Origin of the sequence: Klebsiella ornithinolytica NBRC 105727 = ATCC 31898, from assembly GCF_001598295.1 — a bacterium.
GTDB classification, from domain to species: Bacteria; Pseudomonadota; Gammaproteobacteria; order Enterobacterales; family Enterobacteriaceae; genus Klebsiella; species Klebsiella ornithinolytica.
Genome location: NZ_BCYR01000002.1, coordinates 285,543 through 341,882, shown reverse-complemented (window position 1 = coordinate 341,882; position 56,340 = coordinate 285,543). Strand labels below are relative to the sequence as shown.

General features: G+C 55.8%; 58 protein-coding genes (2 of these 58 running past the window's edge). 19 read left to right on the top strand and 39 right to left on the bottom strand.

From position 1 onward, the window contains the following. Positions 1-315, top strand: the 3' portion of a protein-coding gene (locus ROR01S_RS05580) for an HNH endonuclease (protein WP_004867334.1). The gene continues 180 nt to the left of window position 1, outside the view; 315 of the gene's 495 nt are visible here — the last part of the coding sequence; its start codon lies off the left edge, out of view; the stop codon is at positions 313-315. A 571-nt stretch (positions 316-886) separates the two neighbouring features. Next, a complete protein-coding gene (locus ROR01S_RS05575; RefSeq protein ID WP_004867331.1) occupies positions 887-2,440 on the top strand; it encodes a peptide MFS transporter in 1,554 nt (517 codons plus the stop codon). A gap of 274 nt (positions 2,441-2,714) precedes the next feature. On the opposite strand, the gene ROR01S_RS05570 is transcribed toward ROR01S_RS05575, so the two are convergent. After that, positions 2,715-3,494 (bottom strand): acetoin reductase, encoded by a 780-nt coding sequence (locus ROR01S_RS05570; RefSeq protein WP_004867328.1) that lies wholly within the window; start codon positions 3,492-3,494, stop codon positions 2,715-2,717. A 197-nt stretch (positions 3,495-3,691) separates the two neighbouring features. Here ROR01S_RS05570 and ROR01S_RS05565 point away from each other — a divergent pair, with 197 nt between their 5' ends. Further along, complete coding sequence (locus ROR01S_RS05565) at positions 3,692-6,421, top strand: winged helix-turn-helix domain-containing protein (RefSeq protein WP_064359189.1); 2,730 nt, start codon at positions 3,692-3,694, stop codon at positions 6,419-6,421. Positions 6,422-6,450: 29 nt separating this feature from the next. On the opposite strand, the gene ROR01S_RS05560 is transcribed toward ROR01S_RS05565, so the two are convergent. From ROR01S_RS05560 to ROR01S_RS05545, 4 genes are read right to left on the bottom strand one after another with little or no spacing between them, the layout of a single operon-like run. Further along, positions 6,451-7,923 (bottom strand): MdtP family multidrug efflux transporter outer membrane subunit, encoded by a 1,473-nt coding sequence (locus ROR01S_RS05560; RefSeq protein WP_174539220.1) that lies wholly within the window; start codon positions 7,921-7,923, stop codon positions 6,451-6,453. Positions 7,924-7,928: 5 nt separating this feature from the next. Continuing rightward, the gene (locus tag ROR01S_RS05555) at positions 7,929-9,866 is read right to left on the bottom strand and encodes an FUSC family protein (RefSeq protein WP_064359188.1); all 1,938 of its coding nucleotides are present in this window, start codon (positions 9,864-9,866) and stop codon (positions 7,929-7,931) included. A 9-nt stretch (positions 9,867-9,875) separates the two neighbouring features. Beyond that, complete coding sequence (gene mdtN, locus ROR01S_RS05550) at positions 9,876-10,904, bottom strand: multidrug transporter subunit MdtN (protein WP_015585795.1); 1,029 nt, start codon at positions 10,902-10,904, stop codon at positions 9,876-9,878. Positions 10,905-10,910: 6 nt separating this feature from the next. Continuing rightward, positions 10,911-11,141 carry a YtcA family lipoprotein gene (locus tag ROR01S_RS05545; RefSeq protein ID WP_369974010.1) on the bottom strand — a complete coding sequence of 77 codons (231 nt, stop codon included), beginning with the start codon at positions 11,139-11,141 and terminating at the stop codon, positions 10,911-10,913. A 311-nt stretch (positions 11,142-11,452) separates the two neighbouring features. Here ROR01S_RS05545 and yjdI point away from each other — a divergent pair, with 311 nt between their 5' ends. Beyond that, positions 11,453-11,683, top strand: coding sequence for a 4Fe-4S mono-cluster protein YjdI (gene yjdI / locus ROR01S_RS05540; RefSeq protein WP_015585797.1), 231 nt, complete (start codon positions 11,453-11,455; stop codon positions 11,681-11,683). Between the two features lie 11 nt (positions 11,684-11,694). Continuing rightward, positions 11,695-11,967 carry a GNAT family N-acetyltransferase gene (locus tag ROR01S_RS05535; RefSeq protein ID WP_004867312.1) on the top strand — a complete coding sequence of 91 codons (273 nt, stop codon included), beginning with the start codon at positions 11,695-11,697 and terminating at the stop codon, positions 11,965-11,967. A 163-nt stretch (positions 11,968-12,130) separates the two neighbouring features. On the opposite strand, the gene ROR01S_RS05530 is transcribed toward ROR01S_RS05535, so the two are convergent. Continuing rightward, complete coding sequence (locus ROR01S_RS05530) at positions 12,131-13,369, bottom strand: MFS transporter (protein WP_015585798.1); 1,239 nt, start codon at positions 13,367-13,369, stop codon at positions 12,131-12,133. 387 nt (positions 13,370-13,756) lie between these two features. Between ROR01S_RS05530 and alaE the strand changes: the two genes are divergently transcribed. Then, positions 13,757-14,218, top strand: coding sequence for an L-alanine exporter AlaE (gene alaE, locus ROR01S_RS05525; RefSeq protein ID WP_004867308.1), 462 nt, complete (start codon positions 13,757-13,759; stop codon positions 14,216-14,218). 74 nt (positions 14,219-14,292) lie between these two features. Here the strand turns inward: alaE and ROR01S_RS05520 are convergent, their stop codons facing one another. From ROR01S_RS05520 to ROR01S_RS05460, 13 genes are all read right to left on the bottom strand, one after another. Continuing rightward, a complete protein-coding gene (locus tag ROR01S_RS05520; RefSeq protein ID WP_071934212.1) occupies positions 14,293-14,550 on the bottom strand; it encodes a hypothetical protein in 258 nt (85 codons plus the stop codon). A gap of 166 nt (positions 14,551-14,716) precedes the next feature. After that, positions 14,717-15,169 carry a GNAT family N-acetyltransferase gene (locus tag ROR01S_RS05515; protein ID WP_224050117.1) on the bottom strand — a complete coding sequence of 151 codons (453 nt, stop codon included), beginning with the start codon at positions 15,167-15,169 and terminating at the stop codon, positions 14,717-14,719. A 455-nt stretch (positions 15,170-15,624) separates the two neighbouring features. Continuing rightward, positions 15,625-17,073 carry an EAL domain-containing protein gene (locus ROR01S_RS05510; protein ID WP_064359269.1) on the bottom strand — a complete coding sequence of 483 codons (1,449 nt, stop codon included), beginning with the start codon at positions 17,071-17,073 and terminating at the stop codon, positions 15,625-15,627. 28 nt (positions 17,074-17,101) lie between these two features. After that, positions 17,102-17,998 (bottom strand): fimbrial protein, encoded by an 897-nt coding sequence (locus tag ROR01S_RS05505; protein ID WP_054829215.1) that lies wholly within the window; start codon positions 17,996-17,998, stop codon positions 17,102-17,104. Positions 17,999-18,024: 26 nt separating this feature from the next. Further along, entirely contained in the window at positions 18,025-18,528 is a 504-nt protein-coding gene (gene fimG, locus ROR01S_RS05500; protein WP_015585803.1) for a type 1 fimbrial minor subunit FimG, read from the bottom strand. Between the two features lie 12 nt (positions 18,529-18,540). After that, positions 18,541-19,071, bottom strand: coding sequence for a type 1 fimbrial adaptor subunit FimF (fimF, locus tag ROR01S_RS05495; protein ID WP_064359187.1), 531 nt, complete (start codon positions 19,069-19,071; stop codon positions 18,541-18,543). Between the two features lie 10 nt (positions 19,072-19,081). Continuing rightward, positions 19,082-21,709: a fimbrial biogenesis usher protein gene (locus ROR01S_RS05490; RefSeq protein WP_064359186.1), complete on the bottom strand. Its 2,628-nt coding sequence runs from the start codon at positions 21,707-21,709 to the stop codon at positions 19,082-19,084. A gap of 73 nt (positions 21,710-21,782) precedes the next feature. Further along, on the bottom strand, positions 21,783-22,523 hold the full coding sequence (locus ROR01S_RS05485) for a fimbria/pilus periplasmic chaperone (RefSeq protein ID WP_004867293.1): 741 nt from the start codon (positions 22,521-22,523) through the stop codon (positions 21,783-21,785). Positions 22,524-22,543: 20 nt separating this feature from the next. Beyond that, the gene (gene fimI, locus ROR01S_RS05480) at positions 22,544-23,083 is read right to left on the bottom strand and encodes a type 1 fimbrial minor subunit FimI (protein ID WP_032718216.1); all 540 of its coding nucleotides are present in this window, start codon (positions 23,081-23,083) and stop codon (positions 22,544-22,546) included. A 72-nt stretch (positions 23,084-23,155) separates the two neighbouring features. Then, positions 23,156-23,704: a type 1 fimbrial major subunit FimA gene (fimA, locus tag ROR01S_RS05475; RefSeq protein WP_004867288.1), complete on the bottom strand. Its 549-nt coding sequence runs from the start codon at positions 23,702-23,704 to the stop codon at positions 23,156-23,158. A 495-nt stretch (positions 23,705-24,199) separates the two neighbouring features. Next, positions 24,200-24,796 carry a type 1 fimbria switch DNA invertase FimE gene (fimE, locus tag ROR01S_RS05470; RefSeq protein ID WP_004867283.1) on the bottom strand — a complete coding sequence of 199 codons (597 nt, stop codon included), beginning with the start codon at positions 24,794-24,796 and terminating at the stop codon, positions 24,200-24,202. Between the two features lie 538 nt (positions 24,797-25,334). Continuing rightward, positions 25,335-25,940 (bottom strand): tyrosine-type DNA invertase, encoded by a 606-nt coding sequence (locus ROR01S_RS05465; RefSeq protein WP_064359185.1) that lies wholly within the window; start codon positions 25,938-25,940, stop codon positions 25,335-25,337. 1,063 nt (positions 25,941-27,003) lie between these two features. Further along, the gene (locus ROR01S_RS05460) at positions 27,004-27,615 is read right to left on the bottom strand and encodes a LysE family translocator (protein ID WP_064359184.1); all 612 of its coding nucleotides are present in this window, start codon (positions 27,613-27,615) and stop codon (positions 27,004-27,006) included. A gap of 151 nt (positions 27,616-27,766) precedes the next feature. On the opposite strand from ROR01S_RS05460, the gene ROR01S_RS05455 reads away from it, so the two are divergent. Further along, a complete protein-coding gene (locus ROR01S_RS05455; RefSeq protein ID WP_004867276.1) occupies positions 27,767-28,240 on the top strand; it encodes an Lrp/AsnC family transcriptional regulator in 474 nt (157 codons plus the stop codon). Between the two features lie 110 nt (positions 28,241-28,350). Here the strand turns inward: ROR01S_RS05455 and ROR01S_RS05450 are convergent, their stop codons facing one another. The 12 genes from ROR01S_RS05450 to ROR01S_RS05395 form a co-directional block, all read right to left on the bottom strand. Continuing rightward, on the bottom strand, positions 28,351-28,596 hold the full coding sequence (locus ROR01S_RS05450) for a hypothetical protein (RefSeq protein ID WP_004867273.1): 246 nt from the start codon (positions 28,594-28,596) through the stop codon (positions 28,351-28,353). Positions 28,597-28,813: 217 nt separating this feature from the next. Beyond that, entirely contained in the window at positions 28,814-30,088 is a 1,275-nt protein-coding gene (locus tag ROR01S_RS05445; protein ID WP_015585811.1) for an MFS transporter, read from the bottom strand. A 159-nt stretch (positions 30,089-30,247) separates the two neighbouring features. Then, positions 30,248-30,742, bottom strand: a complete 495-nt coding sequence (locus tag ROR01S_RS05440) for a flavin reductase (RefSeq protein WP_064359183.1) — start codon at positions 30,740-30,742, stop codon at positions 30,248-30,250. 11 nt (positions 30,743-30,753) lie between these two features. Beyond that, positions 30,754-31,722 carry a PDR/VanB family oxidoreductase gene (locus ROR01S_RS05435; protein WP_064359182.1) on the bottom strand — a complete coding sequence of 323 codons (969 nt, stop codon included), beginning with the start codon at positions 31,720-31,722 and terminating at the stop codon, positions 30,754-30,756. A 24-nt stretch (positions 31,723-31,746) separates the two neighbouring features. Continuing rightward, entirely contained in the window at positions 31,747-32,487 is a 741-nt protein-coding gene (locus ROR01S_RS05430) for an SDR family NAD(P)-dependent oxidoreductase (RefSeq protein ID WP_064359181.1), read from the bottom strand. A 7-nt stretch (positions 32,488-32,494) separates the two neighbouring features. Next, positions 32,495-32,974 (bottom strand): aromatic-ring-hydroxylating dioxygenase subunit beta, encoded by a 480-nt coding sequence (locus tag ROR01S_RS05425; RefSeq protein WP_004867261.1) that lies wholly within the window; start codon positions 32,972-32,974, stop codon positions 32,495-32,497. After that, positions 32,971-34,278, bottom strand: a complete 1,308-nt coding sequence (locus ROR01S_RS05420; protein WP_004867258.1) for an aromatic ring-hydroxylating oxygenase subunit alpha — start codon at positions 34,276-34,278, stop codon at positions 32,971-32,973. The genes ROR01S_RS05425 and ROR01S_RS05420 overlap by 4 nt, the downstream gene beginning before the upstream one ends. Before the next feature lie 61 nt (positions 34,279-34,339). Continuing rightward, entirely contained in the window at positions 34,340-34,867 is a 528-nt protein-coding gene (locus ROR01S_RS05415; RefSeq protein ID WP_064359180.1) for a nuclear transport factor 2 family protein, read from the bottom strand. A 3-nt stretch (positions 34,868-34,870) separates the two neighbouring features. Next, on the bottom strand, positions 34,871-35,122 hold the full coding sequence (locus ROR01S_RS05410; RefSeq protein WP_255265537.1) for an IacB protein: 252 nt from the start codon (positions 35,120-35,122) through the stop codon (positions 34,871-34,873). 111 nt (positions 35,123-35,233) lie between these two features. After that, complete coding sequence (locus tag ROR01S_RS05405; RefSeq protein ID WP_004867253.1) at positions 35,234-36,400, bottom strand: acyl-CoA dehydrogenase family protein; 1,167 nt, start codon at positions 36,398-36,400, stop codon at positions 35,234-35,236. Positions 36,401-36,541: 141 nt separating this feature from the next. Next, positions 36,542-37,714 (bottom strand): amidase, encoded by a 1,173-nt coding sequence (locus tag ROR01S_RS05400; RefSeq protein ID WP_064359179.1) that lies wholly within the window; start codon positions 37,712-37,714, stop codon positions 36,542-36,544. Positions 37,715-38,074: 360 nt separating this feature from the next. Next, complete coding sequence (locus ROR01S_RS05395) at positions 38,075-38,545, bottom strand: MarR family winged helix-turn-helix transcriptional regulator (protein ID WP_015585819.1); 471 nt, start codon at positions 38,543-38,545, stop codon at positions 38,075-38,077. 154 nt (positions 38,546-38,699) lie between these two features. On the opposite strand from ROR01S_RS05395, the gene ROR01S_RS05390 reads away from it, so the two are divergent. Further along, positions 38,700-39,653, top strand: coding sequence for a nickel/cobalt transporter (locus ROR01S_RS05390; protein WP_064359268.1), 954 nt, complete (start codon positions 38,700-38,702; stop codon positions 39,651-39,653). Here ROR01S_RS05390 and ROR01S_RS05385 read toward each other — a convergent pair. Continuing rightward, the gene (locus ROR01S_RS05385) at positions 39,650-40,156 is read right to left on the bottom strand and encodes a MarR family winged helix-turn-helix transcriptional regulator (protein WP_004867242.1); all 507 of its coding nucleotides are present in this window, start codon (positions 40,154-40,156) and stop codon (positions 39,650-39,652) included. The genes ROR01S_RS05390 and ROR01S_RS05385 overlap by 4 nt on opposite strands. Before the next feature lie 81 nt (positions 40,157-40,237). Here ROR01S_RS05385 and ROR01S_RS05380 point away from each other — a divergent pair, with 81 nt between their 5' ends. Further along, complete coding sequence (locus ROR01S_RS05380; protein WP_032718199.1) at positions 40,238-41,110, top strand: EamA family transporter; 873 nt, start codon at positions 40,238-40,240, stop codon at positions 41,108-41,110. 95 nt (positions 41,111-41,205) lie between these two features. Here the strand turns inward: ROR01S_RS05380 and ROR01S_RS05375 are convergent, their stop codons facing one another. Beyond that, entirely contained in the window at positions 41,206-41,418 is a 213-nt protein-coding gene (locus ROR01S_RS05375) for a YdgH/BhsA/McbA-like domain containing protein (RefSeq protein ID WP_015585822.1), read from the bottom strand. A 384-nt stretch (positions 41,419-41,802) separates the two neighbouring features. On the opposite strand from ROR01S_RS05375, the gene ROR01S_RS05370 reads away from it, so the two are divergent. From ROR01S_RS05370 to ROR01S_RS05335, 8 genes are all read left to right on the top strand, one after another. Then, positions 41,803-42,129: an antibiotic biosynthesis monooxygenase family protein gene (locus tag ROR01S_RS05370; protein ID WP_015585823.1), complete on the top strand. Its 327-nt coding sequence runs from the start codon at positions 41,803-41,805 to the stop codon at positions 42,127-42,129. Then, positions 42,122-42,511 (top strand): amino acid-binding protein, encoded by a 390-nt coding sequence (locus ROR01S_RS05365; protein WP_044350963.1) that lies wholly within the window; start codon positions 42,122-42,124, stop codon positions 42,509-42,511. Before ROR01S_RS05370 ends, ROR01S_RS05365 begins: the two co-directional genes overlap by 8 nt. Before the next feature lie 6 nt (positions 42,512-42,517). Further along, positions 42,518-43,219 carry an ArsR/SmtB family transcription factor gene (locus ROR01S_RS05360; RefSeq protein WP_064359178.1) on the top strand — a complete coding sequence of 234 codons (702 nt, stop codon included), beginning with the start codon at positions 42,518-42,520 and terminating at the stop codon, positions 43,217-43,219. Between the two features lie 487 nt (positions 43,220-43,706). Next, positions 43,707-44,315, top strand: coding sequence for a fimbrial protein (locus tag ROR01S_RS05355; RefSeq protein ID WP_004867230.1), 609 nt, complete (start codon positions 43,707-43,709; stop codon positions 44,313-44,315). Between the two features lie 96 nt (positions 44,316-44,411). Further along, positions 44,412-45,113, top strand: a complete 702-nt coding sequence (locus tag ROR01S_RS05350; protein ID WP_004867227.1) for a fimbrial biogenesis chaperone — start codon at positions 44,412-44,414, stop codon at positions 45,111-45,113. 11 nt (positions 45,114-45,124) lie between these two features. Beyond that, a complete protein-coding gene (locus tag ROR01S_RS05345; protein ID WP_015585825.1) occupies positions 45,125-47,611 on the top strand; it encodes a fimbria/pilus outer membrane usher protein in 2,487 nt (828 codons plus the stop codon). Further along, positions 47,602-48,597 carry a fimbrial protein gene (locus tag ROR01S_RS05340; RefSeq protein WP_004867219.1) on the top strand — a complete coding sequence of 332 codons (996 nt, stop codon included), beginning with the start codon at positions 47,602-47,604 and terminating at the stop codon, positions 48,595-48,597. Before ROR01S_RS05345 ends, ROR01S_RS05340 begins: the two co-directional genes overlap by 10 nt. A gap of 77 nt (positions 48,598-48,674) precedes the next feature. Next, positions 48,675-49,262 carry a fimbrial protein gene (locus ROR01S_RS05335; RefSeq protein ID WP_077266776.1) on the top strand — a complete coding sequence of 196 codons (588 nt, stop codon included), beginning with the start codon at positions 48,675-48,677 and terminating at the stop codon, positions 49,260-49,262. 46 nt (positions 49,263-49,308) lie between these two features. Here ROR01S_RS05335 and mrkJ read toward each other — a convergent pair whose 3' ends face one another. From mrkJ to ROR01S_RS05305, 6 genes are all read right to left on the bottom strand, one after another. Beyond that, on the bottom strand, positions 49,309-50,025 hold the full coding sequence (gene mrkJ / locus ROR01S_RS05330; RefSeq protein WP_064359177.1) for a cyclic-di-GMP phosphodiesterase MrkJ: 717 nt from the start codon (positions 50,023-50,025) through the stop codon (positions 49,309-49,311). Positions 50,026-50,161: 136 nt separating this feature from the next. Then, positions 50,162-50,737 carry a response regulator transcription factor gene (locus tag ROR01S_RS05325; protein WP_004867209.1) on the bottom strand — a complete coding sequence of 192 codons (576 nt, stop codon included), beginning with the start codon at positions 50,735-50,737 and terminating at the stop codon, positions 50,162-50,164. Between the two features lie 4 nt (positions 50,738-50,741). Then, positions 50,742-51,437, bottom strand: a complete 696-nt coding sequence (locus tag ROR01S_RS05320) for a flagellar brake protein (protein ID WP_004867206.1) — start codon at positions 51,435-51,437, stop codon at positions 50,742-50,744. A gap of 414 nt (positions 51,438-51,851) precedes the next feature. Then, complete coding sequence (locus ROR01S_RS05315; protein WP_015585828.1) at positions 51,852-52,718, bottom strand: aldo/keto reductase family oxidoreductase; 867 nt, start codon at positions 52,716-52,718, stop codon at positions 51,852-51,854. A 116-nt stretch (positions 52,719-52,834) separates the two neighbouring features. Continuing rightward, positions 52,835-54,064 (bottom strand): amino acid permease, encoded by a 1,230-nt coding sequence (locus ROR01S_RS05310; RefSeq protein ID WP_004867200.1) that lies wholly within the window; start codon positions 54,062-54,064, stop codon positions 52,835-52,837. A gap of 133 nt (positions 54,065-54,197) precedes the next feature. Continuing rightward, the gene (locus ROR01S_RS05305; protein ID WP_004867197.1) at positions 54,198-54,659 is read right to left on the bottom strand and encodes a multidrug/biocide efflux PACE transporter; all 462 of its coding nucleotides are present in this window, start codon (positions 54,657-54,659) and stop codon (positions 54,198-54,200) included. 140 nt (positions 54,660-54,799) lie between these two features. On the opposite strand from ROR01S_RS05305, the gene ROR01S_RS05300 reads away from it, so the two are divergent. Next, positions 54,800-55,681, top strand: a complete 882-nt coding sequence (locus tag ROR01S_RS05300; RefSeq protein ID WP_064359176.1) for a LysR family transcriptional regulator — start codon at positions 54,800-54,802, stop codon at positions 55,679-55,681. Between the two features lie 105 nt (positions 55,682-55,786). Further along, positions 55,787-56,340: the beginning of an acetyl-CoA C-acetyltransferase gene (locus ROR01S_RS05295; RefSeq protein WP_004867193.1), read on the top strand. Its footprint extends 625 nt past the window's final position; only the first 554 of its 1,179 coding nucleotides appear in the window; its start codon is at positions 55,787-55,789; its stop codon lies beyond the right edge, outside the window.

Here is a 56,340-nt window from a genome sequence, read left to right as displayed (position 1 = left end):
GATGACGAGGGATTGTTTCAGTCGGTCAACCGGCGGCAACAGGCCAGGACAGAGGAAAAAGACGTGAACGCCTCTGCTGCGTTCTACCAGTCCAGAGAGTGGCGCGCGCTTCGCTATCAGGCACTCAAAAAATATGGCGGTGCCTGTAGTGCCTGCGGGCGTTCGGCGGCAAAACATGGGGTGGTCATCCATGTCGATCATATTCGGCCCCGCAGTAAATACCCGCATCTGGCGCTGCGCCTGGATAACCTCCAGCTGTTATGCCACGAATGTAATCTTGCAAAAGGCAACCGCGACGAAATTAAATGGCGTTAGCAGCCGGTCTGGGTGCGCTTTTTTATCCCCTGGTTCGGAGTCAGGGCTCTGCGAATCGCAGGAAAAATACCCTAAAAATGCGCGCAAAGCGTCGTGTTTGATGCAGTCGTTGCGTCATACCGGTTTCTGTCCGGCCTGGCGTCGGTTGCATATGTGAACGTCACTCTGTGACTAAATAATCAAGAGTGTGACTTATCGATACTTTCCCCTGTCGCGAAGACCAACCTCGTATTTACCCTACTTTTTATCGCGTTTTATTCGCAGCGCGCCTCAGCCTTGAGTATGAATATCTGTTTGTTCAACTTGTTGTTTATAAACATATAATTGCATTCATTGTTATCATTTGAGATGTCAATCACATTTTGTTGTCAGCCAACTTTAAATCTATAAAAGTAGACGTTTGTCGACTTTTCATCTAAAAGATGGGGTTGAGGGGCTAGACAAAACCAGAAGCTGGTTATCAAATAGTTAAAAAATATCGTGCCTCATGTAAATGATTGGCCAGTGTAAACATGGCTAACACGCTTTCCGCGGTCTCTCTGCGCTGCGGTGCATCTTATCTGGAGAAGTTATGCATTCCTCTGTGAATAAAAATGAAAGCCGGACCTTCTTTGGTCATCCATATCCGCTAGGTTCGTTGTTCTTTACCGAAATGTGGGAGCGATTCTCGTTTTACGGCATTCGCCCCTTATTGATTCTGTTTATGGCCGCCACGGTTTACGACGGCGGTATGGGGCTGGCGCGTGAAAATGCCTCGGCGATCGTCGGTATCTTCGCCGGCAGTATGTACCTTGCGGCGTTACCGGGCGGCTGGCTGGCGGATAACTGGCTGGGCCAGCAAAAGGCGGTCTGGTACGGATCGATTCTCATCGCGTTGGGTCATCTGTCGATTGCTCTGTCAGCGGTGCTGGGTGACAACCTGTTCTTTATCGGGCTGATGTTTATCGTACTGGGATCGGGTCTGTTCAAAACCTGCATCTCGGTTATGGTTGGCACGCTGTACAAGAAAGGGGATGCGCGTCGTGACGGTGGATTCTCGCTGTTCTACATGGGCATCAATATGGGGTCGTTCATCGCGCCGCTGATTTCCGGCTGGTTGATTAAATCACACGGCTGGCACTGGGGCTTTGGCATCGGTGGCATCGGGATGCTGGTGGCGCTGGTGATCTTCCGGGTCTTTGCGGTACCGGCGATGAAGCGCTACGACAGCGAAGTGGGCCTCGATTCAACCTGGAATAGCCCGGTGGCGAAGAAGAACGGCGTGGGCGCCTGGCTGCTGGCGCTGGCCGTAGGTGCCGCGGTGATTATCACGCTGATTGCGCAGGGCGTGATTGTGGTTAACCCTGTTGCCGTTGCCAGTATGCTGGTATACGTGATTGCCGCTTCGGTCGTTCTCTATTTCATCTATCTGTTTGCCTTCGCCGGACTGAGCCGCAAAGAGCGCGCCCGTCTGCTGGTGTGCTTTATTCTGCTGGTTTCCGCCGCCTTCTTCTGGTCGGCATTTGAGCAGAAGCCGACCTCCTTCAACCTGTTCGCCAATGATTATACCAACCGTATGATCGGCAGCTTTGAGATCCCGGCGGTCTGGTTCCAGTCAATCAACGCGCTGTTTATTATTCTGCTGGCGCCGGTCTTTAGCTGGGCATGGCCGGCCATGGCGCGTAATGGCGTCCGTCCGAGCAGCATCACCAAATTCGTCATCGGCATTCTCTGCGCCGCTGCGGGCTTTGGCCTGATGATGCTGGCGGCACAGAATGTGCTGAACAACGGCGGGGCCGGCGTATCACCGTTCTGGCTGGTAGGCAGTATTCTGATGCTGACCCTGGGCGAGCTGTGCCTGAGCCCGATTGGCCTGGCAACCATGACGCTGCTGGCGCCGGAAAGAATGCGCGGCCAGATGATGGGGCTGTGGTTCTGCGCCAGTGCGCTGGGTAACCTGGCGGCCGGCCTGATCGGCGGCCATGTGAAAGCTGATCAGCTGGATATGCTGCCAGATCTCTTTGCTCGTTGTTCGATTGCGCTGCTGATCTGCGCCGCCGTACTCTGCGTGCTGATCGTTCCGGTGCGCCGGATGCTGGAAAATACGCAGAACAAAACCGCACAAAAACCGGCTACCCACGCCTGACGGCAACGGAAACTGACAGTCGGTAAGCTGGCGCGTAAAGCGCCAGCTTTTTTTTCGTCTGAAATTTAACGGGAAATATCCGTCGGCCACACCATCGCCAGCGAGATATCCCCTTGGGTGAGTCCGCGACTTTTTCCCGGGCATATTATGAATGACCAGCGAACGGGCTGGAGGCAGTGAACGTCAGCGCCATGGCGGGGCAGGGGAAACCGTAAGAAAATGAGGCTGGCGGGATCAGCGCGGGCCGTCTGTCGGAGACGACCCGCTTCGGGTATTAACGGTAAACAATCCCGCCATCGATCAGGATCGACTGACCGGTCATATAGTCGGAATCCGGGCCGGCCAGATAGGCGACCAGGCTCGCCACATCGTCCGGCGTTTCCGCACGGCCAAGCGCAATCCCTTCTACATATTTTTTATAGGTCTCACCGACCGGCGCACCGGTAATTTCGGCAAAGCGCTTATCGATTTCGGTCCACATGCCGGTCCCGACAATCCCCGGGCAGTAGGCGTTCACGGTGATCCCGCGGCTGGCGTACTCTTTCGCTGCCGCCTGGGTCAGGGCGCGAACGGCAAATTTAGTGGCGGAATAGATCCCCAGCAGGGCAAAACCGTCGTGCCCGGCAATGGAGCAGGCGTTAATGATTTTGCCGTTTTGCTTGCGGTCGATAAATTTTTTCGCCGCGGCCTGAATGCCCCATAGCGTCCCCTGAACGTTGATACGCATGATGCGATCGACCTCTTCAGGGGTCACGTCGGCGAGCGCCTGTACCTGAGCAATCCCCGCGTTGTTCACGATGATATCAAAGCCGCCCAGCTCCTTTTCCGCCCGATCAATGGCGGCATACACCTGGTCACGTTCAGCAATATTCGCCACGAAGGTGGCGGCCTTACGGCCCAGCGCTTCAACTTCGGCGGCGACCGCCGCAATCCCTTCCGGGTTCACGTCGACAAGCATCAACGACGCACCCTCTTTGGCCAGACGTAAAGCAATACCGCGGCCGATGCCCTGACCGGCACCGGTGACTAATGCAACTTTATTTTCGATAGCCATTTCTGTACACACCTTGTACTGATTAAGAAACGATGGATGCCTGATGGAGAAAAGATTCGCTGTACGAAGGCGCAGGCCTGGCGTACTGCCCATCGGCGGCAAAGGATAAAACTACTCTATAGGTATGGATAAACGTGGCCTACCCCCCGGTTGGGGGGGATAATGGCGTATGCACGGGATGAGGAGGTTATGGCGCTATGGAATTGTTACCCCCGACGGATGACGCATTAAGCGAGTTTGTTCATCAGGAACCGTTTCGCCTTGCGCGCACCTTGCCGCTTATCGCGACGCGCTTTACGCCGCCGCGCACACCGGGGGTATTGCAGTCGCGCGATCGTCTGCTGCAGCGGCTGGACGCCGCGCTCACCAGCACGCTAACGCTGGTATGCGCCCCCGCCGGGTTCGGCAAAACCACGCTGCTGGCCCAGTGGTATCAGCATCGGCAGCAGCAGGGGAGTACGCTGGCCTGGCTGAGCATTGATGAAGATGACAACACGCCCTTCCTGTTTATGCGCTATCTGCAGGCGGCGCTGCGGCCGCTCTGGCAAGCGGCGAATGCTCTGCCGGAAAGCGCCCCCGGAGACGACTTTCGGCTGTTTCTCGCCGGGCTCGTCAACCAGCTGCACAGCTATCCGATTTCGCTGTCTCTGATCCTCGATGATTACCAGAATATTGCTCACCCGGAGATTCATGATGGTTTGAACTGGCTGCTGAACCACGCGCCGCCGTCTCTGCATCTGATTATTGCCAGCCGCAGCCAGCCGCCCCTGGCGCTGAGTCGCCTGCACATGGAGGATCGGCTGGTGGAGATCGATGATCGTGCGCTGCGGTTTAATGCTGAGGAGGCCAGAACCTATTTTGCCACGTCGATCTCCCCGGCACCGGATCCGCAGGAGATTCCGCGCCTGATTGCCCGCACGGAGGGGTGGGTTGCTGGTATGAAAATGGCGGCTTTAGCAAGCGGCAGCGCCCATTGTTGCCCGACCGACGGCAAGCTGAATACCGCTTCCCGCGCCCTCTCTCGCTACCTGGAAGAGGTGATCTTTGCGCCATTGCCCGCCGGGGTGTTGGACTTTCTTCTGCGAACCGCAATACTCAACCGCCTGCATCCGTCGCTGTGCGATGCCGTGACCGGGAAAGGCAACGGAGAGGCGATGCTGGCGTGGATAGCCCGGCACAATCTGTTTCTCTCGGCCCTGGATGCGGACGGGTTCTGGTTCCGCTACCACCCGCTGATGCGCGAAGCGCTGCTGTATCGTCTGCAGCACAGTGCGCAGGTGGATATCCGCGTACTGCATGAACAGGCCAGCAACTGGTTTGCCGGACAGCAGCTGTGGGCCGAGGCGATTCGCCATGCGCTGGCCGCCGGGAAAACGGGGGCCGGACACGCGGAAGCCGGCGTGCAGTCGCTGGCGGAAGAGGGCGATATCGAGACGATGGTGCGCTGGATCCGCTATCTGCCGGCAAATCTGGACCCTTCCCGCATCGAGCTGCAAACGAACCTCGCCTGGGCGCTCGCACACCGTTTTCGTTTCCACGATGCCCGCCAGCTGCTGGACGCCATTGAGTCGCTGGCGGTCGCCAACCGCAGCGCGATGGCCCACAGTTCGTGGGTGAAGCTCCGCGTGGTTCGGGCGATCTGCGAAGCTTTCGCCGACAATATTGCCCAGAGTATTGCTATCGTGGAACCTCTGCTGCACGAGGTGCCCTGCGGCGATATCTGGGTGGATGGCCTGGTGTGCAATATTCTCAGCTACTGCCATCTGGCGAACGCCCGGCCGCAACAGGCGCTGGATGTCCAGCAGCGGGTAGCGGGTATGCGGGTGGCGAACCGCAATCTGTTCGTCGAGGTCTACCGGGCGTTTGTGATGGCCCAGGGATACCTGCGCCAGGGCAATCTGGCCGAAGCGCAGCGGCAGGCGGGGCGGGCGCTACAGTATGCCGAACAGCAGACCGGTCCTCACTCCAGCAGCGGCGCCACCCTGGCGCCGATTCTGGCCGAAATCGCCTGGGAGCAGGGGGAGGTACAGCGCATCCCCACTCTGCTGACGCTCCGTCTTGAGATGATCGATGACTTTTGCCCGCCGGATGGGTTTAGCCGCTGCTATATCGTGCTGGCGAAGCTGGCGCAACGTGATGGCCGGACGGATGAGATGACATCGCTGCTGCTGCATGCCGAAGGCCTGGCGGTTCAGCGTGGATGGCTGCGGGCGCAGGCGCCGCTGCTGGCTGAGCGTATTGCCAATGCGCTCCACGCCGGCGATCGCGCTGCAGCTGACAGTTTGCTTCGTCGCCTTCAGGGACTGTCTCTCGGCGCGGAGAAAAATGATGTGGTGAGCGCCTGTTTAACCCTCAGTCAGAGCCGGATGCTGATGGCCGACGGACAACCGCTGGCGGCGGCGCGGCAGCTCGATACGCTGGCCGCTGAGCAGGAGCGCGGCGGCGAGTGGCTGTTTGCCGTACGCCTGCGGCTTATTCAGGCCGTCGCCCTGTGGCGCGCCGGGGAACGGGAGCGGGCGATAACGGTGGGGATCCCGACGCTGCATCGCGCCTTTCAGCAAAAACTGTGGCGCAGCCTGCTTGATGGCGGAGAAGAGATGGCCTCATTACTGGCGGCTACCCGGCAGCGTGGGGGGCACGACGAGGTCTTCAGCGATGCGCTGACGCAGCACCTCGCCAGATTCAACGCTGCCGGGATCTTGCCGACCGTCAGCCGTCGGGCGCCCGCGCAGCTTCGCCTGACCGAGCGGGAACAGCAGACGCTGGAGCTGATCGCCGAAGGCTACTCCAACAAAGAGATCGCGCGGGCCCTGGGAATTACGGCCGAAACCGTGAAGTGGCATCTCAAGCAGCTGTACGACAAGCTGCAGGTCAATGGTCGGATTCAGGCGGTGAATCAGGCGCGCGAGTGGCAGCTATTTCGCTGACGCCCGCTCGCCGGCACGCAAGGGGCGCCTCAGCGCGCCTGTTTGCCCAGATTCTCCAGCGCCGGGCCGCGGTAATCTCCGCCTAATGCCTTAATCAGCGTAATGTCGCTGCTCAACCGCTGCGCCTCGATATCCAGCAGGAGCAATTGCTGGGCGATAACGGGACGACGCGCTTCCTGAGCCGCATAGTAGCTGACCAGCCCCCGCTGATAGTGGGCGCTGGCGCTGCGGGAGGTGGCCATGGCGGCCGTCACCTTCAGCTTCTGCAGCACCACCTGCTGATTAAGATCGTTCAGCTCGCTGGAGCCGATCGCCACATCGCGCACGGCATCCAGTACCGCCTGGTTGTACTGTTTGATCAGAATATTGCTGGCGGTGCGGACCGATTGCAGATTGGCATTCAGCCGGCCGCCGTCGAAGATCGGCAGATACAGCCCCGGCAGCAGGTTGATCTGCTGGAAGGACGATTTAAACAGATCCCCGACGCTCAGGGCGTTGTATCCCCAGAAGGCCTTGATATCAAAGTGCGGGTAAAACGCCGCCTTCGCCGCATCGACCTGGCTTAATGACGCCGTGACGTAGCCGCGCAGCGCCTGGAGATCCGGGCGGCGGGCCAGCAGTTCAAAGGAGAGCGAGTCGGGCAGCGTTTCCTGTAGCGTCGGCAGGGGGACCGGATGGATCTCCGGCATGCTGCGCGCATCGGCGCCGATCAGCGCCCGCAATGTTTCCCGATACTGCGTCAGCGTCCCGTTTGCCGTAATGATCTGCTGCTGCGCCGCCAGCAGCTCGGCCTGGGCATTGGCGATATCCACGCTATCCTCAACGCCGCGCTGGGTACGGTGCTCATGCGCCTGCACCGAGAGACGGGCAATCTCTTCCAGCTGATGCAACAACGTCATCTTCTGGAAGGTGGCCTGCATGGCAAAGTACAGCTGCGCCACGCTGCTGGCGAGATCCAGCTCGATTCCCGCCGTTTCCGCCTGACGCGCATTTTTTTCGCCAATGGCGGCGGCAACGCGGGCGCGATCGGCTCCCCATAAATCAATATTCAGCGTGGCACCGACGCCGACGGTATTCAGGGTGTACCACGGACCATTTTTATCGACCGGCAGCGAGTAAGAGTAGGGCCAGGTGAACTGTTTGTTGGTAACCCGCAGCCGGTTCTGAGCCGCCACCGCGGTGGCCTGGACGCCCATTGCCGACTGCGCCAGCTCTACGGTGGACTGCGATTGCGCAATCCGCAGCCGGGCGGCCTGCATGGTCGGGGAGTTTTGCAGCGCGCGGTTGACCAGCATATTAAGCTGGGCATCGTGATAGTCCTCCCACCATCTGGCCGCTGGCCAGCCGCTGTTGGCAAGGTGAATCACCTGCGCGAGTTCAGCCTGCTGCGGGTTCACGATGGTGACCTGGCCCGGATCGTCCTGAATTAACGCGCAGCCGGTGACCAGCGTCAGAAGGAAGGCGAGCGGTGAGTAGCGCAGGAAGCGGGCTGCGGTGTCCATTTTTCTCATGACTTATCTGCCTGTCGCGGAAGCGGTAAAGGTGCGGACGACCAGCTCGGTAATGTCGTCAGCAGAGTGATCAGCGGGCGGCCAAAAGGATTACCGGGGTCGGGCCGAAGCTCGCCGAACGGCACGGGCGCCTGCTGCCGGTCGATATCATCGGCATAGGCCTCGAGCGACCCGGCGCAGTGGCGCAGAAAGGTATCTCCCGGCGCGGCGTACAGCCGGTACCCTTCGCTGAAGCGTACGATTTCGAGGGCCTGCGTCCAGGTGGCCTTCACCGGCCAGGTTTTTGCCTCGGGATGCGGGTGAGCATAAGCATTCAGCGGTTCAGCCGCCACCCGATGCATCAGCGTTTCGGCGCTGTTGAGGGCGTGAAACAGCGGCACTAACTGCTCCTCATCGCGACTGGCGCGCAGGTCATCGGCAATCCGCCGGTAGAGATCGGCCAGCCGCGATTTGAGCTGCGGGGCCTCGCTATCCGGCCACAGGTAGAGGTGGACAATCGAAGAGACCAGCACGCCGAGCAAAATACCGATGACGCGATCGCGCAGCTCGGTCAAATTGGTCAGCGGGCCAAACCAGCTGAGAAACGCCAGTGAGAAGGTAAAGCCGATCTGAATCCCGGCGTAGGCGATGCGTTCAGACCCCGCTGCTATCCAGGCCGACAGCGCCATCACCGGCAGGGTCATCGCCAGCAGGCCGACGATAGATTCGGTATGCGGCTGAATAAAGACGATCATTAACAGCGCCAGCAGGGTCGCGAGCAGGGCACCGCCTGTTCGCAGCCAGGTTTTCTGCAGCGTCGCGCCGAGCCCCGGCTGGGCGACAATGACACAGCTGAGCATAATCGTATGGATACCCTGCCAGTCGGCGGCGGTATAAAAAACGTAGCACAGCAGCGTTGCCAGCAGCGTTTTAAGCGCGAAGTGCAGATACGCGGGGTTCGACCAGGCGTCAGGCAGCAGCAGGGGCGCTTTTTCCTCTTCGCCAGCCGGCAGCGGCACCGGTTCGCCGCGCGCCAGCTGGCTCAGCGTCGTGGCCATCTCTTGCAAAATGACGCCGTTCGCCGTATCCCGCGCGCTGGCCTCCGGCAGGGTTGCCGGAAGCGTGCTGAGGTCCAGATTGTGCGCCAGCGTCGAGAGCGCGGCGGCAAGCTGCAGACGCCCGGCGGAAGGGGACTCTTCCGGCTGAAGCAGCGCGGCCAGATGATAGCAGTGAAGGGTGGCGGCCATCAGGGATTGCCACGCCTGCGGGTTATCGGCTATCTCTGGGCTGGAGCGGGTCGCCTGCTGATACAGAGACTGAAGCTGGGCGAACTGTTCGGCAATTTCTTTGAAAGTTGGCGGAGAATCGGCGTCCGGCCTGGCGAGAAGCGCCGCCACCCGGCGGAGCAAGAACACCATTCTCGCTTTGAACTGGTAGCCGGGAAAAGCCTGCTGAAAACCGGCGTTGACCAGCAGCGTGACCACGATGGCGAGGTTGATGACGACCCATAGCCAGAGCAGCAGACGCACCAGAATCTCACTCTGGCTGGTCATCGAGGGGAAAGTCTGCGCGTAGATAACGACCAGCGCGACGACGAAAAAGGCCAGCCCCAGCTTGCCCAGCACCCGCATCAGATAGATGGCGCCGAAAAACAGCGCTACCGAGGCGACCAGGCGGATCAGCGGATAGTCATAAGTCCATTTGATGATCAGCAGCACACAGCCCAGCGCCACGCTGACGGTGAGGAAAAAGACCACGCTCACCAGCTTTATCATCAGCACGTTAGGCTGGCTGACGTAAAACACCACGATCAGCGCCACGGCCAAAAAAGGGATCTGCAGGGTCATAAACAGGACGATCAGCACCGCGCAGCTCAGGGTCAGGCGCAGGGTGTAGTTTGCCCTCCCCGGCGCGTCGCGGAGTTCCCGGTGCAGAAATGACCAGACGTTCTGCATAGCGCCTCCTTACTGAGGCTGAAGAACGGCGCTGGCAGAGGCGCCCATACGGAAGAGTTCGGGGTCAGGATCTTTCACCGCGATCTTCACCGGGAAACGCTGCGAAACATGAACCCAGTTGATGCTCTTCTGAATAATCGGCAGACCTTCAATCACGCTCCCGCCTTCAGGCAGCACGCCGGAGCCGACGGAATCGACCACGCCGGCGAACGATTTATCATGATTGGTCATGATGGTGACTCTGGCCGCTACGCCGGGGCGGACGTTTTTAAGATCGGTTTCGCGGAAGTTGGCGATGACATACCAGCGGTCGTCATCCATTAAGGTAAATACCGGTTTTAACGCCGAGGCGTACTGGCCGACGGTGGTTTTCAGCGCCACCACCACGCCGTTAAAAGGCGCCCGGACTTCGGTAAATTCCAGGTGCAGTTCCGCCAGCGCGATCTGCGCCAGAATCCCCGCCCGCTGGGCAACCATGGCGTCAACGCCGGTCACAGCGGCCGAAGCCTGTTTCGCTTGCAGCAGCGTGGCGTCGAGTTCTGCGCGTGCGGCTTTTTCGGCGGTTCGCGCCTGGTCGAGATCCTCTTGTGAAGCAAAGCCCTGCGGGACTAATGGTTCAAGACGCGTGCGTGACGAAGTGGTCTGTTTTACCAGCGCCTTCGCCCGCTCTACCGCGGCGGCGACGGACTGGGCGTTGTACTCCTGGGCCTTAATTGTGCGCCGGGTCAGCATGATTTGCGCATCCAGCGTGGTCAGCCTGGCCCGGGCGTCATCGAGCATCGCCTGATAGGGGCGCGGATCGAGACGAAACAGCAGATCGCCTTTTTTCACCCGCTGGTTGTCGCGGATGGGCATCTCCACGATCCGGCCGCTCACTTCCGGCACCACGTCGATGGTATCGGTATAGACGTAAGCATCATTAGTTTCCGGCGAGGTCTGAAGCTGCCAGATAACCAGGATAAGCGCCACGATCGCGGCGAGGACGAGGGCCAGCAGAGGCCACTTTTTCCGTAATACGCTTGGGCTGGAGTTTGTCATAGGGGCTTAGTAAACAAAGAAAAGGAACCACAGGAGCGTGGCGAACAGGAACATCAGAGCCAGGTAGCTGAATACCAGCGGAGAAAAACGTGATTGCCAGCCTTTGCGAACGATCAGGATATGACAGGGAATGAGCAACAGCACGCCGCCCAATAAACAGAAAAACCAGCCAGGAAATGCGGCGCCTAATACCGGAATCGCTGGTGATAATGAACAACCAGAGAGAAATAAGAACATGAATAATAGCGCCGGACGTGCCAGCTTCACTCGATAATTCAAAGGATAGTTCCTGAGCGCTCATACCATTGTGGAGTGAGTTTAATCGCCCTCACGGGGAAATAAAAGCAAAGGGAAGAGACGGGCTGTCTATTTTATGGGGGGCGTCAGCGCCGCTCCTGCAGGAAAAGTGAATATAAAAGCGTTTATTTCGCATTAATGCGATAAATCTTATGACATATATGAAGGTGATTTTTGATTTCACCATAGCTGGCGTTCCGCGGCGGGGCTATGCTTAGCTCCTGAACAAGAAAAATAATTGAGGCAATGTCATGGATAAGGAATTACTGGAGGCGGGCTACCGGGCATACACCGGCGAGAAGATTGATGTCTACTTCAACACGGACATCTGCCAGCACTCGGGGAACTGCGTTCGCGGTAGCGCAAAACTCTTCAACCTGAAGCGTAAGCCGTGGATCATCCCGGATGAAGTGGATGTCGCCACCGTCGTGCGTGTGATCGACACCTGCCCGAGCGGCGCCCTGAAGTATCGCCAGAAATAAGTGAGGAAATGATGGAAATACTGGAAGGCCATAACAAGTTCTACGTCAACGATGCGGCAGGGAATCAGGTCGCGGAAATTGTTTTTGTTCCCACCGGCGAACATCTCAGCATTATTGAACATACCGATGTCGACGAGAGCCTGAAAGGGCAGGGGGTAGGCAAACAGCTGGTGGCGAAAGTGGTGGAAAAGATGCGCGGAGAACAGCGTAAAATTATCCCGCTATGTCCCTTTGCGAAACATGAGTTTGATAATACCCGCGAGTACGATGATATCCGGGCCTGAAATAAAAGCACCGGTCTCAGCCGGTGCTCAGTTTTGGATGATGAAGGGCTTTTGCATCCGGGATGCCTGTTATTGGCGATGATGGCGAATAATATTCTGGCGCCAGCATGGTTCCGGCCTGTTGCCTGACTTCCGGCGTAGCGACCGGGAAGCGCTTCTGTCGTCAGCCCGGGCCCTCGTTTTCCAGCTTCTGCCTTTTGCGCAGGTGCGGGAAAATGGTCATCCATATCGCGACCACCACCAGCGTGCCAATCCCGCCAAGCGCCGCGGCCGGTACGGCACCCATCCACGCTGCCAGCAGGCCAGACTCAAACTCCCCAAGCTGGTTTGAGGTATTAATGAAGATAGCGTTCACCGCATTGACCCGGCCGCGCATATCATCCGGCGTATCCAGCTGTACCAGCGCGCCGCGAATCACCATGCTCACCATATCAAACCCACCCAGCGCGGCTAACGCCAGCAGGGAAAGCCACAGCTGAGCAGAAAGCGCAAACACCAGCGTCGCCAGGCCAAAGCCGGCCACCGAGGCGAACATGATCAGACCCACGTTTTTCTCCAGCTTGTGGCGACTGAGCCAGACGCCCACCAGCAGCGCGCCAACCGAAGGGGCGCCGCGCAGCATCCCCAGCCCCCATGGGCCGGTATGGAGAATATCCTGGGCGAAGATCGGTAATAGCGCCGTCGCGCCTCCGAGGAGGACGGCAAACAGATCGAGCGAAATCACGCCCAGCACATCTTTTCGCTCGCGGATAAAATGCACCCCGGCAAACAGGTTTTTGAGGTTCATCGGCAGACGGGTTTGCGGCGGCCGCTCGTAGCGCAGTCGGCTTACCAGTACAAGAGAGAACAGATAGAACAGCGCCGATACGCCGTACACCACTTCCGGACCCGCCACGTACAGCAGACCGCCAAGCGTTGGGCCGATAATGACCGCCGCCTGTCCTCCGACGGAACTGGCCGCCATCGCGCGCGCGAGGATCGGCGGCGGTACCAGCGCCGGCAGCATAGAGGTGATTGCCGGCCACTCCAGCGCTTTTGCCACCGAGATTAAAAAGACCAGCCCCCAAATCTCAATCTTGTCCGCCCAATGCAGCAGCGTCAGCGCAACCAGCCCGAGTAACGCTATCCATTCAATGAACTGGCCAAGCAGTACAATCCGTCGCCGATCGAACTGATCCGCAAGGTGTCCCGCAGGGAGCGCCAGCAGGACCGAGGGTAAGAATTGCATCAGGCCGATCATCCCGAGCGCCATCGCGCTATGGGTGATGGCATAAATTTGCCAGCTAACGGCAACCGAAAACATTTGAAAACCGAATGATGAGCAGGTGCGCGCCAGCCAAAAGGTGACGAACGACCTGTGCCGCAGCAGTGAATCTTCCGCTGCGGATACCTGTGAACCCATAGTCTTATCCCATTTAAAGCCAATATTCCGGCCAGCATCGTCGTACCGGCCTGGTGCGAAGTCCGTCAGGGACTTTTATTATTTTTTACCACCTGACAAGGTGCGATATCTTGTGAGTTCGGGCAGTGGCAAGGCGTGCGCTTTGCTACCTGGCGCTTAGCGTCAATGGGATTGATTATATGCATCCCCCTGGTCGCAGGCGCGTTATTTGAGGGCGGCAGTGATGCGCCGCCGGCCGTGGCAGAGGGTAAGAGGCCGGCAATGAGAACCGCAGGCTATCTCGCCGATGTGCGGCTGCGACCCGGAAAATGACCGTATGCTATAGTTTTATGCTTCTTTGGGGAGGAAATCGCGTGTTCTCCATCCCGCTACGACAGGAAATCTCATTTGTCTCAGCGCCAGCAACAGACCAGGCGTCGGACGGCATTTTTGGCAGATACCGTCGCGCTGATCCTCTTTTTCACGACCACCGGCATCATTAATGAACGCATGATTGCCGGTATGACGTGGGAGCAAATTTTCCACGCCCGTCTTTTAGGGGCGGTCCTGATGGTTCCGGTAGCAAGACCCTACGGCATATGGCGGGACTGGTTGATGAAGCGAGCCGGAGAGAGTCAGGTATCCAGGCTGTTATGGGATAGCATTGCTCTCGTCAGCTTTCAGGTCCCCCTCTATGCATCGATCATTGCTTTCAGCGGTGCCTCGGGAGGCGGCCTGGTCCGAGGCACGCTCGGCGCCGCCTTGATGATGCTTTTTCTGGGCCGCCCCTATGGCGCGTTTCTTAACCGGGTGCGTAAATTATTCGGCCTGCCGCCGGGGGGCAGTAAGCCAATGTCGTTGGGGGAGTGAGTGGCTGGTTTGTGTCAGGCGGGGACGTTGCCCGTGAATCACCTTTGACCCAATGAGGATAAGGTCAGCCGCTTTTACTTAGAGCGTTTCATTGCATCCTGCTTCCCGGGATTGCATTGCTGTTTTGTACCGGGAAGATAAAATTTTCCCGAACGGTCTGGATTGGTTCCGCCCGGACAACCCGCGCGGCCCGGAGTAGAGACAGTATTACTACCGTCTGAACCGTTTCCTCCATCAGAAAAATTCCCTCCATCACCACCATTACCGCCATCAGCAGCATTTACCGCAAATGCGCATAACATAAAAAAAAATGCAAAAACACACCTGGCCATAAAAACTCCGTTGTTTAACAATCAAATGTTCAATCAATCATCCCGGCATGCATCCATTGTTGGGAATGTCAAAAGATCGGGTACGCCGCTTGCTCACAGGGGACCTTCAGCCCAGTCAGCTCGTCCGCTTCGTGCCAGGAGTGGATTGCAGGTCCGATTAATACAATCAGCGCAATTCTTTTGAGAAACAGACGGCTTCTGTCCTACCTATGTAGGGGCCGTAATTCTCGATGCGTATATATCCATATTTCTCGTAGAAATTTACAGCCCGTTGGTTGATGTGTCGAGTTCCCAGTCTAAGTTCGCTATATCCCATCTCTTTTGCAGATGTTTCCAGAAAAGTAAGTAAAGCTCTCCCAACTCCTGGCACACTTCGGTCTGAGAACATTCTTTTAAGCTCGGCTATATTTGGCGTTAACGGCCGAATAGCTCCGCATCCTATTGCATCGCCATGAGCATTCTTTGCCAATGCCCATAAGGCTTTGTCCTCATACATTGCTTCAACGGTGAAATTGCTTTTGCCGTTATCACCCGTAATAGCGGCAAGTTCTGCCGACAGCATTTCGATTAAGCGATGGGATTCTGAAGAAAATGGATCTGACTTCTCTACGGTTATCATGTTCATATCCTGCAAAATGAATGTGACCAGCATAAAGTATGCTGCCAGGTAAAACATCAGCCTGAAACGGTTGACGGGACAACGCCATTCCCACACTATCCCGAAGATGTTACGCCCGCTTCTCGCTCAACCCAACCCTCAGATTCATCCTCTCTACCGTCAAATGCCTCTTTGAGATGTGCCGCCGATCTCACCAGCTGAACGGCCTGACAGGTAACCAGACTGGGAAATGGAGACGGCTGAGCAGTCCAGCCCGCTGCCAACGGCCCGCTGCTGCTCATCGAGAGCCGGTGGATTACGCCCGTTAGTCCCGCCGCGAAGCCGAACCCGGAGCCAGGGGTTTTACCCCTGACGCCATAGCCATGTGAATTGATATCAGGGCTGAAGTTTAATGGAGAATCCCGACCCGGATGGTCGGGTTTCTCATGCTGGACGGAGCTGAAAATGGATGGGATTTACCCGGCAATGCTGGTGGGATAGCGTCCCGGCGAAAAACGCTGAATAAGATCCTCCAGATTATCGCCAGTGACCGGCGGTGAGATCAGATAGCCCTGAAAGCGATCGATGCCCAACGCCTTCAGCATATTAAATTTTTCCAGGCTATCGACCCCTTCGGCAATGCAGCGGCTACCGGAAAGCTGGCAGTAATAGATCAGGCTTTTGATCAGCGCCAGGGCGTGGGGATCCCGCTGCAGATCGTTGACGATACTGATATCCAGCTTGTACTCATTAAAGCGCACGGTGCGGACTGGAAACAGGACGCTGCTGCGCGAAAAGCAGTCGTCAAGCATGATGCGAAAGCCCTGCTGCTGTAAGCGGGCGATCGTATCGCCCGTTTTACTGTGACGATTGAGATCGACAGTTTCGGCAAATTCCAGTACCAGCCTCTCACCCTGCTGCGGTTCCTGCAGCTGCTGACGGGCCGCCTCCATCATCCGGATAATGTTGCTGTTGTTGGCGATGACCGGCGGGATGTTAACCGCGAAATAATAGTCGCCCGGGTATTGATTGATATTCTGCACGGCCTCCTGCAGGACAAATGCCGTGAGCAGCAGCCAGGCATATTCCGAGCGTATCTGCGGCAGAAACTCGGCTGGCAACAGTACATCGCCATTGCGTCGCCAGCGCGACAGCATTTCGATGCCCTGTAACATCAGGCGGCCATCGGTGATGGGCTGAAACACAGGAAACACTTGCCGGCAGTGAATGGCATGGATGAACTCGCGTTCAAAAGCGGAGAGCGCGGTAATCGCGCTCGTTTTCTGTCCTTTGGTCTGGCTACCGGGAAAACGGTTGGCCAGATGGGGATGATGTTCAACCATCTTTTTCAGTCCTGAGCTTCTCTGGGTGTAGAGGGTTTTGTGACTAAGCCCCCGACGTTGTGCCTGATGATTGATGCTGAATCCCCGCAGCCAGTCCAGCGCGGTGCTCAGTTCTGGTTTGGTCACGCCGGCGGCCGGTTTAGCGCAGATAATCATCTCCTGAGACGCCAGCTGCGCCAGCAGGGGATAGCGTTGTCCGCCGTCGGGTCTGAGCAGCGCCGCCAGCTGTCGACAGGGTAAATCAGAGGCGACGGCCCGTACCCTGGCCAGATGGCGCGGCTTGCCGACCTGATGTAACAGCGTCTGCCACAGCCAGTTGGCCGGGCTGCGGCTGAGGATCAGCATCGGCAGCGGAACGGCGCTGTGTTTCAGCAGCAGCCCCGCCTGCCGCAGAGTGAGCAGCAGCCAGAACGGATCGTCGGGTAAAAAAACCACGATACGCCTGACGGTCACAATATCGGGGATTAACAGCGCCTCGTGAAGCTGAGGGAACAGGCGCCTGGGCCGCAGCAGGCCGCCGTCGTCCATCAGGGAAGACAGCCCCTCGGCGGCTATCGCGCAGGGCGAAAGAATATAGTCCACCGGCGGGGAGGCCTGCGTCGCGCAGCCCTTACTGGTAGACAAACGTCACCCCAATAATGGACTGCACATTACCTGCCGTCACCTGACCCGTGGTTCGCGCATAGGTCGCGGTGAGCCCCAGATTGACCGGCGAAGTGCCGACCGTACCCAGCGACACCGTGCTGTTGGCGGGCACGATGCTGCCGTTACGCGTCATCTGTACGCCAATCCCCTGCGCCGCCGACGTCGAAGCGGTATTGCTGAAGATCGAATTGGCGGTATCGGCGGTGGTGCCGGAAAGGTAGTAGCCGAGATTCTGGTTTTGCGCGCAATGAACCGTCACCGGAACGGCCATTGAGCCAGGATAATCCGGAAGCGTTACCGTCACATCGCGAGCGGAGACATCGCAGCCGCCGGTCGGCACCACCACATCATTGTTGGCGTAAATGTTCCAGACAAACTGATAGGAGTCGCTGTTATAGTTGTTGGTCTGGTGAAGAATGAGCACCGCGATCAGGGAACCGGAGGTGATCGCCACCCCGCCAGCGGTGCTGACCGGCGTCAGATAGAGCACGGTAGGCCACGGTTTATCGGTGGTTGAATCATAGATGACCCGCGCGGTTTCCGTGGTGGTGGGGAAGGGATAGGAGGTACCGTTGTACTTTACGGTGCCGGAAAAACTCGACAGCACCCCGCCATAGGCGGAGCCTCGTTGCAGGGTCACGTAGTCGGTAATGGTTTGCGGATAGTCGTTATGGCAGAAGATTTGCGTGGAGAGATCGACCACCAGGTTCTGCCCGACGTTCACCGCCGGCGTCAGGTTGACGTAGACGTTCGCGCTGCCGCCGCCGATGGGGATCGTCGCCCCGGTAGCGGTTTTGCAGGCAAAGGACCAGGCATTAACCGACCAGCCCAACAGCAGCAGCGTGGTCAACAGGGTCATCATTTTTTTCATCAACTTACTCTCCTGATTCAGGCGTAGGTGTAGGTGACGCTAATCACCGCCTGAATGGTTCCCTGGGTGGCGCCGCCGTTAACCGTCAATGCTCTGACCTGTAGCGGGAAGCGGGCGGACTGCGTTGAGTCATCGACCTGGACTGCTTTAGTGGCGCCGTTGTTCAACGTGGTTCCGCCGTCATCCTGCAGCTCCAGCTGGATATTGCCGGCGGTACCCTGGTTTTTGTAATACCCGGTGGCGTCCGCGGTACCGCTAAAGCTGGCGGTGACGCGCGAGGTGCCGATGGGGCAGTTGCTCAGATCGAGCGACACGCCGTGCCAGGCCGAAGCGGCGCCTGCCGAGACCAGACTGAAGGTATACAGGTCGCCGAGCTCGACGGTGGCATTCGTGGTCGAGACCGTACAGGGTTTGGCGACCACTTTGCCGTTAACGGTGATCGTGATATCGGCCGCCTGTAGGGGAGAGCAGGCCAGTGCCAGCGCGCCCGCCAGAAGCCATTCTCGGGGAATGCATTTCATCTCAACCTCCGGTTACTGAAATTCCAGCGTGAATGTCGCTGTCGCGTTGACGTGCCCGGCGGTAACCGGCACCTGGGTGGCCATCAACCGCGCATAAAAGTTCAGGGTATTGGTCTGCCCGGGCGTCAGCGTCGTCCAGGCGATCGCCGTTGAGGGGGCGTTCAGCGGCAGCATCATCTGCTGACCATTGAGAATCTGCACCCCCATGCCCGCCGCGGCCGAAGCGCCGCTGTCCAGCTTCAGTAAGCTGGTGTTGTCGTTATCCGCCACGCCGATGAAGCCCACTTTGACCGCGGTCACCGAGCTGCCGCAGGGCGACAGTACGATACGAAACGGCACCACCGGCGTTGTCGCGCCGATGGTGTTGAACTGTTTAGCGGCGTTATCCATCAGGTCGACGGTAAAGTCTTTTGACTCACCCGCCACCGCGCAGGCGTTATCCCGGACATATCCGCTGATGGTAATGGTACTGTCGGCCGCGAAAGCGTTGGCGATGGCCAGCGACAGCACGGCTCCCAGCAGATACAGCGATTTGGTCATCATCATTTCTTCCTTAGCGACAGACGGCAGACAGCTGGCTCAACGCCTGCTTCTGGCTCTCTTGCGGCAGCTGATACTCGGCCACGCAGCTGGCATCGGGGCCTTCACCCCATGTCACCTGCACTTTGCCGGCCAGCGGCATACCGCTCAGATAAACCTGCCCGTTATCGGCCACGATACTGCCGCTCTGGTTATTGGCTGAGGTCACCATGGCGCCAAACGGAACCGGCTTGCCATTACGGGTTAGCGTCATCAGCAGCTTCATGCCGACGTGCGCTTTGAAATCTGCGCGCACGATGGCGCCGTGCGTGGGCACCACGCTGACCACCGCATCATCCAGGTCGACGTTGTCAGCCAGCGTGTTGGTGTCCAGCGCCACGCGGTTTTCACGATATTCGGTGGCGTACGGCAACACCGCATAGCCACGCCAGTCGGTACGCACCCCGGTCTGGTTTTCCACTTTCACGTTGTCGGCCCCCGGGGCCTTAACCAGCACCACCGTATCGTTCAACGGCTGGCTCAAGGTGACGCCGTTGCCGTGGGCAAGCACGCCGCCGCTTACGCCGTAGTACAGCTGTTTCAGGCCATCGCTTCGGCTGTAGCCGACGTTGGCGTTACCGTAGCCGCCGCGATAGTTCAGCGCCGCGTATCCGGTACCGCCGCTCCCGCCGTTGCCGCCGCCGGCATAGCCGGTCTGCACGCTGTAGCTCAGGTTATTGTCCTCCAGCAGCGTGCCGTACAGCCCGGCGAGGTTGGTCATCCGGCCATCGAGGTCGTGCGACATGCTGTAGCTGGCGCTGGCATGGCGCCATACTGATTTGCTGTCCGAGCGCAGCCAGTGGCTGAACGGAATGTTGACGTTGACCGCCAGCATCTGGTCGCGCCCCTGCTGCCAGGCGTTTTTGGTCAGGCTGTAGCTCAGCGTCCAGTTGATGTCGTCAACCGCAGTGTTCAGTCCGGCCTGCAGCTGCTGGTCCGCTTTGCCGGTTGACCAGTAGGTCTGATGGCTGCCGCTCAGGTAGAGCGTGGCGGTGCGTCCCAGCTGCTGGGTGACGCTGACCTGCACCTTGCCGCGTTTGCTGTAGGCGAGGTTGTAGTAGTCGGTGAATTTAGGCTTCACCTGGATAACGCCATCCTGGGTCTCGACGTCGTAGCCGCTCATCCGGCTATAGGTGGTATCGGCAAAGCTGTAATAGCCCCGCGTGGAGTAGCGGTAGCCGACCAGCTGAATATTGGTGCCGACTTCGTTAAGCGATTTGTTATAGAGAAAACGCAGCGACTGCCCCTGATGCTTGCTGTCATCAGGTAGCGTGGCGTTGGCCTGGGTCACGTCCAGCGATACGGCGCCGAACTCGCCCATGTTTTTGCCGACGCCGAGGTTAAAGGCACGGTAGCGGTCGGCAAGCTGGGAGCCGCCGTACAGCGTCCAGCCCGCCGCCAGGCCGTGCAGCAATGTCCCCTGGAAGAATTTCGGCTTCTCCTGCTGGTCGTTACCGCTGCGATATTCCCCCGCCGTCAGGGCGAAGCGCGAATGGCCCTCACGTTGCAGCACCGGCACCGTTGACCACGGCACGGTAAAGACCTGGCGGGTACCGTCGGTCTCTTTGATGGTGACCTGCAGATCGCCGCCGTTCCCGGCGGCATAGAGGTCGTCGATCGTAAACGGTCCCGGCGGCACCGTGCTCTGATAGATCTCATAGCCGTTTTGCCTGATCGAGACCTGTGCCGTCCCGCGGGCAATCCCGTGAATGACCGGGGCGAAACCTTTCTGGCTGTCCGGCAGCATATTGTCGTCAGAGGCCAGCTGGGCGCCGCGGAAGTTGATGCCATCGAACACGTCGCCGTTGGTATAGCTGTCGCCGAGCGTCAGGCGTGAGCGTAGGGGAACAATATCCCTCTCCAGCCAGCTGTTGACGTGCTGCCACTTATTCTCGTTGCTCGATGAACTGCCGCCGCTGCTGTAGCTCCAGGTGGTGTTATCGCGCAGGCGCCAGGCGCCGAGGTTGAGGCCACTTTGCAGATTCAAATAGGCATAGTTGCTGCTGCCGCCGATATCGTTATGGACATTGTTGCCGGTAAAGTTGTAGTTCAGCAGCCCGGCGGTGATGCCGTCATCCCACAGTTCGGGCGGGATATATCCGCGCGCACGATTGCCCATAAAAGCCTGTGGCACGGTCAGATACAGGCGCTGTTGGCCCACGTCAAAACGGCTGGTCGACTCTTTGATCATCTCCGCCATCGGCACGCAGGCATCGGCCGCGAGGGCATTCATACCGGACACGGCGGCGGTGTTGACGCCCATGCTGGCCAACTGGCCGCGGGTCAGGCAGGGAGCCAGACCGTGGTGGTTCTCTCCGCTCTTAAAGGTGACATCGCGAGTCGTCATAAAGCCGTTATTCAGATAGATATCGACGCGATAGGTGCCCGGTGGCACCTCTTGACCCTTTTCGAAATTCGACAGATCCGCCACTGCGGCAGGATCATCGGCGAGGAAACGCGGGTTAAAGTAAAGTTCCGCCTGCGCGGAAAAGGCCTGCATGGCAAGCAAAAGGGCAAAAGGGAACCGGGCAAAGACGCGAGCCGATCCCGACGCGCGGCGCCGCGCACCCAGGCGGTCCGATCCATATTTCAGATGTGACATAGTCCCTCCGGTCCGAAGTCGCCCGGCTGTCAGTTCTTTTTATATTTCAGGGGAGAACGCTATTTCCCCGTGGTTATTGCAGTGCGCCCTTCATCCGTGGGGTCAGTGCGCCGTAGTCGTTAATCGTCCGGTAGGTGATGTCGCGTCCGGCGTCGGACGGGATTTTTACCGAGGCTTCCCCCATCGGCGGAACCAGCGCATTTTCCAGCACCCGGGTGCCGGCATTGAGTTCGGTCACCGTCAGGTAGTAGGGCGTGGGATTGATCAGCGTCAACGTGTTGGCGCTACGGCGAAACGTCAGCTTCTCTGCCGCCTGATCCGGCGACAGCGCGAGTTTCCCCGGGCGGTAATAGAGCTTGATGCGGCTGATAATCGCCAGCTGCAGCGTGTTATCGCTAAGCTTTGATTTATCCATGGAGGGGATGGCTTTCACGTTCATCCAGAACAAACTTTCCCGATCCTGCGGCAGCTTGTCGTTGGTCGCATCGATTATGCGCAGCGTATTCTCTTTTTTGCCCTGCATAGCGAACAGCGGTGGGGTGATCACAAAGCGCCCGTCTTTTTGTCCGTCGGCGTTTTCGACCCACGACTGAATCAGATAGGTGCTGTTGTCGTCATTGTTGGTCACCGCCAGCTGAACCTGCTTTTGTCCGGCGGGATAAATAACGCGGGTGGCTCCCAGCGCCACGCCCGCTTCGGCACGCGCAGCGAAACCGGCGGTCGTTATCATCAATAAGCCCGCCAGTAAGCAGCGTGTCATCCCCAGTGTTTTTCTCACGTTTTCCCCTTTTATACTCGCCGTTATGTCCTGCATCCGGTATGCCTGCTGGTTAATTACTGATAGGTCAGAGAGAACCAGGCCTGAGCATTTGCGGCTCCGCCGGTAACCTGATGTCCGGTCGCCCGATATTTAGCGACAAAATGGAGCGTGGTGGGGCCGGTATACAGTCGTGACCAGGCGCCCGGTGGGCTGTTGAGCGGAATCAGGCGATCTTCTTTGTCGAACAGCGCGACGCCGATACCGGTTGCGATGCCGGGGCCTTCGCCAACCGAGAGCACGTCCGGATTTTTGCCATCAGCGACGCCATGAAAGGCGACACCAACCCGTTGACTGACGGCGGTGCTGCAATCCTGGAGATGAATATCGAAAGGAACAGGGTCAGTATCTTCCCCTGGCGAATGAAACCGATTGCTGCTGATCTGTCCCATGTTGACCGTCAACTGCTGGTCTCCTGCTTCAACGCGGCAGGATTCGGCAATAATGACGCCCTGAAAGCGCATATTTCCGCCGGGTAACGTCACATTCCACTGGTTTCCGGCCAGCGCGAGCGGCGACAGTAAAAAAAACAGCAGGCCAGATTTCATTCCTTGCATCGTTATCACCCCAGTCCTGTTGTGGATAACGGGCCATCCTGGCCCGAGCAGCGTCCTTGCGTGATGAGTGAATTATTCGTACTGCACTTTGAAGGTTGCGTCGGCGTTAGCAGTACCTGCGGTTGCCGCGCCAGTCGCGTAGTAGCGAGCCTGGAAAGGAATGATGTTGGTGCCGTCGTTCAGCGTGGTTGCTGCACCGAAGGTTGCGCCGTCCAGCGCCAGCGGAGTACCGGTGCTGTCGAGGATCTGTACGCCAACGTTCGTCGCGCCACCGGCTGCAGAGTTCTGCAGTGCCAGAACGGTGGTGTTGCTGCTGTCTACGGCAGTACCGGAGAATGCAACGGAAGCTTTGGTTGCGACGGTAGTATCGCAATCATCCAGCTGGATGTTAAAACCGACCGCAGAGCTGGTGCTGCCTGCAGTAGCGAGTTTGGCTGAACGAACCTGGCCCAGTTGAACGGTCTGATCGATAGAGCCAGCATCAACGGCACAGGCCGCGTTGACCACTTCCCCTTTAAAATGCACTGTGCCGCCATTAACCGTGGTGGTGTCAGCCAGGGCCGCCGCGGAACTCAGAGACAGGGCTGACAGAACAACGATAGCCAGTGTTTTGATTTTCATGCTGTTTTCCTTTAAACAATGTCGATATTACGAACCGAAATTGGCAGTCGTCGTGCCTTCCAGGCATTCCATGTATCAGCCGAATGGTTCGACTGCCGGCTCTGCGCAGTTTTCGCCCAACTGATGAGTCAATTGGGGCCATTTTGACTCATTGAGATAAACACCTGGTTTTTTGGTTTTTTTAGATTGTTGTTAGGTTATTATTCTTTTTATTTATTGTTTGTTGGTTTTATTTTCTGTTTTTTTGTTTTGAAGAAGGTCGGTCATCGGGCGAGGTCAGGGCGGATGAGATGACGGGTAAGCGGAAAGGATGAAGAGATAAGTAAAGTTTCTTAAGGGTAAAATATGATAGTAATCAATCGGATGAATTTAATTCGTGAGAATATATGTACTTGCCAGTTGCAAAAGATTGCAAAACATTTTTATGATATAAACAGTTTGGCCCCAATTGACTTGTTCATTTTTAAATTTATCCTTATTTATCAAATGAATAAATCATTTCTTCGAACCATGAGAATTTTCTTCAAGCAGATTATTTCTTTCCCATAATCCTGCGAAACGCGCGGCATTGCTGGCGGTATAACGCACTGTATGTCGAATATTGCGATGACCCAGATAATCCTGAATTAAACGGGTATCTGTCCCTCTTTCCGCAAGTTCATAGCCGCAGGCATGGCGCAGCATATGCGGGTGAGTGTGGGTAGCGGTTCCGGCCTCTTCGCCGGCGCTACGAATAATCCGATAGGCCTGCTGGCGGGAAAGCTGAGTGCCGCGGCGGGAAATAAAAATCGCATTGGTTTTTTGTGCCGCTTTCCAGCCGGCGCGAACCTGGGTCCAGCGCGCAATAGCTTCCAGCTCGTCGAATCGCAGCGGGTGGATGGTCGAAAATCCATTCTTCAACCGACGGACGTTGATGCGGCCCTCATTGAGGTCAAGATCGCGATAGTGCAGATCGAGCAGTTCGCTGATGCGCATCCCGTGACGAAAGGCCAGCAGGATAAGGCAATAATCCCGCTCTCCGGTTGGACCCTGCCGTGCCGCCTGCATCATTGCCTGAACTTCTTTGGCGGTAAGAAAACGACGTCGATTCACAATACAATGCTCCTGAAATTAATTTGCACGAAGACAGCGTCCTGAAGCAATTATCAGGACGGTTAAAAAATAATCCGCAGTGTTAAAGGCGTATTATATAAAGGTACATATACAGTTCATTCTTCACGTTGCCATGATGTTGAAGCTGTAAAAATAGATGGTCACATTACATTCACACATCGTTAAAATATAGCTACACGACAATTCTTATTTTTATAGATTTTATGGCATATCACAATAGTGACAGCAAGGCTTCTTGCCAGGTACATCAAATTACGAGGAAAAAAAGTGAATGAGAAGCTGGCTTTGGACGGAAAATATAATGCTGAATGGTTTAACCTGACAATAAATAACGAATTGAAATCCTGAGTATTTACAAGGGTTTCAGCAGGAACCGTATTATGTATGAAATAAGAACTTGCGGGAACAATAATCGTAATTAACGCATGGTTAATATTTATTAATGTTTTCAGCGATCGTTGTTCATTTTAACGCCATCGAGAGTATCAGGCGTCAACTCCTTTTGACGCCCGGACCGTCATTGCAAAATGCTGTTACGCTGCTTCTCTTTTACATTGTCCCAGATGCCGTAAAAACGCCCGGCGTTGCTCGCGGTGTACCAGACGGTATGGCGGATATTTCGGTGGCCAAGGTAGTCCTGAATAAGGCGGATATCGATACCCATATTCGCCAGCGCAAATCCGCATGAATGGCGAAGCATATGGGGATGAATTTCAATCGTTAATCCGGCGGTGCCTCCGGAGGAGGATATTATCTGGTAAAACTGCTGGCGGGAAAGCGGATTGCCTTTACGCGATAAAAACAGCCATTCACTGTCGGCATGCGGATAGGTTTTTCGAATATCCAGCCAGTTTTTCAGTGCCTGAATTTCTTTATTGAGTAAAGGATGGGTAGTGGAAAATCCTTTTTTAAGACGATGGATATAAATACACTTAGAGCGCAAGTCAATATCAGATATTTGCAGGCGGCAAATTTCACTGGCGCGAAACCCATGAATAAAACAGAGTAATGTCAGGCAATAGTTTCGGGCAGCATGTGCTCCGGTGTTCGCCGCTTTAAGAAGCGATTCAATCTCATTCTGAGTAAGGAAGTTCCTTTTTTTGATATCGGCATTATTCTTCATTATATTCCCTTTTAATTGCAGGCGTATATTACGAACTATTCGTTGTCGTCAGGCCAGCTTTGTTGTCCGATTGAACATTTTTTCGCTTATATTTCGCCATCGCGCCAGGCACTTTTAAAACGTGTCACGTACTCCAGCTTGTATCAAGCTGAACCGGGTCATCAGAAGGCGGGTATTTAGTTGAATCATGAAGTATCTCCATGCTCTGGAACGAATGACTTCATGGAATACAATGGATTAAATCTTTTTGGGTTAAACAATGACGCTGTTCCTGGGGGGGAGCATGTCCCGATCATCCTTCATTCCTCCTGGTTGCACACGCCGGTGATACAGGGGCGCAGGGCATCGCTCTGGCGCTAGCCCAACGAATATCGACATCCTGATACATGCCGCTCTGCCATGAGATATCACGACTGGCGGATCTCTTAGTGGACGGGGATGGATAAATCATCTCCGGGTTCTCCCTTGTCGCCTCGGCGCAGGTTGAAGGATTTTTGTGTCTGGTCTGCTAATAATTAAATGCCCGTTAACCTGCCGCCATTCCTTACAAAAGTGAATCCGGCTCTGGCCTGGTGAATATTCCACGAAGCGCTTCGCAGAACGCGAAGAACGATATACTCGCCTGGGTAGCATTCACTGCATCACTACAACAATGATTAAACCATACTGCAAAATTATGTTCGAGAATAGTAATAATAAGCCCGGCGGCACAAGCCTCCTCTCAGCGCGGGACTTAATTTCGGCTAAGGGCCGGAGGGCGATTTCGTATGCGTAGCGCGCGAAAATGGTGGCGGTCAGGGGGGTTACTGGAGTTATTTGACGCTTTTCGCTTGAGGGTTCTGGCTATCCTGTTGTTTGTTAAGATGCAGTTTTGGGGTTTTATGAAGATTACTGGAGTTATCTGGAGCCTTTCCCCGGTATCATAGAGAAAGGGTGTTTTTTACGGCGAATAGATTCAAACCCTTGCAGCGAAATATGCAGACAGGGCGATGGCCCCCTGTCGAGAGGGCACAAATAACTTAAACCGGTGTGAATCTATTTTGTTCATCCCGCGTCTGCAGCGTTATTTCAGCTGGCTGTAGAATAGCAGGATGGCTATCGCCACCATCATCGCTCCGGAGATCATGCTGACTCTTCTTGCCACCTCCGGCCGGTGGGTTAATAGCCTTTTTGACCCGTAGCCAACCAGAAAATAGATCAGCGTGCAGGTCAACAGATGAATGCTTCCCAGGGCCGACATTTGCAGTGCAACCGGCCAGCGTCCTTCAGGATCGGTAAATTGTGGCAGCAGGGCGAAGAATAAGAGAAAGACTTTTGGATTCAGCCCGCTAATACATAACCCTTTTAGCGCCCAACGGTTCCAGCTTCCGGCCTGCTGCGTTGCGGCGTCAGGCGTGGTGGGGTGACGCAAAATCGCGATCCCCAGCCACAGCAGATAGGCTGCGCCCAGCAGCGTGATCAGCGACAGCACCAGCGGGTGACCGGTAACGGCCACGCCGATCCCGGCGATCACGATAATGGCCGCCAGCAGATGCCCGGACATCAGTCCGATCACCGCGGGAAGCACCCGTTGTCCGTGGATGCCGGCGCTAATGGTATAGGCCCAGTCGGCACCGGGTGTGATGATCAGCAGGAAAGAGACAACCCAGAACCCGGCGATAAAACTCATCTCCATGACCGGCTCTCTCCACCGTGTTTCAAGGTATTGCGCATAACGATCCCCCGTCGGTATCCGTATTCTGTAGAGGAAAAGAATATCGGGATTTACGGGAAATAAGTTTTCAATGTTATGCTGAAAACCCCCTGTTTAAGAGAAAATCTTCCAAATGGATAGCATAGATCGAAAAATTATTGCTGAGCTGCAATCCGATGGTCGTCTGTCGATTACCGAGCTGGCTGAACGGGTCAATTTGAGCCTCTCTCCCTGTCATCGACGGCTGCGGGCTTTAGAGCAGGAAGGGGTTATCACCGGCTATCGGGCCAACCTCGATCCTCTGAAAATGGGCTTTAATTTCCTGGCCATCGTGTTTGCGACCTTAAAAGAGGGTGATAAAAAAGCGGTGAGCGCGTTTGAAGAGGCGGTTGAAGAGATCCCTCAGATCGTGCTGGCCCAGCGGCTGTTTGGCGATCCGGACTACCTGATGCACGTGGTCACCCGGGATCTCCCGGCGTTTCAAAAACTCTATGATGACAAACTCTCGGCGATGCCCGGGGTGCAGCATTTGCGCTCGACGCTGGTGATGAAAACCGTGGTGCAGGATCGTCCCTTTCCGTTGGAAAGCTTAAACCTGACGCGCTGATTCGCCCCGAGTCAGGCCGGCATTTCTGATAACAGGGGAGGCGTTGTGCTGAATCTCAAGGCGCGGGGGAAGGCGGGCGCGGTAGCCACGCCTGCCCGTGAGCGCTTAACTTACCATTTTTCGTCGCGCGCATCCTGGCGGCCATCGCGACGGTTATCGCGTTTATCCTGGCGGCAGCTGGCGTTGCTTTGATTATTGTCTCTGACGCACTGCTGTTTGGCATCGCGTCCGCCCTGGCGTGAATCCTGGCGGGTATCGCGTGCGTCCTGACGGTTATCACTGCGGTAAGTCGCGTTAGCCGAGAGGCTCGGCAGCAACAGCGCTGCGGTAACCAGAGCGAGAAGGAGTTTTTTCATAAATATTGCCTTTCTGATAAACCAAACATACTGATATATGAATAATAATTAAGCGTTATTGTGGCGTGGAAATATTTTTTATTTCTCGGCAATAAGTGCCTGTTTATTCATTGTTTTGTTTAAAATTAAATTTATCAGAGCGGCGGCAGGCAATGCCTCAGCCGGTGGTTCTGGTTGCCGAAGCGGCGCGCATCCCTGCGGACCGATCCGAAGGGATTTACAGCGCCGGCTGCTGCTGGCGCGGCGTCGCGGGATGACGAATGCTGAACAGCGCCACCAGGGCCAGCAGTGCAAAGGCCAGCAGCATCAGCGCCACCGGGACGTAGCTGTCCCATTTCATTAAAAATGCGACCGCCAGCATCGGGCTTATCCCGCCGGAGATAACGGCGCCAATCTCGTGGCCCAGCGCCAGACCGGTATAGCGCACTTCAACTGGAAATAGCTCCACCATCATGCACGGCTGGGCGGCGATCATCGCCCCGTGACATACCGGCAGCGCCAGCAGCATCGCCAGCAGAATCGCCGGGAAGCTATGCATTTGTAGCAGCCAGAAGAACGGGAAGGCGACCAGCGCCATGCCGGTCACGCCAATATAGTAGAGCGTTTTCCTGCCGATACGGTCCGACAGCCAGCCCCAGCCGAGAATCGTGGCGATCTCCACCGTCATGGCAAGGGTCACGGCGGCAATCACCTGGCTGGTCTCAATGCCGATATGTTTGCAATAGACTACGGAAAAGGTGAAAAAGATGTAGACCGCGCCGTTTTCCGCCAGCCGCAGACCAATGGCCTGCAAGATCGCTTTCGGGTGATGTTTAAAGGCGCTGAGCACCGGCAGCTGCACCTCCCTCTCCCCGGAGGCATGTTTTCGGGCGACAAACTCGGCATTTTCCTCAATGTTGCGCCGGATATAGACGCCGACCAGAAAGATAAACAGGCTCAGCAGGAAAGGGATGCGCCACGCCCAGGCCAGCACATCTTCCTGCGGCAGCAGCTGCACCAGATAAAAAGCCAGCGAAGAGAGTACAAATCCGCCGGAGACCCCCACCTGGCTCCAGGCGGTGTAGTAGCCTTTTTGTTGCGCCGGGGCATTCTCACTCAGCATCAGGACGCCGCCGCCCCATTCGCCGCCGGAGGCGACGCCCTGGATAAAACGCAGGGTTATCAGGGCGACTGGCGCCAGAATACCGATGTGTTCATAGGTTGGCAGCAGACCAATCAGAAAGGTACTGGCGCCCATTAACGTCAGGGTGATAATCAGGGTCATTTTACGGCTGTATTTATCCCCGAGATGACCAAAGGCAATGCCGCCCAGCGGCCTGGCGATAAAGCCGATGGCAAAACCGGAAAAGGCCAGAAAGGCCCCGAGCAGCGGATCATCGGTTGCCGGAAAGAACAGGGGGCCGAAGACCAGCGCCGCCGCCGTACCGTAAAGAAAAAAGTCATACCATTCCAGGGAGTTACCCAGAAAAGAGCCGATAATCAATTTGCGCATTGATTGGGGAGTGCTAACCGGCGTATCGCTTGCAGTTCCAGACATCACATCTACTCCAGTACAGGTGAAAAGAGGGCGCCGAAGAGCTGACGCCATGATGCAACCCGAAGCGTATGAGGGCGGCATTATGCGATAGGGTATTTTTCGTTAGGGTGAACCTTAGCGGTACGGCTGCGCGCTAAGGGTATGGAACTGGCGGTTGAACCACACCAGCCCGTCGCCGGCCTGGTGATGACGAATCTGTCTGACCTCGCAATAAAACACGCTGTGACTGCCCACTTCATGGCTGGTAGAAATGGTGCAGTCGACGTTGGCGACGGCCGTCGCCAGCACCGGTGAGCCGGTTTCCAGCGTCAGCCACTGGTCGTGTAAAAAACGCTCTTCCGAACGCAGCTGGCTATTGGCAAAGATGGCGGACAGGTTTTGATGCTGACCGGAGAGCACGTTCACGCACAGCACGCCGTTCTCTTTAAATTTGCCATGGGCGAAAGAAGAACGGTTCATACACACCAGCAGCGTGGGGGGCGAATCGGTGATGCTGCATACGGCGGAGGCGGTAAAGCCAAAGCGGCCTGCCGGACCATCGGTGGTGATAATCGTGATAGCGCTGCCCAGTTGTGCCATGGCGTTACGGAAATCAGATGTCAGGTTCATAGCGGTATCCGTTATTTCAGTTTGACGTATTCGAAGCTTTCGATAACCAACCGGGGCGTTTTGGCCCGCGAACAGCACAGCAGGATCTGGTCGTTATCTTCGCGTTCTTCATCGGTTAAATACTCATCGCGGTGATCCGGCACGCCGCTGCACACATTGGCGAGGCAGGTTCCGCAGACCCCCTGTTCGCAGGAGACTTTGACCTTGATCCCCGCATTTTTCAGCGCGGCGACAATGGTTTCGTTCTCCCCGACGGCAACGGTGAGGCCCAGCTCGGGGACCTCGACGGTAAAGCTGGCGCCGCCGGTTTCCACTTCCCGGTTAAAAAACTCCTGATGCAGTTGTTCGGGCGGATAACCGCAGCCGCGCGCCGCATCGGCTATCCCGTCCATAAACCCTTCCGGGCCGCAGACGTAGACGTGAGCGGCGGCGCGGTGCGGGGCCAGCACTTCGTGAGGGCGGATTTTTTCTCCTTCCTCGCTGATGTGCAGATGGACGCGGTCGCTAAAAGGGCAATCCGCCAGCTCGTGCAAAAAGGCCATCCCGTCGCGGCGCCGCCCGCAATAATGGATAGCGAAAGATTTTCCGGCGCGGAACAGCGTATCCGCCATCGCCAGCATCGGCGTAATCCCGATCCCGCCGCCAATCAGCAGGCTGTGGCTGGCATCCATCTCAAGCGCAAACAGATTGCGCGGCGTGCCGATCGTCACCGTGGCGCCGACCTGGAGCCGATGCGCCGACAGCGATCCTCCGCGCGATGTCCGATCCTTGAGAATGCCCAGGCGATACTGCTGCGGATGATGAGGGCTGCCGCACAGTGAATACTGGCGAACGATCCCCTCCTCGAGATAGAGATCGATATGCGCCCCGGCGCTAAACGGCGGCAGGGGAGCGCCGTCCAGCGAAGCCAGGGTCAGGACCACCACATCGGCGCCCTGGATTTCGCGTTCTGCGACGCGTACGGTCAGTGTTTCAGCCATCTTTCTTCTCCACCCTGACAGGGCTTAACGCATATAGATGCCGCCGTTGATATCCCAGGTCGCCCCGGTGATAAAGGTGGCGGACGGGTCGGCCAGCAGCTCTACCGCGCGGGCGACCAGCCGCGGATCGCCCAGGCGTTTCATCGGGATCATCTCCAGCAGCGCCGGCATTTTTTCTTCCGCTACCGCCGCATGAACGGACGGTAAATCGAGCGGGCCGGGGGCTATGGCGTTGACGCTGACCCCGGCGGCGCTCAGCGCGCGGGCAAACACTTTCGTCAGCGTCAGAATGCCGCCTTTCGAGGCCGCATAATGGGCGCCGGAGGCGGTGCCGCCGTTTTGTCCCGCCAGCGAGGCGAGATTGATAATGTTGCCCTGTCGGCGTTGACTAAAATAACGGCCAACAATCTGACAGCCGAGAAAGGTGCCCCGCAGGTTGGTGCTGGTGACGCGATCGAACTCCTCAACGGAGATCTCCATGATCGGCGTGGTCAGCGTGAGCGCCGCGTTGTTCACCAGCACATCCAGCCCGCCAAATCGTTCGTCGATCTGCGCCAGCGCAGCGTGAAAGTGTTCGGGTTCGCGGATATCCAGCGCCAGGGGCAGCAGCCGCCGTCGATCGGCATCGATCTGCCGGGCCCCCTCGCACGCGATGTCGATGGCGATATCCGCCATCGCCACCTGATAACCCAGCTGCCACAGATGGCGGCTAATCGTCAGCCCGAGGCCGCTGCCGGCGCCGGTTACGAGTACGGTTCTTGTCATTGCAGCCTCACAGGATGTAGCCAATGCTATGCAGATAATCGTCGGCGTTAATCAGCCGGACGACCTTCTGCGCGATAAGAAAGCGCTCGCCCTGCGGCACCAGGGTGTAGCTCAGGTCGGCGACGTAATGGTGTTCTTTACCTTTGCGGTACTCATACAGAAACTGGGCGCAGCGGATCTCGACACGCTGGTCGCTGGCCTCGATCAGGCGGTGGCGGCCGATCATGCGGATGGTGCGTGCGCGCGGCGTCGTCGAGATCGACTCGCCGCTGTACAGACGATGGACGCGCTTCTCGCGCATGGCCTGATTGTCATAGGCGTAATTCAGCGCGTTGGCGAAATCGGTCGTCTGCCGATCGACAGGAATGATGTACATCCCCTGCGGCTGCCACAGCGTCAGCCACTCGTGGAATTCGCCCTGGTCGAGCAGGTCCGCCTCTTGATTAATAAAGTGAATGGCGGCGGTTAAAGTCTGTTGTGCGCTCATTTTTGCCCCCGGTTTTCTGCGGTCATGTACTTTTTCCACTGCTGATAGGCGGCACGCATGCCGGTTTCGGCGCTGACGTCGCTGCGCAGTCCATCGGCGGTGCGCGTCTCTCCCGGCAGGCCGCGATTGAGCATGATCCACAGATCGTTGCCCGCGCCGCCGCCGCGCTGGACGCGCTCCCAGGCTTCAGAATCATCCGGCGTGCCAAAGCCCATCGGGCCCTGGAAGTGTTCATGCATCCGCAGACGCGCCTGGTTGGCAATCGCCGGGCCATCTTTCATCGTCAGCACCACGTGGTGGATTTCGGTCTCCTGCACTGAGACGGGTTGCAGCACGCGGAAGAACGCCATCGAGCAGGCAACGTTGGGGAACAGGTTCAGGTTGAAGCCGCTGCCGCCCACGGCGCGGACGATGCGGCGCACCTGCTGCTCTTCGTGGCCCTCTTCTCGCAGCGCCTGAGCCAGTTCAAGGAAGCGATCCGGCACCGGCGCATCGAGATTCTCTTCAAGGTCAATCAGTTCCGGGATCATCACCATCACGCTGTGGCCGTTTCCGAGATCTTCGACAAAACCTTTGCCGTCAACGAAGTTGAGCATCTCTTCCGTTTGCTTATCGACGGAGCTCAGAAAGGACTTATGTACGATGGGAAAGTGATAGCCATCGGTGGTATTTTCCAGCTGAATCTTCCAGTTGCCGGGGAAGCGGAAGCGGTGGGCGGTGGTCGCCTGCAGCGGGTAGCCCGCCCCCTGTTTCATAAACAGATCCATCCATTTCATGGCCGGTCCGAGGAAGTCGGTCAGCGGTTCCATCTGCTGGTTGAAGGTGGCGAAAATCATTCCCGCGTAGCTTTCGCTGCGCAGACGCACCATGCCGAGCTGCGCTTTATCCAGGGTATCGCCGTAGCTTTCCGGATGCGGTACGCCGCGCAGGGCGCCGTCGAGGCCGTAACCCCAGCCGTGATAGGGGCAGACAAAGCTGTTGGTTTTGCCGCTGCGGTGTTCGCAAACGGTGGCGGCGCGGTGGCGACAGCGGTTCAGCAGGACGTTGATGTTGCCTTTGCGATCGCGTACCACGATGACCGGCTGCGTTCCGACCATAGAGGACTTAAAGCTGCCCGCGTCCGGGACTTCACTTTCGTGTCCGACCCAGACCCAGGTCTGGTTAAAAATCTTCTCGATCTCAAGGGCGAAAATGTCGCCGGAGGTGTACAGCGAGGTATGAACCCGGTCGGACTGTACCAGGGCGCCCAGCGTGGCGGCGTCGTAGCCGCTCTCAATATTTTTTACCGGAATACATTCAGACATTGCTTAATCTCCTGAGTCTCGGTGATGTTTCTGCGGGCAGAGGCATCGGCTGCCCGCGGAATCATTCCGGGGACCGCGTAGTGTCGGGTACGGGTAAATCCACCGGCGAGTGCCAGTAATCCACCGGACGACTCAATAAGTTACGGGTGGTGAAATGGTCTATGAGCCAGCGCTCGCCTGTTTTTTTAAAGCGAATCACCAGTTCTGCGCTGTTGAGATGCGACCCTCCGGCGCGAAAGGTGGAAACCTGTAACATTTTCCAGCGCCCGATAGCCTCATTCTCTGCGCCAATATCAATATATTCGGACGTTAAATAATGAACGTTGATGGCAAAGTGTGCGGGCTCGCTAATATAACGGGCCATCATTTGGGCAATGTTTTTTCGCCCGGAATAACGTCCCAGTTTGTTTTGGTATAAACTGCCGAGACCTTCCCAGATAGCATCTTCACAAAATAAGTCAGCAATTTCCTGCGCGATATCCGGATAAGATAAATCGTCACATAAATGCATATATTGACTCATCAGGTTGCGAATCTGATTGGCCGCTTCGAGTTTATCCAGACGCTGCAGACACTTTTCCAGATTCATAAGTTACGCCTGAATAATTAATTCGCGCCCGGTACGAGCTTCAACTTTGCAATATTTCCACAGCCGGTCTGGTCCCGGGCCGACCTGAATGCTGCGGAACAGATTGCAGGCGGCGGTGACGGCGTCAAAATCATGCGCATCGGCGAGGACGTAGGTGGTCCACGGCCAGCCGGTAGAAGGCCCGACCATTACCCGATCGTCATCCATATTGCCGATAACCTGAATGCCGTCAGTGCGTTCGATACCTTTCATCATCTCGCCAAACGCGGCCCAGACCTGTTTGCCGACCTCCGGGGGGCATCGAAAAAGTTTTGATTTACGCCAATACAAAACAGAACGCGGATCATCGTCATACTCCTTAAAGGGTTATAAATAGCCGGGCAGCGGCGGGTGGCCGAAGAACATATTTCCGGCGTTGATATAGGTCAGCTCGCCCATAAAGGCGTGCTGAGTGATGACCATCGTGTCGCGGGCGTAGCGCTGGAGCGGGCTGCGCATGGTAATACCGGGCATTCCGGCCAGCCTGAGCGCACGGGTGGTCACCGATGAAGAGACGCGGGTAACGTGCGTCGATGACAGGCGCAGGGCGTTGATCATCCCGGCATCGGGTTCATCGCCGCGTAAAATGACCTGCCAGACATCGTCGATGGCATCGTAAAACCAGCAGCGGGCCGAGCGCAGCTCCGCTTCACAATGGGCAATATCCATCTGCGCAAACTGGCGATCGGCCAGACAGGGGGCGCCGGTGACCGAACTCTGGCGTTCGGCGATGGCATAGATTTCGGCCAGCGCGGCGCGGGCGATGCCCAGCGCCACCACTGAGAGCACCTGCGTCGCCAGCGACAGCACCGGGTAGCGGTAGAGCGCGCCCTCGAGACTGAGTTCGCCGCCGCGGATAAAGGTCCACTCCTGGGGGACAAACGCCTCCTTGAGCACCACGTCATGACTGCCGGTCCCCGCCAGACCCACTGTATTCCACACCGGATCGATGGTGAAGCGATCGGCGGGGAGCACCGCGATACGCGGCAGCGGACGAGCGGAGCCGTCGTCCGGCAGAATACCGACGCCAATCAGTTCGGCTCCGGTACAGCCGCTGGCGAAGCTCCAGCGCCCGCTGACCTGAAAACCGCCGTCCTGAGCGATGGCTTTCTGCGGGGGAAAAATACCGCCGGCAAACACCACGTCCGGGCCGTGGCGATAGATCTCATCCAGCGTACTGAGCGGCAGGCCGCCGAGGTAGAAGGGATTCATGCCAAAGCTGGCGACCCATCCGGCGGAACCGTCGGCGGTGGCGATGGTCTCAATCAGCTGACAGAATTCGGCTGGCGAGATTTCATCGCCGCCATATTGCGTGGGCACCAGCGCACGATAAACACCAGCCTGTTTAAAACGCGAAATAATATCGTCAGAGATATAGCGTTGTTGTTCGAACTCCTCGCTGCGCTTTTTTAATTCGTCGAGCAATTCGCTGAATTCACTATTACTGGCGTACGGGGTCTTTTCCGCACGCAGCGTTGCAGATGGGTTTAACATACGACTAAGCCTCTTCCAGTTAAATAGAATAAATATTTATGTCCGTCATGTTTCTGATTATCGGTGCGCTGGCGATATTTATTTCGCTTAGCCACTGAGTGGCCGCGGCACGGTAAAGCAGATTATTCAGGATGTATTATTTTATTTGCTCTGCGAGTCTGACGGGTATTGCAGTTTTGCCATTAGCGATTCAGCAAAACAGAGTAATTCATAGTCTTTATTTTTCCCCGCAACAATTTGCAGGGCGACCGGCCGCTGGTTTATCTCGCCAACGGGAAGTGTCAGCGCCGGATGACCGCTTAAATTGAACGGGCGCACCAGCCGGGTCAGGTTCACCACATTGAGTGGATTCGCCGCCTCTTCCAGCGTCGGCGGGCAGGCCGGCAGCGTCGGCAGTAAAATAAACGGCGCGCGGGCGAGTTGCGCATCGACAGCCTCGGTAAAGGTCTGGCGAATGCGCTCTGCCGCCTGGCGCTGGTGCGGGCTGATTTCCGCGCCGGCGCGCAGGCGCACGGCGACATCCTCGGCCAGTTCAGGCTCCTCCGCGAGAGATTGAAACGCCTGCCAGTTCTCCTGGGAGATGACCGTCAGCCCTGCCTGATGCGCCTCGGCAAATGCCGGCAGCGTCGCGTCTGCGGGAAACATTCCCGCCTGCGTCAGACGGGCGCGAATCAGCTGTTCAATGTCCGTCGTGGCATGGCCGAAGAGAAAGGCCGTGGCCGCCTGGTGGGCGCTGACGGCTGGGGCGATTTCGCCTGGGAGTCGCGCCAACACCTGACGTAACGTGGCGACATCGCGACTGAAAAATCCCACGCAGTCCAGCGAACTGTCGGCCGGCATCACCCCTTGACGGCTCACCCGCCCCCAGGTCGGCTTCAGGCCGACGATGCCACAGCAGGCGGCAGGCATCCGCACGGAACCCCCGGTATCGGTGCCAATCGCAAAATCGACCTCTCCGGCGGCCACCACGGTTGCCGAACCGCTCGACGAACCGCCGGGAATCAGCGCCGGGTAGCGCGGGTTGAGCGGCGTTCCGCTCCAGGCATTGATCCCGGTCACGCCAAAGGCCAGCTCATGAAGCGTCGTTTTCCCCTGCAGCTGACAACCACCGCTATCGAGCAGCTGTTGAATCACCGTCGCATGCGCTGTCGCCTCCGGGGCATTTTGTAACACCGGGCTGCCGGCACGAGTGGGATAACCGGCGATATCGAGAGTATCTTTGGCGGCAAACGTCAGCGCGCCGGTACCCAGCGTAAAGCGCGAGATAAACCCGGAATGGGCGGATGTCATGCCTGTACGATGTTCATTAGCCATGGTTCACTTTTCCGTTTAACGATAACGAGTGAAGGACGAATGTATAAAAAACAGACTGAATTGAATCTGAGATAATCTTGTCATTAAAACTTGAAACTTCAAGTAATTTGTAACGTATTTTTCACATCATCCTGGGCTATAAGAACATTTTATAAACAAATAAAAATTTTTAATTAATTGATTTATATGTTTATTTTTTGATAGTTATATTTTAATCTCTTGAGGGAGCTCACAAAATAAACCGCAAAATATAAGTTAAAAAAATGATAAAAAAGCGTGCGAAAAACGAAGGGTAGGGCGAGAAAACGACAATAGCCTTTTCTTTACAAAGGTTATTGTCGCGACTGTGGAAGAGGGAGATCAGTCATTGAGGTTGTGCAGCAGCAGGGACAGCACGTGGTTCATTTTCTTCTCTTGGGCAGGGGTAATGCCCTTAAATGCCCGGGCGAACACTTTTTGACTCAGTACTTTGGCCTCGGCGACCTTTGCCTGGCCTGCGGGGGTGAGTTCCGCTTCGGTGACCCGACCATCGCTGGCGCTGACGTGGGTAGTCAGCAGCCCGTCGTCACGCAGGCGCCCTACGATTTTGGTGACGGTGGGCATTTTACTGACGGCGTATTCGGTGATGCGGGAGATACTGGCTCTGTGGTACTGATGGACCAGCATCAATACCCGGAATCGGGAAAGGTCGATGTCGATTTTTTTTAATTCGATTTCCATCAGCTGCGTATACTTTGCATAAACGTTGACCACCCAGAAGAAGGGAAACTCTTCTTTATGAAAGCGGCTCTCGTGGCTGTCTGGTTGCGCTGATGCGTTATTATGTTCCACAAGCCTCTCCTTGCCCGACGACGGTAGAATGGGCAGATGGTATGCGTATTTGACGGGCATTGCAAAATGCAATCTACAGGCAATATCGCGGGCTGGCGGCGACGCTCACCGCTACCGCCGGGCGGATATTCAGATTCACGTAATGGTAAAAATGATGACAACTCGCATGCTAACCCGTGACTGGCGTCTGCTGTCGCTGGGGTTACCACTCCTGGCGCTGCTGTGGGCCGGGCTGACGCTGTATGCGCACTGGGAGGCTTTTTTACAGTGGTGTCTGGCAACGCAAATTATGCTCCATCGCTACCTGGTGATGTATCTTTTGCAGCTCAATAACCATCAGTATAGCGGCGGGATGTGGCTGCTGGGCGGCGCATTCCTTTACGGTGTGCTGCATGCCGTTGGCCCCGGACACGGTAAATTTATCGTCACCACCTATCTCAGCACCAACAAAGAGAGCCTGCTGGCGGCGCGGGTAGTGCCGTTTCTTGGCAGCCTGATGCAGGGGGTGAGCGCTATCCTGTTTGTATTTATTCTGGCCGTAGGGCTGAACCTTGCGTCCGGCGATCTCAGTACCAGCCGCTGGTACGTAGAGAAAATCAGCGCCCTGATGGTGGGGGCGTTTGGCGCATATGTGATATATCAAGCGCTCAAAAGCCTGCGGCCGCGAAAAATGACGATCGCGACCTTGACTCCGCTGCATGAACATAGCGAAACGTGCGGCTGCGGAGCTCACGGCGTTGGCCGCGGGCTGGGAGCTGACTGGCAAACCCGGCTTGGCGTGGTCCTGGCTATCGGCGCCAGGCCCTGCAGCGGGGCGATAATGATCCTGCTGTTTTCCAATGCGCTGGGGATCGTCAGCTGGGGAATTGCCGCGGTCATGACGATGTCACTGGGGACGGCAATATCAATTCTCGGCCTCTCGCTGGCGGTACGCTACGCGCGTGAACGGGCGATCGGCCTGTTTGCCTGGGATGACGGTCGCCTGAAATGGCTGCTGCCGGCGGTAAAAATTGCCGGCGGCGTCCTTCTGATTCTCTTTGCCTGCGTGCTGTTTCTGACCGTGATCCCGATGAGCGCCAACGGCGATTATATTGCTGCCGGTTGCTAGGGCTCTTCCAGCAGGCGCATAAAGACCTTCAGCGCCCGATCCAGCTGCTGGCGCTGCTCCGTGGAGAGTCCGGCCAGCAGCTGGCGTTCGTTTTCTACGTGGCTTTCCACAGCCTCATCGATCCGCTCGCGCCCCGCCTCGGTCAGGGCGACCAGCAGACTCCGCGCATCGTCAGGATCCGGCAAACGGGTAATAAAACCCCGTTTTTCCAGCGCCTTAAGCCGATGCGTCATGGTGCCAGAGGTGATCATCAGCGTAGAGAAAAGCTGAGTCGGGGAGAGGATAAACGGCGAGCCTGCCCGACGAAGGGTGGCCAGCATGTCAAACTCCCAGCGCACCAGATCGTGGCGGATAAAGGCGGACTCTACGCGCGGCTCCAGCAGCAGAGCGCAGCGCTTCAGGCGCCCGATGGGGCCCATCGGGCTGCAATCCAGATCCGGGCGCTCCCGTTTCCACTGTTCAAGAATGCGATCTACGGCGTCAGCCTGAGATGATTTGTCCAATTGTGCCTACTTATCTTGATATCAAGATATCTGTCGATACATACTTTAACGACTAATTTACCTTGATGTGAAGATAAAATCATGACCTTTTTCTCACGCTCTCCCGTTATTGATTTGCTGTTGACCGCCCTGGCTCCGGCCATCTGGGGGACGACCTACATTGTCACCTCCCAGTTTTTACCCCCGGACAGACCTTTTATTGCGGCGCTGCTACGGGTGCTGCCCGCAGGGATTGCGCTGCTTATCTGGTGCCGCCGTTTTCCTCTGCGCAATGAGTGGTGGAAGCTTATTGTTACCGGGATCCTCAATATCGGCGCTTTTCAGGCGCTGCTGTTTATTGCCGCTTACCGGTTACCCGGCGGGCTGGCTGCAGTGATTGGGGCAATTCAGCCGCTGCTGGTCATGATGCTGGCGTGGGGTGTCGACAGGCAGCGCTCGCCGTGGGTGGCGGTGCTCTCGGCAGTGACTGGCATTATCGGCATGGCGCTGCTGCTGCTGTCGCCGCATACGGTGCTGGATCCGCTGGGGATCATGGCGGCATTTTCAGGTGCGGTCAGCATGGCGCTGGGGACCTGGCTGTCTCGCCGCTGGGCGATTTCGCTACCGGTGGTGGCGCTGACCGGCTGGCAATTGTTGATTGGCGGCGTGGTACTGGCTCCCGTTGCATGGCTGGTGGATCCGCCGTTGCAGGGGGTGACGTGGACCCAGGCGGCCGGCTATCTGTGGCTCTGCGTGGCCGGCGCGATGCTGGCCTATGGGCTGTGGTTCCGCGGGATTAGCCGTCTCCCATCGGTCGCTGTCTCAGCACTCAGTCTGCTGAGTCCGGTGACGGCAGTGCTTCTGGGCTGGATCTGTCTTGGACAGAAGATTGAAGGGGTGGCGCTGGTGGGGCTAATCGTGGTGTTGCTGAGCGTGCTGTCGATACAGCGCGCATTAACAAAAAAAGCCCCATAAAGGGGCCCGACATTGCTGCGTGGTTATCGTGAAGCGGGAGCGAAACGAGCCGCCGTAAGGCGGCCTGTCCGGCAGCTCCCTCTGCAACCATTCTCTTATTTGGACAGCTCAGCGGTCATATGAACCTGGTTACCGGTATAGGCTTCGGTAATGTGGTAAGACGCGCCTTGATCTTTAGCGATGGTCGCAATTTTAGCTTCTGCGCTATCCAGGGTATCAGCCGTTACGCTGACCGGGTGCTGAGCGAAGCTGGCGAAAGAAACCAGAGAGAGCATACCGGCAGCGGCAAGTAATTTTACGTTTTTCATGGTGTTTTTCCTTTTAACTTTTCAGGTGGAAAGCGTTGTGCTTTCGATGGGTTTATAATAAGCCTGCTAACTATAACCAGCGTTGCAAAAAGTGCGATTTAGATCACACTTTCATGTCGGTAAGATGACGGGAATTTGAAGGTATTTTTATTTTTTAATTAAAAAACAATGCATTGAACGCGACTCCCGCGACCCTTATGCATTAAAAAAATATTGCTATCACCATGTGTTTTTTTGAAAACCGCCGCTATGGATGGCCTGAGTGGATGCGCTGGCGGGATTTTCCCGTGTTTTTGGGCAGGGCATACTTCGTCTGGCAGCGAAGTATCGGGCTTTATGGATACGATAAAGTGGCGTCACTGTTGATTGAGGAAGGACGACACGATGATTGCGGTACTCTTTGAAGCCGATGTCACCCCGGCAAAACAGGCCCGTTACCTGGCGCTGGCGGCGGAGCTCAGGCCGTTGCTTGATACGCTTGACGGCTTTATTAGCATTGAACGTTTTCAAAGTCTGACCACGCCGGGCAAGATCCTGTCTCTGTCCTGGTGGCGCGATGAAGAGGCGGTGCGGGCCTGGAAAAACAATCTCTGCCATCAGGCGGCCCAGGAGGAGGGCAAAGCGACTATTTTTGCCTCTTACCAGATTCGCATTGTGCAGGTCATTCGCGGCTGGGGTTCAGAAATGCAGGAGGGGCGCGGCGATGTATGATATTCATGTCATTCTGCCAAATCGTCCTGGTCAGCTGGCGCTGTTAGGCCAAACGCTGGGGAAACATGGCGTGGGGCTTGAAGGTGGCGGGGTTTTCACCGTCGACAATCAATGCCACGCCCATTTTCTGGTCGCAGAAGGGGAGCGGGCCAGAACGGTGCTGGAGCAGGCGGGGATCCCGGTAGCGGGCGTCTACCTGCCGCTTATTCGCAGATTAAAACAGGAACAGCCCGGCGAGCTGGGCGCGATAGCTCATGCGCTGGCCGAACGCGGGGTGAATATCCTGACCCAGTACAGCGATCATGCGAACCGCCTGATTCTGGTGACCGATAACTTTCCACTGGCACAGGAAGTCACGCGTTCCTGGGCCACCACCTTGTGAGGCGTTATGCTAAAACCAGCCCATGTTATTGAAGATGATGAGTCGTTGGCCGTGGCCATCACCGCGCTGGCGTCCGCCATGGCCGATGCTTCACGGGTGAAAATGCTCTGTGCATTAATGGATGGGCGCGCGTGGACCGCGACGGAGCTGGCGACGGTGGCCGAAGTCTCGGCCTCAACCGCCAGCGCCCATCTCAGCCGTCTGGTCAGCACCCATTTGCTGGTTTGTCTGGCGCAGGGACGGCATCGCTATTACCGGCTGGCGAGTGCCGATGTTGCCGGACTGCTGGAGAATATGATGGCGATGGCCGGGAAAAGTGCCATTGTGCTGACCACCCGGACCCCGGTGAATCTGCGTACGGCGCGAACCTGCTACGATCATCTTGCTGGTGAAGTGGCGGTGGCGATTTATGATTTTCTCTTGCGCGAGGCGTGGATTGTGCCGGACGGGAGCGCGCTGACGCCGGTCGGCGAGGCGCAGTTTGCCCGTTCAGGCATCACTTTGCCGGCCGGGAACCGGCGCAGGGTATGCTGCGCATGTCTGGACTGGAGCGAGCGGCGTTTCCATCCCGGTGGCGCCGTCGGGGCTGCATTGTTGCAGCATGGTCAGCGAAACGGCTGGTTCACCCTGACGCCGGGATTTCGCGAAGTGAGTATCACCCCGACAGGCAGGCTCGCGCTGAGGCAGCACTTCCATCTGCCGCTGTAGCGGGCAGCTAAACGCCAGGTTGCAGGAGGTGAATATTTTTTTTTAACCGTTTTTATGCTATTTCAGCAAGCCACCTCTCAGTATTATTCAGAATGTTCGCTATAGTCATGGGATCGTATTATTTGCCATGATAATCCCTCTGCGAAATATATCACCCGCGCCTTATTCCCTCTGATGTAAATAACTTTGTATTTGTTTTTGTCTATTGTTTTTCGATTATCAATAGCTGAAATCTATCTCTAACCCGATGTAACAAGTTTTAAGCAAATGTATATTTGTTGGCGAAAAATAGCATTCTTTGACGCCGACAGCATTAACGAATTCTTTAAACGGAGTTCGCGTCCTGACGCCTTAAATATTGCGGCTTCCGGTCAGTCGAAGTTTCTATTCACAGTTGCACAAGTGAGCATCGCATAACGCTTCTGACTTTTGTGCAGGTTTACTGTTGGTTTATTGATATAAAACTCACTCTGACAAGGAAATGGCAATGAAAAAGGTTCTTCTCTCTGCAGCTATGGCAACAGCATTTTTCGGTATGACTGCAGCGAACGCAGCTGATACGAATGTTGGCGGTGGCCAGGTTAATTTCTTCGGTAAAGTTACCGATGTCTCCTGTACTGTTTCCGTTAACGGCCAGGGCAGCGATGCTAACGTTTACCTGTCACCGGTTACCCTGACCGAAGTTAAAGCAGCGGCGGCTAATACCTACCTGAAGCCTAAATCTTTCACCATTGACGTCTCTGATTGCCAGGCTGCTAACGGCGACAAACAAGACGACGTGAGCAAACTGGGTGTGAACTGGACCGGCGGTAACCTGCTGGCTGGCGCAACGACTGAGCAGCAGGGCTACCTGGCAAACACCGAAGCCTCTGGCGCGAAAGATATTCAGCTGGTTCTGTCCACCGATAGCGCGACTGCGCTGACCAACAAAATCATCCCGGGCGTGAGCACTCAGCCGAAAGCGAAAGGCGACGCAACCGCCGTTCAGGATGGCGCACGCTTCACTTACTACGTTGGTTATGCAACCAACACCCCGGCTTCTGTTACCACCGGTGTGGTTAACAGCTACGCGACCTACGAAATTACTTACCAGTAATTATCGCCAGAAAATAAAACCGCCTTTCTCGAGGCGGTTTAAAACAATGATAAAGCGGCAGTTGCTGCCGCTTATTTTTTTTATTCTGAGGTCAGCATGAAGCATATTGCCCTTTTTTTCTGTTTCATTTTTAGTGTTGCGGCCAATGCCAACAATATTATCGTCAACGGCACCCGCTTTATTTATCCTGGAAATGAAAAAGAAATAACGGTACAGCTTTCTAATACCGCAGACCGTCCGGCGCTGGCGCAAGCCTGGCTGGATAACGGCAATGCCGATGCTACGCCGGATACCATTACCACGCCGTTTATTATTACACCCCCGATTTCACGCGTTGATGCAAAGAGCGGGCAGACTTTACGTATTAAATTGGGTAGCGCCGCCGGACTGGCACAAAATAAAGAGACGCTGTGGTGGCTGAATCTTCTGGAAATCCCGCCGGTGGTGGCCAACCAGAAAAATGAAGGGCAAAACGTCCTCCAGCTGGCGATCCGTTCGCGCTTTAAGTTTATTTACCGTCCTGTCGGACTGGGTAACCGCGACGCGGCGCCGGAGAAATTAGCGCTTTCAGCCAGCGGTAGCAGCCTGTCTATCAGCAACCCTACGCCATTTTATCTCACCGTCAGCCGTATTTCCCGCGATGGCGGTAAAGCCCTGAACAGCAAAACGGTGATGCTGGCTCCGCAGTCCAGTCAGACCGTGGCCCTCTCTTCTTCTGTGAGCCGAGGCGAGACCCTGACGATTAATAATATCAATGACTATGGCGCAGATGTGGCAGTGAAAGTAGCCGTTAAATAAGGGACACGATCATGAAGCAGAGGTCTATCTGCCCGGGAAGATTAAGTACAGCGATCGCGATGGCGCTGTTCTGTTTTCCGCCAGTTTCCAGCGGACAGGAAAGCCCGGGAACGGTATACCAGTTTAATGATGGTTTTATCGTTGGCAGCCGGGAAAAGGTCGATCTGTCTCGCTTCTCCGCCAGTGCTATCACGGAAGGGACCTATTCGCTCGATGTGTATACCAACAATGAGTGGAAAGGGCGCTATGAACTGAACGTCACCCGCGATAAAGACGGCAACATGGGGATCTGCTACACCCGTGAAATGCTTGAGCGCTACGGGATTGCGGCAGAAAAACTCAATCCTCAGCTGAGTCAGCAGGCAGGTTACTGTGGACGGCTGAAGGAGTGGCGTAACGAAGAAAACGTTAAAGATAACCTGATACAGTCCTCGCTGCGGCTGGAAGTTTCTGTACCGCAAATCTACGAAGATCAGCGCCTGAAAAATTTTGTCAGCCCGGAATTCTGGGATAAAGGCATTGCGGCGCTGAATCTTGGCTGGATGGCGAACACCTGGACCAGCCATACCTCTGCCGCCAACGGCTCCGACAACAGCAGCGCCTATCTCGGCGTTAACGCCGGCTTCTCCTGGGACGGTTGGTTACTCAAGCACATCGGTAACCTGAACTGGCAGCAGCAGCAGGGGAAGGCGCACTGGAACAGTAACCAGACCTACCTTCAGCGGCCGATCCCGCAAATCAACTCGATTGTCAGCGGCGGGCAGATATTTACCAACGGCGAATTCTTCGACACCATCGGTCTGCGTGGGGTCAACCTGGCGACCGACGACAATATGTTCCCGGACGGAATGCGCTCCTACGCGCCGGAAATTCGCGGCGTGGCGCAGAGCAATGCTCTGGTGACGGTGCGTCAGGGCAACAATATTATCTATCAGACCTCGGTACCGCCGGGGCCGTTTACTTTGCAGGATGTTTACCCGTCCGGGTACGGTAACGACCTTGAGGTGTCGGTAAAAGAGGCCGATGGATCGGTGCAGGTCTTCAGCGTGCCGTATGCGTCGGTGGCACAGCTGCTGCGTCCGGGTATGACTCGCTATGCGCTGTCGGCCGGTAAAGTCGATGATAATTCGCTGCGCAATAAGCCCATGCTCTACCAGGCTACCTGGCAGCGTGGCCTGAGCAACATGTTTACCGGCTATACCGGCGTGACCGGTTTTGATGATTATCAGGCGTTTCTGCTGGGGGCCGGGATGAATACCGGTATTGGCGCGCTGTCATTTGACATTACCCAGTCGCGACTGAAGAGCGATACCCTGGATGAAAAAGGGCAGAGCTATCGCGCCACCTTTAACCGGATGTTTACCGATACCCAGACCAGCATCGTGCTGGCGGCGTATCGCTACTCCACGAAAGGCTACTATAACCTGAACGATGCGCTGTACGCCGTCGATCAGGAGAAGAACCGCAATAACAACTATACGCTGTGGCGACAGAAAAACGGCATGACCTTCACCGTTAACCAGAACCTGCCGGACGGCTGGGGCGGTTTTTATCTGAGTGGCCAGATTTCAGATTACTGGAACCGTTCGGGTACCGAGAAGCAATACCAGCTTAGCTACAACAATATGTTCGGCCGTCTCTCATGGTCAGCCAGCGCGCAGCGCGTGTATACGCCGGATAACTCCGGCCATCGTCGTGACGATCGCATCTCGCTGAATTTCAGCTATCCGCTGTGGTTTGGTGAGAACCGTACCGCCAACCTGACGTCGAACACCACCTTCAACAATTCGCATTTCGGCAGCTCGCAGATTGGGGTTAACGGTTCGCTGGATAGTGAGAACAACCTCAACTACGGCATTTCAACGACCGCAGCGACCGGTGGTCAGCATGATGTCGCCTTAAACGGCAGCTACCGTACGCCGTGGACCACGCTTAACGGCAGCTATAGCCAGGGTGAAGGTTACCGGCAGAGCGGGCTGGGTGCCAGCGGGACGCTGATCGCCCATCGTCATGGCGTGGTGTTCTCACCGGAGAGCGGCAATACCCTGGCGCTGATTGAAGCCAAAGATGCGGCGGGCGCCATGTTGCCGGGTTCACCTGGGACGCGCGTCGACAGTAACGGCTATGCCATCCTGCCCTATCTGCGACCTTACCGGATCAACGCCGTCGAGATCGATCCGAAAGGCAGCCAGGAGGATATCGCCTTTGAGCGTACGGTGGCTCAGGTCGTTCCGTGGGAAGGCAGCGTGGTGAAAGTCTCGTTTGATACCACGGTACAGAATACCCTCACGCTTCAGGCGCGCCAGGCCAATGGCCAACCGCTGCCGTTTGCCGCCACCATTCTGGATCCGTCCGGTAAGGATATTGGGGTTGTTGGTCAGGGCAGCATGATGTTTATCAGCGACGCCGGGGTTAAGCAGGCGATCGTCAAGTGGAGCAGCGGACAATGTACGGTGGATCTGGGCCAGGCAAAATTAAAGGAAACGGTATGTCGCTGAGTAAACAACTGACGCTTTTTATTGGCTTAATGGCGCTGGGGACCACCTCCGCCTGGGCTGCCTGTACGCGCCTTTCGCAGCCTACGGTGAACCTGGATATGGTCGTTGGCAGGGTTGTGGTTCCCCCCGATCTGCCGGTGGGCTCGGTGATTGTCTCCCGGGACTGGACGATGAATGCGCCGGGCGGGGCCAGCTACAGCTGTACCGCCGGTACTAACCGCTTTGCGGCGAAGATTGTTTCTACAGGCTCCACCGATCTGGGGAATAAGATCTACTCCACCAACGTGCCCGGTATCGGCATGCGCTTTAGTCGCGGCGGCGCGACGGTGAACATCATCTATCCCGACGTTTTCTCCTCCACCATCAACCGGACCACCAACTACTCGCTGGAAGGTTCCCGCTTTACGCTGGAGATTATTAAAACGTCGTCGACGACCGGCAGCGGTACGCTGGCGGCGGGGAAATATACCTCCTATGACTGGGAAAGGGGGAATAACCCGATTCTGGAAACCTACCTGAGCGCCAATGCGATCACCATTGTCTCACCTTCCTGTACGGTCCTGAGCGGGAAGAATATGAACGTTGATGTGGGCACCATTAAGCGTAGCGATCTGAAAGGGGTCGGCACAACGGCGGGCGGTCGGGATTTTAATATCGAGCTGCAGTGCAGCGGCGGGTTAAGCGAGTCGGGATATGCCAATATCCAGACCTCTTTTTCCGGAACTCTGGCAACCAGCACCACGCTCAAACAAGGGGCGTTGCTCAATGAAAAAACCGGGAGTTCCGCCGCCAAAGGGGTCGGGATTCAGGTACTGAAGGATGGCGTACCGCTGGAATTTAACAAGAAGTACAGCGTAGGCACGTTGCGTTCTCAGGAGACGCGTTACTTTACGCAACCTTATCATGCGCGATTTTACCAATACCTGCCGACAACCAGTACCGGCGAGGTGGAATCGCACATGATCTTTAACCTGACGTACGATTAATTCAGGAGGCGGGCATGAAGCAATATGGATGTGGCACATATGGCCGACAATGCATCAGGCTGGCCGTCGCTGGCGCGATGCTTGCCGCCTCGTCGGCCTACGGTTTTATGACCAATTACGATAACGGACGCGTTGATTTTGTCGGCCGGGTGACGGATATCTCCTGTAGCGTGGCGCTTAACGGCGCGAATAATGCCGGCAGCGGCAATGTCTGGCTGGCGCCGGTGAGCCTGGCGGAAGTCCACGGCCGCGGGGCCGGCGCATTTATGAAGCCGCAGCCTTTCACTCTTGAGTTGTCGAATTGTCAGCTCCGCCATGATGGCGGCGCGGCGGATAAAAATGAGATTCGTGCGGTGAATGTGCGCTGGATTGATGGATTTATGGTCGATGCCGTCGCGAATGAAAATGCGGGCTATCTGGCGAACACGTTAGCGGATGGGGCGCGCAATATCTATCTGGCGCTGTCCACCAATGATAATAATACGCTGGATAAGAGTAATAAAATTGTCCCCGCCGACCCGCAGCAAAATCGGGTGCCGATTGTTGAAAAATCGGTTAATGGCGGTGTATTTACTTATTATATCGGCTATGTCACACCGTCCCCGGAAAAAGCGACAACCGGTCCATTGACCAGCTGGGCAACCTGGGAACTTGTGTATAATTAAGCGTGTGATATTTAGCGCATAAAAATACCGCAATCATGCGGTATTTTTATGCGCTAACTCTTTCCTGAACCAGTTGTTCAATACTGACTTCTTTCCAGTAATGGCCCTGAATAGCAAACCACTCCATTCCCTTAAGCCAGTTTTTATGTGCTTCGCTCTCGACACCTTCAATAATGACATTGTGGTTATTACGTGACAGGAATGTCACCAGCGCATCCATCAGCGGTCGCCCGGACTCTTTCTGCATGAGATGCCAGAAAAAATCTTTGTCAATTTTGACATAATCAAAATGGTATCCGCGAATAGCATTAATGCCGGCATAACCAGAACCAAAATCATCGAGCCACAGTGTGGACGTCTGGGGACTTTTCCAGCTGGCTAATGCATTATTCAGCAGGCTATTGGCATTTTCCGTAACCTCAAAATGTACACACTTCAGATGGTTAATGTAGGTTTCGATTTGCGGCTGGCTCAAAATTCCGAGAATATGATCGTCAACATTGATTGTGGCTGAAATACCATTGTCAATAAACCATGTCCGGTGCTTTTCAATCAATGCCAGTTGCTCCATGAAAATACTTTCACGGAGTGCCGCATTAGCATGGCGAAAGAAAAATTCCGGGGCCACAGGAATAGAATCGAAGCGGCTTAAACACTCCACGGCCACGAGAGTGTCCTGCGGTGAGAACATTTTTTGAAAAACATAACGAACAGAGATATCGCCACGGGATAAGTTATAATCGGAAAATATGTTAGCGTTCATTTTCTCGTGTCAGGCACTTTACAAAACATCGCTGCAGGGTGAAATTATTATAAGTGACCTTTCTGCAGTTTGGAATGTTTATTAAAAGTAACTTTTCAATTAATTATCTGGTTTTGATTGGGGAGACGGTTTTTTTCTAGCATTGATACATGTCGACAATTTTATTGTGCATCGCCCGCGAGTTATGCATGCCAAGTTTTTGCATGATATGAATCCTGTGACTGTGTACGGTTTTATGGTCAATATTCAGCAGAGTGGCAATTCTTTTGTTGTTGTGGCAGGTCATGGTCAGCTCCAGCACCTGGCGCTCTCTGGCAGAAAGCTTCTTCGGTACGGAAAACTCGCTGCCGACTGCGGGAGTACTGACGGCGCGATAAAAATCATGCAATGGTGTTTTTTCTGTAAGAATCATGGTGTTATCTATGTTTATTAGTTCCCTGAACAGGTTGGCAATATCGCTTCTGACCACCAGGATTAGCCGGGTACAGTGCAGAAGACACCAGCGCATATCGTTGAGCAATAACATCGTGTCGGCAGCAGAAAAGTCCTTATGAATAACGTTGAAAATAACGATCCCAGACAGGGGGGCGATTGCCCCCTGAGTGATATCCTGATAACGGAAGGTGGTGACATTTTTATTGTTATCAACCATATACCAATGAATTGATTGACCGATTAAATTATCATCGGTATACAGAAATATCCTGTCCAAGGGGTCAGACTCTCTTTTTTCGCTTAGCTTCCAGAATCAAATCGAGCAGCATTTTCTCTATTCTGGTCTTATCTTCGCGGTGGCGGAATTTAAACTGACAGGAAACCTGGTGATAGCTTTCACTGTCTTCATCAAGTGTCACTTCAACAACATTTTTTATCGCTAAATCAATGGTGATTTCACCATACTCAGCCAGCGACAGAACTGAATTCTTGAGGATTGAACTATGCGTGAGAAATTTCAGGTTCGGACTTTTCGCGATCAGCGCACAGCCGCCATCTGAAATGTCTTTAATATCGAAAAGATAGTTTTCGCCATTTCTGTGTCGACCGCGACAAAAAAAGTCATACCGGTGATGCAAACGAAAGCGGGGGTCGCGACGTCGTTGTACCACATGAATGCATTCGGGTAAGGCAAATGAGACTTTATTACCGCGTTCGGCATCGCTGTTATAACTTTTCTTTAACGATGAACAGAACTCAATCTTTCCTGAATCACTATGCAAAATGAATTTGTATTTATGCCCTGGGGGGATTTTGCTCTGGGTGACGATATGGAACTCAGCAAAGTCTACCCGGGTAAGTTGGGTCATGATGTTTTTGTTATTAAAGAAAACTTCTATCTCGGAGTGTTTCCTGAGTTCCTCCCTGAAAATAGCAATGATTTCATACCGGCTGGTCTTTATTGTTCCCTCTGTCATGTAAAGTCCTTGTTGATTTTTTATTGTGTTAGTTAAATTTTTCTTATGGCAATGCCAACATTCTGATTGCATTAACCAGATGTTTTTATGAGCGTTTGATGTTATTAGCTATCTTTGTCGCTAAATTGATTTGTATAAACGTCGAATCAGATGTTGTTTTTCCTGTAATCAAGAGTTGTAAAAATTTTTGGGGAAGGCAAAAACGACAGAAGTCCCCAATAAGGAGACTTGTCAAAATAGTATAAATCAATGCTGTATATAGGGTTGTTTAGCGCAGGTTAGTGCAAGCATATACCCATTTGTAGGATATATAGTGCCAGCAGCGTTGGGCTAATTCCAGCCAAATAATAGGAGGGAAAATGGCGCCCGGCAAGGACCTGTGCGGAAGGACACGCACAGGTGTGGCGAAGGCCGTTAGTTCTGCAGTGCCGCTAATGTTGCGATGGCTTCCGGCGGCAGGGTTAACGCGCCAGCGGCCAGGTTTTCCTGCAGGTGCTGGAGCGAAGAGGTTCCCGGAATCAGCAGAATATTAGGCGAACGCTGTAGTAGCCAGGCCAGCGCAACCTGCATCGGTGTCGCCTCCAGCGCGGCGGCAACATCGTTAAGTTCCTGTGCCTGTAGCGGAGTAAACCCCCCAAGCGGGAAGAAAGGGACGTAGGCAATATTTTGTGCGGCAAGCTCATCAATCAGCGCATCGTCTCCGCGATTGGCAACGTTGTACTGGTTTTGCACGCAAACAACGGGCGTCAGCTTTTGCGCATCGGCCACCTGCTTCGCCGTGACGTTACTGAGGCCGATGTGGCGAATAAGCCCACGCTCTTTAAGCTCAAGCAGCGTGGTCAGCGGCGCTTCCAGTGAGCCTTCTACCGGGCCGTGGGTGCCGAGCATGCTGCGCAGATTCACGATCTCCAGGACATCGAGCCCCAGATTACGCAGATTGTCTTCCACCGCCTGCGTGAGCTCTTCGGGCGACATCGCCGGCAGCCAGTTGCCCTTTTCATCACGGCGAGCGCTGACTTTCGTCACGATGCAGAGATCGTCTGCGTAAGGATGGAGCGCTTTGCGAATCAGCTGGTTAGTAATATGCGGGCCGTAAAAATCAGAGGTATCAATATGATTGACTCCCGCCGCTACCGCCGCGCGCAGGACACGAATAGCGGCGTCCGGATCGGCAGGCGGACCAAATACGCCGGGGCCGGCTAACTGCATAGCGCCGTAACCCAGACGATAAACCTGGCGATGACCTAATGTTCCGCTTCCGGATAGTTTTACGCTGGACATGGCGATTCCCCACTGGTGTGCAAACCCTAAGTGTAAACCTGGCGAGGAAGTCCGGATGGCAGAAATATTGGCAGAACGTGCGGCGGCGGTGATAACCGCCGCCGCAGAGGGGAAGATTAGCTAAAGAACATGACCGAAACGCACAGCAGGCCGACCACCAGGGTGATGAAATTACCCACTGAACGGTAGGGTTTGAGTGCGGGAATGATGTAGGTCGACAGCGTCGGCATGATGAACAGGATCATGGCGATCAGCGGGCCGCTGATGGCGTAGATCATGGAAATGGCGTTCGGATTGATGAAGCAAACTATGAACGTCAGCGTCGAAACCAGCAGAATCGACATCGCGCGGTTAAAGGCGCGGCTTTTGCGAATCCCGACCTGATTCAGCGACGTTTTCACGATTTCGCTGGCGCCTTCAATCACGCCAAAATAGGTGCCGAGGAATGACTTCGACATGGCCACTACGGCGACCACGATGCCTGTTACCGCCAGCCATGCCGGAGAACCAGGCATCATCGACAGCGCGGAGAGAATGGTCACTCCTTCGTTGCGGGCGTTTTCAATATAGGAGACCGGTATCGCCAGCAGGCAGCTGAAGACAAAAAACAGCACGCTGGCGCAGATGATGGTATAGGCCACCTTCATGATTTTTTTGCATTTACCCATAGCCAGATCACCATATTTCTCCTGCTGATCGATAGCAAAAGTTGAAATGATGGGCGTATGGCTAAAAGCGAAAACCATCACAGGGATTGAGATCCAGACCTGGTGGAACGTATGAGAAGTCAGCTGCAGCTGGCTGGTGAGGTGCTCAGGCTGCCAGTCGCCGATTAAATAGATCGACAAGAACAGGAAGCAGGCAATCAGCGGGAACACCAAAAAACCCATCACCTTAATCGTGATATGGCGGCCCATTAAAAAGATCAGGTTCAACACCATGACCACGGCCAGACTCAGCATGGCGCGAACGGCGGGTGTAATCGGCATATGCCTTGCCAGCTGCTCGGCGAGTGAGTTGGTGATTGCCACGGCGTAAATCAGGACGACCACGAAAAAGGCGAGGAAATAGAGGGCGGTGATCAGATTCCCCACTTTCTTGCCGTAGTAATGGTTAACCGCCCCGGTGATCCCGACGCCGGGCGCAACTTTCGCGGAGAGAATGAACTGACTCAGTGCTTTGTGCGGCCAGTAGGTTAACGGCCAGGCGACTAGCGCGGTGATGAACAGAACAATGGCGCCAGCAGACCCCAGCTGGATCGGCAAAAACAGAGTGCCGGCGCCTACGGCAGTGCCATATAAGGCAAAACTCCAAAGAGTTTCTTCTTTAGACCAAATTTTAGACATTGTGTGAATTTATCAACCGTAAGACCAAAAAAAAGGAGTGTAATTTACCACAACAACGAATGAGCCGTTGCGATACTTTCGGATGACAAACAGGGCAAGGGATCGCCGGGCATCTCCCGGCGATGAAGAGCAGTTAGCTGCGTGCCAGGATCCGCTGCTGGCGATATTTCAGTACGCGTTCGCGCAGAGTATCCCATACCCAGTTAAACAGCATGGTGTAGGGCAGAAAGAACAGCATAAAGCCGATTTCCAGCATAAACGCCTGGATCAACGAGACCCCGAGAATCAGTGCCACGGCGGTGACACCGATAAGAATAAACCCGGATTCAAAGCCGATAGCGTGCAGCGCGCGGACTTTGAGAGTTCGCACCACGCGAGATACCGGCCAGAGGCGGTCAAAAGCGGCGTTATAAATCAGGTTCCATACCATGGCCAGCGTCGCGAGCAGCACGCTCAGCCCCCCCATTTCAAGAACCGAACGCTGCATCAGCCAGGCGGCGGTCGGGGCGAGAATTAACGTGGCGAGTCCTTCAAAACTGACCGCATGGATAACGCGCTCTGTCAGCGTTTTACGCTGAAATGTGTTCTGTTGCATGGCTTGCTACCTCCGAAAAGCCGTGGTTCTGACCGGTTCCTCTGCAGTTAAGGAGGGAACAGATTCTGAGAAATTACTCCGCATTTTATGGATAAATATGATAAACAAAAGATAGATTCCATCGATAAAGTAGATAGTTCATGCGCTATTCTCCCGAAGCTCTGACTGCATTTGTTGAAGCCGTGGCCTGCGGGTCGTTTTCTGCCGCCGCCCGTCGGCTGCGCAAAAGCCAGTCCACCATCAGCACCGCCATTTCAAACCTTGAAGCCGATCTGGGCGTCGCACTGTTTGACCGCGCGACTCGCCATCCCACGCTGACGCCACAGGGGGAACAGGTGCTGAGCTACGTCAAAGCGATTCTGGCGGCCAGCAATCGGCTGGATGAGCTGGCTATTTCACTGTCTGATGAAACGGAAGCGCGCCTCACGTTTGTACTCTCCGACACGCTGCATCCGGATGTGCTGGAGGATCTGCTGCAGCAGTTCGATCGTCGTTTTCCCCACACCGAGTTTGAGTGCCTGATAGGGGAAGATGAGGATGTTATTGACCTGCTGCAGAAGGAGCGCGCGCAGGTGGGGCTGATTGAGGCCAGGGATAGCTATCCGACGGAGATTGGCAGTACCCGGCTGCCGTTACAAACGGCGATGGCCATTTACGTCGCTCCCGCGCATCCGCTGGCGGCGCAGGGACGGGTCACCTGGGATGAGCTGCGTAGCTGGCGAGAACTGCGCCTGAGCACTTTTCTGGCCAGCTCGCTGGAGCCTGCGAAAGGACAGGTCTGGTCGGCGCCGAACTATTTACTGCTGCTCAGCATGACGGTGCAGGGGCTGGGATGGTGCATTTTACCTTGTGCGCTGGTTGACGAGTTTGCCGGGTCAGGCACGCTGGTGGCGCTGAACATTCCCGGCTGGCCGCGGGCGATTTCCGTTGATTTATTGTGGAATAAGAAGGCGCCGCCGGGGAAAGCCGGGAGCTGGCTGCGTCAGCATTTACAGCGCCAGGAACCCGCAACGCGGGGCTAATCTTTGTGATTCGCCTCACTTTTTTTAAACAATTGCGAAATTTTTTGATAACAATTCTCTACTATGTTGCTGTTTCTTTGCGCAGAGGCAGGGCAGAGGTAGAGGATGAAAGATGTCGTGATCGTGGGTGCGTTGCGCACTCCGATAGGGTGTTTTCAGGGAACGTTGTCGCGTCACTCCGCGGTAGAGTTGGGGAGTCTTGTGGTCAAGGCTCTGGTGGAGCGTACCGGTATCGACCCGCAAAGTGTTGATGAGGTGATCCTCGGGCAGGTTCTGACTGCGGGGACCGGGCAAAATCCGGCCCGTCAATCGGCGATCCGCGGCGGCCTGCCGAATACCGTTTCTGCCATTACGATTAACGACGTGTGTGGCTCCGGACTGAAGGCGCTGCATCTGGCGACGCAGGCAATCCAGTGCGGAGAAGCTGACGTGGTGATTGCCGGCGGTCAGGAAAATATGAGCCGGGCGCCGCACGTTCTCACCGATAGCCGCACCGGCGCTCAGCTGGGCAACAGCCAGCTGATTGACAGCCTGGTCCACGATGGTTTGTGGGATGCCTTCAACGACTATCACATGGGAGTTACGGCGGAAAACCTGGCGCGTGAATATGGTATCAGCCGGGAGCTGCAGGATGCCTGGGCGCTGAGTTCGCAGCAAAA

Coding starts and splice junctions, on each gene's coding strand:
- ROR01S_RS05450 (WP_004867273.1), bottom strand. CDS start 28,596: ATGAAAAAACTCCTTCTCGCTCTGGTTACCGCAGCGCTGTTGCTGCCG.
- ROR01S_RS05555 (WP_064359188.1), bottom strand. CDS start 9,866: ATGCAGAACGTCTGGTCATTTCTGCACCGGGAACTCCGCGACGCGCCG.
- ROR01S_RS05310 (WP_004867200.1), bottom strand. CDS start 54,064: ATGTCTAAAATTTGGTCTAAAGAAGAAACTCTTTGGAGTTTTGCCTTA.
- ROR01S_RS05315 (WP_015585828.1), bottom strand. CDS start 52,718: ATGTCCAGCGTAAAACTATCCGGAAGCGGAACATTAGGTCATCGCCAG.
- fimF (WP_064359187.1), bottom strand. CDS start 19,071: ATGATGACCAAATCGCTGTATCTGCTGGGAGCCGTGCTGTCGCTGGCC.
- ROR01S_RS05415 (WP_064359180.1), bottom strand. CDS start 34,867: ATGAATCTGGAAAAGTGTCTGCAGCGTCTGGATAAACTCGAAGCGGCC.
- fimI (WP_032718216.1), bottom strand. CDS start 23,083: ATGCAAGGAATGAAATCTGGCCTGCTGTTTTTTTTACTGTCGCCGCTC.
- ROR01S_RS05530 (WP_015585798.1), bottom strand. CDS start 13,369: ATGGGTTCACAGGTATCCGCAGCGGAAGATTCACTGCTGCGGCACAGG.
- yjdI (WP_015585797.1), top strand. CDS start 11,453: ATGGATAAGGAATTACTGGAGGCGGGCTACCGGGCATACACCGGCGAG.
- ROR01S_RS05520 (WP_071934212.1), bottom strand. CDS start 14,550: ATGGCCAGGTGTGTTTTTGCATTTTTTTTTATGTTATGCGCATTTGCG.
- ROR01S_RS05565 (WP_064359189.1), top strand. CDS start 3,692: ATGGAATTGTTACCCCCGACGGATGACGCATTAAGCGAGTTTGTTCAT.
- ROR01S_RS05355 (WP_004867230.1), top strand. CDS start 43,707: ATGAAAAAGGTTCTTCTCTCTGCAGCTATGGCAACAGCATTTTTCGGT.
- ROR01S_RS05365 (WP_044350963.1), top strand. CDS start 42,122: ATGTATGATATTCATGTCATTCTGCCAAATCGTCCTGGTCAGCTGGCG.
- ROR01S_RS05490 (WP_064359186.1), bottom strand. CDS start 21,709: ATGTCACATCTGAAATATGGATCGGACCGCCTGGGTGCGCGGCGCCGC.
- ROR01S_RS05410 (WP_255265537.1), bottom strand. CDS start 35,122: ATGATGAAAGGTATCGAACGCACTGACGGCATTCAGGTTATCGGCAAT.
- ROR01S_RS05375 (WP_015585822.1), bottom strand. CDS start 41,418: ATGAAAAACGTAAAATTACTTGCCGCTGCCGGTATGCTCTCTCTGGTT.
- ROR01S_RS05560 (WP_174539220.1), bottom strand. CDS start 7,923: ATGGACACCGCAGCCCGCTTCCTGCGCTACTCACCGCTCGCCTTCCTT.
- ROR01S_RS05390 (WP_064359268.1), top strand. CDS start 38,700: ATGACAACTCGCATGCTAACCCGTGACTGGCGTCTGCTGTCGCTGGGG.
- ROR01S_RS05515 (WP_224050117.1), bottom strand. CDS start 15,169: ATGATAACCGTAGAGAAGTCAGATCCATTTTCTTCAGAATCCCATCGC.
- ROR01S_RS05320 (WP_004867206.1), bottom strand. CDS start 51,437: ATGACAGAGGGAACAATAAAGACCAGCCGGTATGAAATCATTGCTATT.
- ROR01S_RS05305 (WP_004867197.1), bottom strand. CDS start 54,659: ATGCAACAGAACACATTTCAGCGTAAAACGCTGACAGAGCGCGTTATC.
- ROR01S_RS05575 (WP_004867331.1), top strand. CDS start 887: ATGCATTCCTCTGTGAATAAAAATGAAAGCCGGACCTTCTTTGGTCAT.
- ROR01S_RS05465 (WP_064359185.1), bottom strand. CDS start 25,940: ATGAAGAATAATGCCGATATCAAAAAAAGGAACTTCCTTACTCAGAAT.
- mrkJ (WP_064359177.1), bottom strand. CDS start 50,025: ATGAACGCTAACATATTTTCCGATTATAACTTATCCCGTGGCGATATC.
- ROR01S_RS05380 (WP_032718199.1), top strand. CDS start 40,238: ATGACCTTTTTCTCACGCTCTCCCGTTATTGATTTGCTGTTGACCGCC.
- ROR01S_RS05485 (WP_004867293.1), bottom strand. CDS start 22,523: ATGCAGGACATAACGGCGAGTATAAAAGGGGAAAACGTGAGAAAAACA.
- fimA (WP_004867288.1), bottom strand. CDS start 23,704: ATGAAAATCAAAACACTGGCTATCGTTGTTCTGTCAGCCCTGTCTCTG.
- ROR01S_RS05445 (WP_015585811.1), bottom strand. CDS start 30,088: ATGCGCAAATTGATTATCGGCTCTTTTCTGGGTAACTCCCTGGAATGG.
- fimG (WP_015585803.1), bottom strand. CDS start 18,528: ATGAAATGCATTCCCCGAGAATGGCTTCTGGCGGGCGCGCTGGCACTG.
- mdtN (WP_015585795.1), bottom strand. CDS start 10,904: ATGACAAACTCCAGCCCAAGCGTATTACGGAAAAAGTGGCCTCTGCTG.
- ROR01S_RS05335 (WP_077266776.1), top strand. CDS start 48,675: ATGCTTGCCGCCTCGTCGGCCTACGGTTTTATGACCAATTACGATAAC.
- ROR01S_RS05350 (WP_004867227.1), top strand. CDS start 44,412: ATGAAGCATATTGCCCTTTTTTTCTGTTTCATTTTTAGTGTTGCGGCC.
- ROR01S_RS05440 (WP_064359183.1), bottom strand. CDS start 30,742: ATGAACCTGACATCTGATTTCCGTAACGCCATGGCACAACTGGGCAGC.
- ROR01S_RS05435 (WP_064359182.1), bottom strand. CDS start 31,722: ATGGCTGAAACACTGACCGTACGCGTCGCAGAACGCGAAATCCAGGGC.
- ROR01S_RS05430 (WP_064359181.1), bottom strand. CDS start 32,487: ATGACAAGAACCGTACTCGTAACCGGCGCCGGCAGCGGCCTCGGGCTG.
- ROR01S_RS05405 (WP_004867253.1), bottom strand. CDS start 36,400: ATGTTAAACCCATCTGCAACGCTGCGTGCGGAAAAGACCCCGTACGCC.
- ROR01S_RS05345 (WP_015585825.1), top strand. CDS start 45,125: ATGAAGCAGAGGTCTATCTGCCCGGGAAGATTAAGTACAGCGATCGCG.
- ROR01S_RS05535 (WP_004867312.1), top strand. CDS start 11,695: ATGGAAATACTGGAAGGCCATAACAAGTTCTACGTCAACGATGCGGCA.
- ROR01S_RS05460 (WP_064359184.1), bottom strand. CDS start 27,615: ATGGAGATGAGTTTTATCGCCGGGTTCTGGGTTGTCTCTTTCCTGCTG.
- ROR01S_RS05425 (WP_004867261.1), bottom strand. CDS start 32,974: ATGAGCGCACAACAGACTTTAACCGCCGCCATTCACTTTATTAATCAA.
- ROR01S_RS05300 (WP_064359176.1), top strand. CDS start 54,800: ATGCGCTATTCTCCCGAAGCTCTGACTGCATTTGTTGAAGCCGTGGCC.
- ROR01S_RS05420 (WP_004867258.1), bottom strand. CDS start 34,278: ATGTCTGAATGTATTCCGGTAAAAAATATTGAGAGCGGCTACGACGCC.
- ROR01S_RS05505 (WP_054829215.1), bottom strand. CDS start 17,998: ATGATGACCCTGTTGACCACGCTGCTGCTGTTGGGCTGGTCGGTTAAT.
- ROR01S_RS05360 (WP_064359178.1), top strand. CDS start 42,518: ATGCTAAAACCAGCCCATGTTATTGAAGATGATGAGTCGTTGGCCGTG.
- ROR01S_RS05570 (WP_004867328.1), bottom strand. CDS start 3,494: ATGGCTATCGAAAATAAAGTTGCATTAGTCACCGGTGCCGGTCAGGGC.
- ROR01S_RS05340 (WP_004867219.1), top strand. CDS start 47,602: ATGTCGCTGAGTAAACAACTGACGCTTTTTATTGGCTTAATGGCGCTG.
- ROR01S_RS05455 (WP_004867276.1), top strand. CDS start 27,767: ATGGATAGCATAGATCGAAAAATTATTGCTGAGCTGCAATCCGATGGT.
- ROR01S_RS05545 (WP_369974010.1), bottom strand. CDS start 11,141: ATGTTCTTATTTCTCTCTGGTTGTTCATTATCACCAGCGATTCCGGTA.
- ROR01S_RS05400 (WP_064359179.1), bottom strand. CDS start 37,714: ATGGCTAATGAACATCGTACAGGCATGACATCCGCCCATTCCGGGTTT.
- ROR01S_RS05370 (WP_015585823.1), top strand. CDS start 41,803: ATGATTGCGGTACTCTTTGAAGCCGATGTCACCCCGGCAAAACAGGCC.